This window comes from Curvibacter cyanobacteriorum (assembly GCF_028649475.1).
In the GTDB taxonomy this organism is placed as follows: Bacteria; Pseudomonadota; Gammaproteobacteria; order Burkholderiales; family Burkholderiaceae_C; genus Curvibacter; species Curvibacter cyanobacteriorum.
The window spans coordinates 169,221-225,876 of the sequence record NZ_JAQSIP010000005.1; the positions used below are offsets into that span (position 1 = coordinate 169,221).

Genomic DNA, 56,656 nt, shown 5'->3' on the forward strand with positions numbered 1-56,656 from the left:
CTGACCCGGGAAGCGGGCGTCGTATTTCTTCTTCCAGTCAGCGCCGCCCGGCATCTTGGCCAGCGAAGCACCGCCCGTGGCGCAGGTCACGCCCGACAGGGGCGCGGCCTTGGCCGACAGTTCAGCGAGCTTCTCGGTGCACAAGGCATCGCCGCCGAACAGCTTCACGTCGGCCATGCCGAGCTGCTCCAACTGGCGCAGCATGGGGCCGGCCTGGGCGTCGAGGCCGCCGTAGAAGATCGCCTCGGGCTTCTTGGACTTGATGGCGGTCAGGATGCTGGTGAAGTCCGTCGCCTTGTCGTTGGTGAACTCTTCGCCCACCACGGTCAGGCCCTTTTGCAGCGCCGTGGCCTTGAACACCGCGGCCACCCCCTGGCCGTAGGCGGTGCGGTCGTCGATGATCGCCACGCGCTTGACCTTCAGCGCGTCGGCGGCATAGTAGGCCAGCGCCGCGCCCAGGGCGTTGTCATTGGCGATCAGGCGGAAAGTGGTCTTGTAGCCGGGCTTGGTCAGGTCGGGGTTGGAGGCCGAGGCCGTGATGTTGGGCAGCTCGCACTTGGCGTACAGGCCCGAGGCCGGGATCGAGGTGCCCGACTGCAGGTGCCCCACCAGACCGGCCACCTGGGCGTCGCACATCTTCTGGGCCACGGCCGTGGCCTGGCGCGGGTCGCCTGCGTCGTCCTCAGCGGCCAGCTCGAAACGGATCTTCTTGCCACCAATCACCAGGTTCTGTGCATTGGCTTCTTCCACCGCCAGGCGCACCCCGTTTTCAGTGTCCTTGCCAATGTGGGCAATGCCGCCCGAGGTGGGACCGGCGTGGCCGATCTTGACGGTTTGAACCTCCTGGGCCTGGGCCAGGCCCGCGGCGCCCAGCACGCCCACGGCAACGCTCACCGCGTGGCGCAGGAAAAGGGTGGAAGACAGCATGTTGAAAATCCCTTGAACGGCTGCAACAAGAACACCTCAACACCCCGGGGCAGCCAGCACCGAGGCGGGGACGGGGCCTGGCCCACTGTCAGCTCGCGCCCCAAACAGGGGCTTGCGACGGGGTGACACCCGCGCAGCGCGAGCGCGCCAGCGCACGCCCAGGCCCAAAACAAAACGCGCCCAAAGGCGCGTTTTGCGAAGGCCGATGACGGCTTACTTGGAGACGACGCGCACCATTTCGAGGCACTTGTTCGAGTAGCCCCATTCGTTGTCGTACCAGCTCACGACCTTGACGAAGGTGCTGTCCAGCGCGATGCCGGCTTCAGCGTCGAACACCGAGGTGCAGGACTCGCCACGGAAGTCGGTGGCCACCACCTTGTCTTCGGTGTAACCCAGCACGCCCTTCAGAGCGCCTTCGGACTGGGCCTTCATTTCGGCGCAGATCTCGGCGTAGCTGGCGGCTCTGTTGAGTTCCACGGTCAGGTCCACCACCGACACGTCGGAAGTGGGCACGCGGAAGGACATGCCGGTCAGCTTCTTGTTCAGCTCAGGGATCACCACGCCCACGGCCTTGGCCGCGCCCGTGCTCGACGGGATGATGTTTTCCAGGATGCCGCGGCCGCCGCGCCAGTCTTTGTTGGACGGGCCGTCGACGGTCTTTTGGGTGGCGGTGGCAGCGTGCACGGTGGTCATCAGGCCGCGCTTGATGCCCCACTTGTCGTTCAGCACCTTGGCCACGGGGGCCAGGCAGTTGGTAGTGCACGAGGCGTTGGAGATGATGGCCTGGCCAGCGTAGGTCTTGTCGTTGACGCCGTAGACGAACATCGGGGTGTCGTCCTTCGACGGGGCCGACAGGATCACCTTCTTGGCGCCAGCGGCCAGGTGCTTCTCAGCGGTTTCCTTGGTCAGGAACAGGCCGGTGGATTCGATCACCACGTCGGCGCCGACTTCGTTCCACTTCAGGTTCGCGGGATCGCGCTCGGCCGTCAGACGGATCTTCTTGCCATTGACCACCAGGGTGTTGCCTTCGATGGCGATGTCACCCTTGAAGCGGCCGTGCACGCTGTCGTACTTCAGCATGTACGCCAGGTAGTCGGGTTCGAGCAGGTCGTTGATGCCGACGATCTCGATGTCTGAGAAGTTTTGCACCGCGGCGCGGAACACCATGCGGCCAATGCGGCCGAAGCCGTTGATACCAACCTTGATAGCCATGACAGTCTCTTTCTGAAGTTGAATGAAATGCAATGCTTACTTGGCCAGCACGGCACGCACCGTGTCAGCCACGTTTTCGGGGGTGAAGCCAAAGTGCTTGAACAGCACCGGCGCGGGGGCCGACTCACCATAGGTGTCGATGCCGACCACCGCGGCCACGCCGTACTTCCACCAGCCATCGGTGCTGCCCATTTCGACCGCCACGCGGGGCAGTCCGGCCGGCAGCACGGACTTCTTGTAGGCCACGGTCTGGCGGTCGAAGGTGGTGGTGCTGGGCACCGAGACCACGCGCACAAAGACCTTCTTCTCGGCCAGCAGCTTTTGCGCGGCCAAGGCCAGTTGCACCTCGGAGCCGGTGGCAATGATCACGGCCTGGGGCTTCTTCTTGAAGCCGAGGTCGGCCGGCTCGCTGAGGATGTAGGCGCCGCGGCTGATCTCGCCGAGGTCCTTCTTGGGTGCGTAGGGCAGGTTCTGGCGCGACAGCAGCAGGGCGGTCGGGCGGTTCTTGTTCTCCAGGGCCACGGCCCAGGCGATGGTGGTTTCGGCCGTGTCGGCCGGGCGCCACACGTCCAGGTTCGGGATCAGGCGCAGGCTGGCGGCGTGCTCGATCGACTGGTGGGTCGGGCCGTCTTCGCCCAGACCGATGGAGTCGTGGGTGAACACATGGATGACGCGCTGCTTCATCAGCGCGGCCATGCGGATGGCGTTGCGGCTGTAGTCACTGAAGGTCAGGAAGGTGCCACCGTAGGGGATGAAGCCGCCGTGCAGGGCGACGCCGTTCATGATGGCGGCCATGCCGAACTCGCGCACACCGTAGTTGATGTGGCGGCCACCGACCAGGCGGCCTTCGGCGTCGGCCGTTTGCACCACGTCACCTGCTGCGTCAAAGCGCAGGTTGGGCGTGCTCTTGGTGTTGGTGAGGTTGGAGCCGGTCAGGTCGGCCGAGCCGCCCAGCAGCTCGGGCAGGGCGGCCGTGAAGGCTTCCAGCGCCAGTTGGCTGGCCTTGCGGCTGGCCACGGTTTCGGCCTTGGTGTGGGCCGCGATGGCGGCGTCCACAGCGACTTGCGCGAAGTTCTTCGGCAGCTCGCCGGCCATGCGGCGCAGCAGCTCGGCGGCCAGCTCGGGGTGGGCGGCCTGGTAGGCGGCAAAGCGGGCGTCCCAGTCGCCTTCGGCGGCCTGGCCCTTGGCCTTGGCGTCCCAGCCGGCGTACACGTCGGCGGGGATCTCGAACGGGGCGTGGTTCCAGCCCAGGGCGGCGCGGGTCAGCGCGATTTCCTCGGCACCCAGCGGCTCGCCGTGGGCCTTGGAGGTGTTGGCGCGGTTCGGCGAGCCCTTGCCGATGGCGGTCTTGCAGATGATCAGGCTCGGCGCGCTGGCGCTGGCCTTGGCTTGGGCAATGGCTTGCGACACAGCGTCCACGTCGTGGCCGTCGACCGGGCCGATGACGTTCCAGCCATAAGCCTGGAAGCGCTGCGCCGTGTTGTCGATGAACCAGGGGGCAACTTGACCGTCGATCGAGATGCCGTTGTCGTCGTACAGCGCGATCAGCTTGTTGAGCTTCCAGGCGCCAGCCAGGGCGGCGGCTTCGTGGCTGATGCCTTCCATCAGGCAGCCATCGCCCAGGAAGGCGTAGGTGTGGTGGTCGACCACGGCGTGGCCGTCGCGGTTGAACTCCTTGGCCAGCAGCTTCTCAGCCAGCGCAAAGCCCACCGCGTTGGTGATGCCTTGGCCCAGCGGGCCGGTGGTGGTTTCGACACCGGGGGTGATGCCCACTTCGGGGTGGCCGGCGGTCTTGCTGTGCAGCTTGCGGAAGTTCTTCAGCTCGTCCATCGGCAGGTCGTAGCCGGTGAGGTGCAGCAGCGCGTAAATCAGCATCGAACCGTGGCCGTTGGACAGCACAAAGCGGTCGCGGTCCAGCCAGTTCGGGTTGCTCGGGCTGTGCTTGAGGTGCTGGGACCACAGGGCCACGGCCATGTCGGCCATGCCCATGGGCGCACCCGGGTGACCCGAGTTGGCAAGTTGAACGGCGTCCATGGCCAACGCGCGAATCGCGTTTGCCATGTCTTGGTGTTGTTGGGTGTTGGCCATCGGAAGCAGCTCCGGGTTGGAGGGTCTGGGGAAACCCCTATTTTACGGGCCCCGCCAAGGCCACGCACCAGACCGCGGCGCGCGTGGCCTTTTGCCCCCCTCTGGTGACGATCGAGACCCTTGACTTGCACTAAAGTGGAGACCCTTATGCATGGCCTGCACCTCACCGCCGATTTGCACCACTGCCGCTGCGACGCGCAGTGGCTGTTGGACGCGAACGCGCTCGGCCAGGCCTGCCTGGCGGCCGTGGCCGACAGCGGCCTGCACAGCGTGGGGCACTTGTTCCACCCCTTCCCGCCCAGCCCGCAAGGCCCGGGCGGCGTGACCGCCACGGTGCTGCTCGCCGAGTCGCACCTGTGCGTGCACACCTGGCCCGAACTCGGCGCGGTGACGCTGGACGTCTACGTCTGCAACTTCAGCGCCGACCACAGCGAACGCGCCCGTGCCCTGCAACAGCGCCTGCTGGCCCTGTTCCAGGCGGACACCCAGCAGCTGCACGAATGGCAGCGCGGCGCCGCCCCCGTGACCCGGCCCACCGGCCTGCCCAGCCCCCTTTCCCGCCCCGTGCCCGCATGAGCGATCCGACCTCACCATCAACGGCCCCCATCCCCGCCTTGCTGTTGGCCGCAGGCCGCGGCGAACGCATGCGCCCGTTGACCGACCACACCCCCAAGCCCCTGCTGCAGGTGCAAGGCCAGCCCCTGCTGCAATGGCACCTGCAGGCCCTGGCCCAGGCGGGCTGCTCGCAGGCGGTGATCAACACCGCCTGGCTTGGTGAGCAGATCCAGCGGCACTTCGGCCACCAGTTCGCCTCGCCGCACGGCCCGGTGGCACTGCGCTATTCGGACGAGGCGGCGGACTTCGGTCGCGCCCTGGAAACCGCCGGGGGCATGGCCCGCGCGCTGCCTCAGCTGGGGCCGGTGTTCTGGCTCGCGGCGGGCGATGTGTTTGCGCCCGACTTTGTGTTTTCGCCTGCCGCGGTGGCGCGGTTCCAGGCCAGCCAGGCCCTGGCCCACCTGTGGCTGGTGCCGAACCCGGCCCACCACCCACACGGCGACTTTGGCTTGAGCGAGCAGGGCCTGGCCCTGAACCTGCCCCCCGACGCGCCGGGGCCGCGCTACACCTACAGCACCATCGGCCTGTTCCGCGCCGAGCTGCTGGCCGCGCCCTGGACCGAGCTGACCGCCGGCAACCCCAGTGGGGCGGTGGCCCCCCTGGCGCCCCTGCTGCGCCGCGCGATGGACCAGGGCCGGGTCAGCGCCAGCCTCTACACCGGCCGCTGGACCGATGTGGGCACGCCCGAACGGCTGGCCGAACTGAACCGCCCCACTGACAGCGGAACCTCCGCTGCGCCGACCGATCTACCGACGCCTCCCCACCAGGCTGCACCATGACCTCCACTGCCCAACTCCCCCTTCCCGCCTCGGTCTATGCCGAGCGCCGCGCCCGCGTGGCGCGCGCCATCGGCGCCAGCGGCATCGCCATCGTGCCCACGGCACCGGAGCGCCAGCGCAACCGCGACAGCGACTTCCTGTACCGCCACGACAGTTACTTTTTCTACCTGACCGGCTTCAGCGAACCCAACGCCTGGCTGGTCATCACGGGCGACGGCCACAGCACGCTGTGGTGCCAACCCAAGGACCTGGAGCGCGAGATCTGGGACGGCTACCGCCTGGGCCCCGACGCCGCGCCCGACGCCCTGGGCGTGGACGCCGCCTGGTCGGTGGCCGAACTCGACACCCGCCTGCCGCGCCTGCTGGAAAACCGCGACGTGGTGCACTACCCGTTTGCCACCCACAAGGGCCTCGAGACCCGTGTCGACGGCTGGCTCAGCCAGGTGCGCGCCCGCGTGCGCTTCGGGGCCCTGTGCCCGGCGGTGCAGCGCGATCTGTGCGACGTGCTCGACGAGATGCGCCTCATCAAGGACGCCCATGAACTCGACACCATGCGCCGTGCGGCGCGCATCAGTGCCCGCGCCCATGTGCGCGCCATGCAACTGAGCGCGCGCAAGCTGCGCGCCGGTGAGGACGTGCGCGAATACCACCTCGACGCCGAGTTGCTGCACGAGTTCCGCCTGGGTGGGTCGCAGTACCCGGCCTACAGCTCGATCGTGGCCGCCGGGGCCAACGCCTGCGTGCTGCACTACCGCGCCGACGCGGCCCCGGTGCGCGACGGCGAACTGGTGCTGATCGACGCCGGTTGCGAGCTCGACGGCTACGCCAGCGACATCACCCGCACCTTCCCGGCCAACGGCCGCTTCAGCGGCCCGCAACGCGCGCTGTACGACCTGGTGCTGGCCTCGCAAGACGCCTCGGTCGCGGCCACCCGCGCCGGTGCACGCTTCAACGACCCGCACGAGGCCACCGTGGCGGTGCTGTCGCAGGGCCTGCTCGACCTGGGCCTGCTGAACCGCAACACGGTGGGCACCGTGGACGACGTGATCGCCAACCGCAGCTATTTCCCGTTCTACATGCACCGCACCAGCCACTGGCTGGGCATGGACGTGCACGACTGCGGCAGCTATGTGGAGCCCGACGAGGTGGGCCAGTCCAGCCTGCGCCGCGACCCGCTGTCGGGCGAGACCATCACCAACCGCCCCAGCCGCATCCTGCGCCCGGGGATGGTGCTGACGCTCGAACCCGGCCTGTACGTGCGCCCGGCGCCCGGCGTGCCCGAGGCCTTCCACCACATCGGCATCCGCATCGAAGACGATGCGGTGGTGACCGAACAAGGCTGTGAGCTGATCACCCGCGACGTGCCTGTGAAGGCCGATGAAATCGAAGCCCTGATGCGCTGAGCCCACGTTGTCGACGGACCCACGCCCCCCTTCCGCCAGCCCCCAGCCCGACGCCGGTCGCCGCCCGCAGCGGTTGCTGGCCAGCGAGCAAAACGTCCCGCGCCTGCACCTGATCGGCACGCTGCTGATCGTGCTCGGCCTGACCTTGGCGCTGACCGGCTTTTTCTCATGGCAGAACCTGTCGGAGCAAAGCGCCTCGCTGCACCGGGTGGAGGCGGTGATCGAACGCCAGCAGCACGCGCGGCTGAACGCCGAGATGGAGTCCGCGCTCAGCTACCTGACCTTCGTGCGCTCGCGCACCGAGCAGGTGCTGCGCCAGAGCCTGACCACCCAGGTGGACGGCGCCATGCAGGTGGTCGAGGCCATCTACCAGCATGAATCGCCACGCCGCCCCGCGGCCGAGGTCAAGCGCCTGATCATCGAGGCGTTGCGTCAGGTGCGCTTTTACGAGGGGCGTGGCTACTACTTCATCGACGACATGGACGGCCGCTTTGTGCTGCTGCCCACGGCGCCGCACCTCGAAGGCAAGCTGCTGCCCGACAACCGCGACGACACCGGCCACCGGATCATGCAAGGCCTGATCGAGGCCGCCCGCCAGCCGCGCGGCCAGGGCTTCTCACACTACCGCTGGTACCTGCCGGACCAACCCCAGCAGATGGCCGACAAGCTGGCCTATGTGCGCCACTTCGCGCCCTACGGCTGGTTGATCGGCGCCGGCGACTACACCTACAAATGGGAAGAGTTGCAGCAACGCGAAGCGCTGGACCACCTGCGCTCGCTGCGCTTTGGCAGCAGTGGCTACTTCGGCCTGCTGGACAGCTCGGGCCGCTCCCTGCTGTCGCCGGCCAACGCCTCGCTCGAAGGCAAGCACTATTCGGAGCTGCCCCCCACCGAGCGCCAGGCGCTGGCCAAGATGCACCAGGTGGCGCAGAACGGCGGCGGTTTTCTGCGCTACGAATGGCCCCACCCCAAGACCGGTCAGATCGCCCACAAGACCGCCCTGATCAAGACCATCCAGCCCTGGGGCTGGGTGGTGGCCGCCACCGTGTTCGATGACGAACTGCACGAAGCCCTGGCGCAAGAGCGGCAAAGCTACGAACAGGGCAGCACCCAGCGCCACATGACGCAGTTGCTGGCCGTGCTGGCCGCGCTGCTGGTGGCCCTGGGAGGCTCGCTGCTGTTTTCGCGCTGGTCGCGGCGCCTGTTCCGCGCCTACCACCTGCAAAACGAGCGCCACATCGCGGCACTGCGCCAGCAAGCCGCCGAGCTGCGCACCCTGACCCGGGCCATGGACCAGAGCCCGGTGTCCATCCTGATCACCGACACCGAACGCCGCCTGCGCTACGTGAACCCGGAGTTTGAACGCCTCAGCGGCTACAGCGCCAGCGAGGTGCTGGGTCAGACCCCTGACTTCCTGCGCCTGAGCCACCGCGCCGACGGGCAGTACGAGGCGCTGTGGCAGGCGCTCAACGCGGGCCAAAGCTGGCAGGGGGAATTGCCCACGCGCTGCAAGGACGGCCGCACCCAGTGGCACAGCGTGCAGGTCTCGCCGATCTTTGACGACCAGGGCCAGACCGTGCATTTCCTGGGCATCCTCGAGGACATCACCGAGCGCCGCGAGATGGACGCCGAGCTGCGCATCGCCGCCACCGCCTTCGAGAGCCAGGAGGGCATGATGGTGTCCGACAGCCGTGGCGTGATCCTCAAGGTCAACCAGGCCTTCTGCGACATCACCGGCTACAGCTCCGACGAAGCCGTGGGCCAGACCCCCAAGCTGCTCAAGTCGGGGCGCCACGACGACGCCTTCTACGCCAAGCTGTGGAGCGCGGTGATCACCGAAGGCCAATGGCGCGGCGAGATCTGGAACCGCCGCAAGAACGGCGAGATCTTCCCCGAGTGGCTGACCATCACCGCCGTCAAGAGCCAGGACGGCGCCGTCACCCACTACGTCAGCACCCTGACCGACATCACGCAGCGCAAGGCGGCCGAAAACGAGATCCGCCACCTGGCCTTCTTCGACCCGCTGACCGGCCTGCCCAACCGCCGCCTGCTGCTGGACCGCCTGCGCCAGGCGCTGGCCTCCAGCCAGCGGCGCCAGCGCAACGGTGCGCTGATCTTCATCGACCTGGACAACTTCAAGACCCTCAACGACACCCTGGGGCATGACAAAGGCGACCTGCTGCTGCAGCAAGTGGCGCAGCGCCTCAAGGCCGGGGTGCGCGAGACCGACACCGTGTCACGCCTCGGCGGGGACGAGTTCGTGGTGATGCTCGAAGGCCTGGACGCCGGCAACGCCGAGGCCGCCCACCAGGCCGAGAGCGTGGGCGAAACCCTGCGCGAGGCGCTGAACCAGCCCTACGACTTGAATGGCAACGAGTACCACTGCTCGCCGAGCATGGGCATCACGCTGTTCGACCGCCAGTCCCACCTCGACGAGATGCTGCAACGCGCCGACCTGGCCATGTACCAGGCCAAGGCCGCCGGGCGCAACACGCTGCGTTTCTTTGACCCGACCATGCAGGCGCTGGTGGCCGAGCGTGCCGCGCTCGAGGCCGACCTGCGCGTGGCCATCCGCGACGGGCAGCTGCTGCTGTATTACCAGGCCCAGGTCAGTGCCGCGGGCCAGGTGGTGGGCGCCGAGGCGCTGGTGCGCTGGCGCCACCCGCAACGCGGCCTGGTGTCGCCGGCCGACTTCATCCCGCTGGCCGAGGACACCGGCCTGATCCTGCCGCTGGGCCTGTGGGTGCTGGCCGAGGGCTGCCGACAGCTGGCGCAGTGGGCCCACGAGCCCGAACGCGCCCACCTGACACTGGCCATCAACGTCAGCGCACGCCAGTACCGCCAGCCCGACTTTGTCGAGCAGGTGCTGGCCACGCTGGCCGCCACCGGCGCGCCCGCGGGTCGGCTCAAGCTGGAGCTGACCGAGAGCCTGCTGCTGCACGATGTCGAGGACATCATCACCAAGATGACCGCGCTGCAAAAGCACGGCGTGGGCTTCTCGCTGGACGACTTCGGCACCGGCTATTCGAGCCTCAGCTACCTCAAGCGCCTGCCGCTGGACCAGCTCAAGATCGACCAGTCCTTTGTGCGTGACCTGCTGGTGGACAGCAACGACGCCACCATCGCGCGCACCATCGTGGCCCTGGGCAAGAACCTGGGCCTGTCGGTGATCGCCGAGGGCGTCGAGACCGCCGCCCAGCGCGACTGCCTGGCCAGCTACGGCTGCGACGCCTACCAGGGCTATTTGTACGGCCGCCCCGGTCCGGCCAGCGAACTGCCCACCCACGCCGAGGTCTGAGCCTCGGGCGGGGCGGGCGGCGGCTCAGTGGCCGGCAAAGTCCACCAGGGTGAACAGCGGCAGGCCGCTGTCGCGCAGGCGCTGCGAGCCCCCAAGCTCGGGCAGGTCCACGATGGCGGCGCCCTCGGTGACCACCGCACCCAACTTCTCCAGCAGGCGGCGGCCCGCCATCATGGTGCCGCCGGTGGCGATCAGGTCGTCGATCAGCAGCACCCGGTCACCCGGCTTCACGGCGTCGGTGTGCAGCTCGACGGTGGCGCTGCCGTATTCGAGCTCGTAGGTCTCCTCGACCGTGGTGAACGGCAGCTTGCCCTTTTTGCGGATCGGCACAAAGCCCACATTGAGCTCATAGGCCACCACCGCGCCGAGGATGAAACCACGCGCGTCCAGCCCGGCCACCACATCGGGGCGCAGCGCGCGGTCCATGTAGCGGTGGACAAAGGCGTCAATCAACACGCGGAACACCTTGGGGTCCTGCAGCAGGGGCGTGATGTCGCGGAACTGCACCCCCGGGGCGGGCCAGTCCGGCACGGTGCGGATGTGCTCTTTGAGGTAGTGGTTGACGGAAAAAGACGTGGCAGTGCTCATGGGATCCAGAAGGCAAAAAAGAAAAGACCGCCAAGCGGCGGACAGACCGGCCATTTTCCCACCCCGCCCGCAGGACATGCCCCTGTCGGCCGCAGGGATGCCTCGTTCAACAGGCGCGGCGCGGGGCCGCATCAGTGCTTGCAGGTGTTGATTTGTGTTACCAGTTCATGCACATAATCCCCCATCACCCCTGCCCCGACGGGGCCGAAGTTGTCGCCCATGGCCATCGCCCTGCTCTTGATCGAATGCGATAGCGCCCATCAAGAGGCGCTGCGCGAGCTGCTGACCCGCCAATACCCGGGCTGGCACCTGGCGCTGGCCACCTCGGTGGCGCAAGCACGCTCGATGCTGCAGCTCAAGGCGCCCGATGTCGCGGTGGTGGCCAGCCAGTTGCCCGACGGCAGCGCGTTTGACCTGCTGGACGCCCTGGGTGAGCTGCCCGCGGTGATCATGGTGGACCCGGGCGAGGAGGCTGCCGCCGCGCGCGGCCTGCGCGAAGGCTTTGCCGACTACCTGATCAAGGACCCGCGCCACGGTTACCTGCACACCCTGCCCGGCCAGGTGCTGGCCGCGGTCGACAAAATGCGGCTGGAGCGGGCGCTCCAGGAGAGCGCCGCGCTGTCCGAACTGGCCCTGGAAGGCGCAGGCCTGGGCTTTTGGCAACGCAACCTGCTGACCGGCGAGGCTTCTTTGAGCCAGCGCTGGCTCGAGCTGCTGGACCTGCCCGCCGTGCCAACCGCGCGCGACTGGCAGCACGCCGTGCACCCGCAGGACTGGAGCCGCGTGCAGTCGCTGCTGCAGCACTACCTCAGCGGCGACCGCCCGGTGTACGAAGCCGAATACCGGTTGCGCCACCGCGATGGCCACTGGCTGTGGGTGGCGAGCCGGGGGCGGGTGGTCGAATGGACCCTCGATGGCCAGCCGCGCCTCTTGTGCGGCACCTACATGGACGTCAGCGCGCGCCGCCACGCCGACGAGGCCCTGGCGCGCCAGCACCGCCTGCTGCAGGCGCTCTCCCAGGCCCAAAGCACCTTCATCGCCAACCTCGAACCGCACGCGGCGTTTGACGGTCTGCTGCAATTCCTGATCGACTTCACGGGGGCCGACGCGGGCTGCCTTGGCGAGGCGGTGCGCTCGGTGGACGACACCGCCCTGTGCCTGATCCACGCCAGCACCGAACCCCTGGACGAGGCCATGCAGCAGCAACTGCAGCAGGCCGTGCAAACCGGTCAGGTGCAACGCCGCGACGAGGCCGGCGACGGCGAACTGCCCGCCGAATGCCGCCAGGCGATCCCCATCACCCACGCGGGCCGGGTGGTGGCCTGCCTGGGGCTGAGCCTGCCGACCACCGCCCGCGCGCTCGACCTGGCAGAACTCGAACCCCTGCTGAACACCGCCAGCCAGCTCGTCATGGCCTGGCGCGCCCGCCTGGAGCGCCGCCAGGCCCAGGACCAGCTGCGCGAAGCGACCGAGCAACTGGCCCAGAAAACCCAGGCCCTGGAACTGACGCTGGACAGCATCAGCCAGGGCATCTCGAGCGTCGACGCCGAGGGTGTGATCCAGATCTACAACCGCCGCTACCTCGAGGTGCTGGACCTGCCCGAATCGCTGCTGGCCCGCCGCCCCAAGGCCCACGAGGTGGTGCGCTTCCAGACCGATCGCGGTGACTTTGGGCACGATTTTGAGTACATCGTCCCCGAGGCCCGTGCCTACGTGGCCGGCGAGTACGCGCAGAGTGGCCCGCAGATGCCCGAGATCTACCTGCGCCGCACTCCGACCGGCCGGGTCATCGAAGTCCACACCCTGCACCAGCCCGGCGGCGGTCGGGTGCGCACCTTCAGCGACGTGACCCGCTACTTCGAGGCCCAGGAGGCGCTGCGCCAGAGCGAGGAGCGCTGGCGCAACCTGAGCCAGCTGTCCTCGGACTGGTACTGGGAGCAGGACGAGAACTTCCGCTTCGTGCGCCTGGACGGCCACAACTTCGAGCGCACCGGCCTCGCCGACGAGCAAAGCACCCTGGGTCGGACCCGCTGGGAGATCGACGCCCCCAACGTCACCGAGGCCCAATGGGCCGAACACCGGCGCGCGCTCGAGGCGCATGAGCCGTTCCATGACTTCGAGATGCAGCGGACCACCACCACCGATGGCCGCGTGCGCTGGGTGTCGATCAGCGGCGCCCCGATGTTCGACGCCGAAGGCCGCTTCACAGGCTACCGAGGCGTGGGCCGCGACATCACCGAGAAGAAGAAGGCCGAAGCCATCATCGAACGCCTGGCCTTCTACGACGAGCTGACCAGCCTGCCCAACCGGCGCCTGCTGCTGGTGCGACTGACCGCGACCATCCAGGCCTGCGCCCGTGGGCCGCACCAGGGTGCGCTGCTGTTTCTGGACCTGGACAACTTCAAAGACCTCAACGACACCCTGGGGCACGACCGGGGCGACCAGCTGCTGACCCAGGTGGCGACCCGGCTGGTGGCCTGCGTGCGGCCCGACGACACGGTGGCGCGCCTCGGCGGCGATGAGTTTGTGGTGATCCTGGGCCAGCTGGGCGCCAGCCACGCGGAAGCCGCCACCAGCGCCGAAACGGTGGCGCAAAAGATCCTCAGCGCACTGAACCAGCCCTACCCGATTGGGGACAGCCTGCACCACAGCACGCCGAGCATTGGCATTGCCTTGTTCAGCAGCGCACAGACCAGCGCCGAGGAACTGCTCAAGCGCGGCGACCTCGCCATGTACCAGGCCAAGGCCGCCGGGCGCAACACCCTGTGCTTCTTCGACCCGGGCATGCAGGAGGCGGTGAGCGCGCGCTCGGCCATGGAGGCCGACATGCGCCAGGCCCTGCAGCACGGCCAGTTCCGGCTGCTCTACCAGCCGGTGGTCAACGGTCAGGGCCGCATGCTGGGGGTGGAGGCGCTGGTGCGCTGGAACCACCCGCAGCGCGGCAACATCTCGCCGGCCGAGTTCATCCCGCTGGCCGAGAAAACCGGCCTGATCCTGCCGCTCGGCCGCTGGGTGCTGCAGACCGCCTGCCGCCAGCTGGTGAGCTGGGCCAGCGACCCACTGATGGCCCACCTGACGGTGGCCGTCAACGTGAGCGCACGCGAGTTCCGCGACCCGGGTTTTGTCGAGGCCGTGTTGGCGGTGCTCGAGGCCACAGGTGCCCGGCCGACCCAGCTCAAGCTCGAGCTGACCGAGAGCCTGCTGCTCAACGACGTCGAGGACATCATCGCCAAAATGACCCGCCTGCAAATGCGCGGCGTGGGCTTCTCGCTGGACGACTTCGGCACCGGCTATTCGAGCCTCAGCTACCTCAAGCGCCTGCCGCTGGACCAGCTGAAGATCGACCAGTCCTTTGTGCGCGACGTGCTGACCGACCCCAACGATGCGACCATCGCGCGCACCATCATCGCGCTGGCCAGCAGCCTGGGCCTGTCGGTGGTGGCCGAAGGGGTGGAGACCGTGGGGCAGCGCGCCTTTTTGCTGCGCAATGGCTGCGAGGCCTTTCAGGGCTACCTGTTCAGCCGCCCGGTGGCCGCGGTGGCCTTGCCGGGGTTGGTGGCCTCCCCCCTGGGTTGAGAGAATCATTTTTCTCAAATAAATCCGCCAAAATTTGATCAAATACCGATGCAAAAAATTCTTTTTGGCGTATATTGATCATTAACAGACCCGGTTGAGCGCTGACGAGCCATGGGGGCTCGGGCGGTGCAGCCCCCCACGGGCTCCGGCTGACACAGGTTCGCCATGACGCACCCCTCTGAGCCCCGTGCCGACGACGCCAGCGCCACCCAGCGCCTGCGCAGCCAGTTGTTTGACCTGGCGCCGGTCGGCCTGTGCCTGCTGGTGGCCGGCCAGCCCCAACTGGTCAACCGGCGCTTTGCCCGCATGCTGGGGGGGGACGGGCGCGAGACCGAGCTGGGCCCCAGCGACTTGCTGCGCCGCTGGCCGGCGCTGTGGCCGCAGCTGCACAACATGGGCGACGAGCACCGCGTGGTGGCCTTCGAGCGCCCCGGGTTCGCGGCCTTCAATGGCCGGGCGTTTTCACGCCCCATCAAGGCGCTGGGCGAGCAGCGCGAAATCATCACCCTGGTCGACGCCGCGCAACTGAACTGGATGCGCTTTTCCAGCGACTGGCAGGCCCGCATGCTGGCCCTGACCGAGTCGATGAGCCACACCGGCTCGGCCGAACTGGACCTCGACAGCGGCCAGGCCGTGGCCTCGCGCGGCCTGGCGGCCCTGCTGGGCCACCCCGACCTCGGGGGCGTGCAAAAGGCCTGGCGCCTGCTGCGCTGGGTTCCCCAGGAGGAGCGAGGCTACGTGGCCTCGATCTGGGCCGCCGCCATCGACGACGAGCCGTTCGAGTTCCAGCACCGGCTGCAAACACGCGACGGCCAGCGGCTGGAGGTCCTGCACCGCGGCATGGTGGAGGTGTCGCCCGACGGGCACCGGCGCGGCTACATGACGCTGCAGAACATCACCGCACAACGCGCCGCCGAACAACGCATCCAGGAGCTGGCCAACCACGACGAGGTGACCGGCCTGCCCAACCGCAAGCAGCTGCTCGACCGCATCGACGCGGCAGTGCACGCGGCCAGCTGGGACCCGCGGTCTTTCGCGCTGCTGTCGATCCAGATCGACCCCATCGACCAACTGTCGCAGGCCATGGGCTACGGCGCGGGCGATGCCCTGGCCATGGCGGTGGCCGCGCGGCTCAAGGCCCTGGGCGGCGCGGACACCCTGGTGGCGCGGGTGGGCAGCGGGGAGTTCGCGCTGCTGCTCGGCGAGGCCGAGAGCACCTCGCCCGAGGCGCTGCAGCAGATCGCGCGCCGCGTGATCGAGTCACTGGCCCGGCCCGAGCGCCTGGGCTTCGCCGAGATCGTGCCGCTGGCCCAGATCGGGGTGGCCAGCTTCCCCTGCGACGCGCAAAGCGCCAGCCAGCTGCTGGAGGCCGCCCAGACCGCGCGCCTGGGCGTGCACGGCACCGGCGAACAGATCGCCTTCTTCACGCCCGAGATCACCGCCCAGGCGATGCGCCGCCTGGCCATCGAGTCGGGCCTGCGCCACGCCATCGAGCGCGAGGAGCTGCGCCTGCAGTTCCAGCTGCAGATCGACCTGCAAAGCGGCCAGGCGCTGGGCGCCGAGGTGCTGCTGGCCTGGCACAGCGAGACCCTGGGCGAGGTGGCCCCGGAGGAGTTCCTGCCGGTGGCGCGGCAGACCGGCCTGATCGTCTCGCTGGGCGACTGGCAACGTGAAACCGCCTGCGCGCTGCTGCAACGCTGGATGGGCCAGGGCCTGCGCCCGCTGCGCCTGGCGTTGAACCACTCGGTGCTGCAACTGCAGCAGCCCGACCTGGTCGCCAAGGTGCAGCGCAGCCTGCTGAGCCATGGCGTGCCGGCCCACCTGCTGGGCATGGAGGTGGCCGAACAAGCGGTGATGGCGGGCTCGGCCGACGTGGCGCGCAAGCTGACCGAGCTGCGCGCGCTGGGCATCGAGATCGCCCTCGACGACTTTGGCACCGGCTACTCCAACCTCAGCCAGCTGCGCCGCCTGCCGGTCGACGTGCTCAAGGTGCACCGGTCCTGCGTACCCGATGTGACCGCGGCCTCGGGCGCCGTGTCGCTGACCCGCGCCATCATCAACCTGGCCCACAGCCTGCAGATGCAGGTGCTGGCCGAGGGGGTGGAGACCGACGGCCAGCTCACCCTGCTGATGGCCAATGGCTGCGACCGCATGCAGGGCACCGCCTTCAGCCCGGTGGTCAGCGCGGCCACGCTGGAGGCCCAGCTGCGCGACGAGCCGCCGCGCCTGCCCGAACACCTGCTGCGCCGCCCGCGCGAACGCACCCTGCTGCTGGTGGACGACGAACCCAACATCGTGTCGGCGCTGAAGCGCCTGTTCCGCCGCGACGGCTACCGCATCATCACCGCGGCCAGCGGTCAGGAAGGGCTGCAGCGCATGGCCGAGTACGAGGTCGACGTGGTGCTGTCCGACCAGCGCATGCCGGGCATGACAGGCGTGGAGTTCCTGCGCCGCGCCAAGGAGCTGTACCCCGACACCGTGCGCATGGTGCTGTCGGGCTACACCGAGCTGCAGTCCATCACCGATGCGGTCAACGAAGGGGCCATCTACCGCTTCCTGACCAAGCCCTGGGACGACGAACGCCTGCGGGTGCATGTGCAGGAAGGCTTCCACCAGAAAGGACTGGCCGACGAAAACCGCCGCCTGGCCCATGAGGTGCGCCAGGCCGGCGAGGAGCTGACCACGGTGAACGCGCGGCTGGAAAAGATCCTCAGCAGCCAGCAGGCCCAGATCGACCTGGAGGAAGCCCGCGCCACGCAGGCGCGCGACATGATGGACCTGCTGCCCCTGCCCGCGGTGGCGGTCGACAACCAGGGCCTGGTGGTGATGGTCAACCTCGAGGCCCAGGCCCTGTTCGGTCCCGGCCCGCTGCTGGGGCAGAACGCCGACAGCGCGCTGCCGCCCAGCCTGGCCCGCCTGTGGCAAACGACAGCCGACGCGGCGCCCGACAGCGCCACGCTGACGCGCATCGACCTCACCCTGCCCGGCGGCGCCTGGCAGGCCCAGGCGCGGCGCTTCGGCCCCGCCAGCGCCGCGGGCTGGCTGCTGGTGCTCAACCCCGTGGCGCCCCCGACCCTGGCAGGAGCCACCGCCCATGGCTGACCTGAGCCCGAGCCCCCCCGCCACCGACCCGCGGCCCGCCCCCGCCACGGCGGTGGGTGATGGCGTTGGCGCCGCGTCCACGGGGCTCGCCACCGCCCTGACGCCGACGCCCGAGGCGGCCCAGGCGGCCACCGTGGCACGGCTGAACCACCTGTTCCGGCGCAGCCTGGCACGGGGGCAGGTGCACCCCTTGCAGATCGCCCTCTACCAGCACCGGGGGGTCCAGGCATGAACACCTTGCTCGTCGCTCCCCAGCTGCTGACCCTGTGCCGCGAGTCGCTCGCGCGCAGCGTGCGCCAGTTGCCGTCCCTGCCCGCGGTGGTGACCCAGCTGATGGACCTGATGCAGCGCCAGGACGTCAGCCTCGAGCAGGTCAGCACCACGCTGTCGCTCGATCAGGCGCTGTCGGCCCGCGTGCTGCAACTGGCCAACTCACCGTTCTATGGCGTGTCGGGTCGGGTGCATTCGATCCGCGATGGCGTCAGCATCCTGGGCCTGCGCCAACTGGGCACCCTGGTGTTGGCCGCGGTGCTGAGTGCCCAGTTCGAGCACCTGCATGGCCGCGCCCTGCGCCTCGACGAGTTCTGGCGCCATGCGATCGCCTGCGCCGTGGCCGCGCGGGCGCTGGCGCAATCGCAGGGCATGGACCCGGCTATGGCCTTCACCGCCGGGCTGCTACACGACGTGGGGCGGCTGGTGCTGGACCAACAACACCCGGCCGAGATGAGCCAGGCGGTGGCCTGGGCGCAGGCCCATGACCTGTCGCACGAGGAGACCGAATCCGAGCTGCTGGCGGTCAGCCACAGCGAAGTCGGGGGCTGGGTGGCCGACCACTGGCGCCTGCCCGTCAGCGTGGTGGCCGCCATCCAGGGGCACCACCAGCCCCCGGCGAGTGCCCAGCTCAGCCTGACCGACCTGGTGCATGTGGCCAACGCCATCGCCCATGCGCTGGACCTGGCCGGTGCCAGCGACGAGGCCGTGCCGCTGATGAACCCCGGCAGCTGGGCGCGGCTGGGTCTGCGCCCGACCGAACTTCCCCCCCTGCTGCAACAGATCGAGCAGGAATTCCAAGAACTTCGGGCCGTGCTGCGCCCGAGCCAGGAGACCCCATGACCCCCTCGATGGTGGACAGCCCGCTGTCCGAAGCCGCCCTGGACCTGATGTCGGTCAACCAAGTGCGCGCCCTGGTGGGCGAACTGGTCAAGGCCAACGACGACCTCAAGGAGCTCAACAGCAAGCTGTCCGACGCGCGCAGCAAGCTGATCCAGTCGGAGAAGCTGGCCTCGATCGGGCAGTTGGCGGCGGGCGTGGCGCACGAGATCAACAACCCCATCGGCTTCATCTTCTCGAACTTCAGCACGCTCGAAAAGTACTTGCAGGACCTGTTCCAGATGCTCGACGCCTACGAGCAGGCCACCGCCACGATGGGCGAGCACCCGGGCGCCGCGCGCCTGCGCTCGCTGCGCGAATCGCTCGACATCGACTACCTCAAAGAAGACATCCCGACGCTGATGAGCGAGTCGCGCGACGGCATCCAGCGGGTGCGCAAGATCGTACAGGACCTGAAGGATTTCTCGCGCGTGGACGCGCGCCAGGAGTGGGAATGGGCCGACCTGCATGTGGGGCTCAACTCGACGCTCAACATCGTCAACAACGAGATCAAGTACAAGGCCGATGTGGTCAAGGCCTACGGCGAACTGCCCGAGGTGCAGTGCCTGCCGTCCGAGCTGAACCAGGTTTTCATGAACCTGCTGGTGAACGCCGCGCACGCGATCGGCAGCGAACGTGGCACCATCACCCTGCGCACCGGGGTGGAGGGCGACGAGGTGTGGGTCGAGGTGCAGGACACTGGCCACGGCATCGCCCCCGAGAACCTGTCGCGCATCTTCGACCCGTTTTTCACCACCAAGGCGGTGGGGCAGGGCACGGGCCTGGGCCTGTCGCTGTCCTACGGCATCGTGAAGAAGCACGAAGGCCGCATGAGCGTCAAAAGCGAGCTGGGCAAGGGCACGTCGTTCAAGGTGAACCTGCCGATCAGCCGCCCGCATCCGCAGCAGCAGGAGGTTTCCGATGGACACTGAGCTGGACACCCAGGACCCTGGCGACACCCCGGACGCCCAGACCGGTCTGGCCACCACCGAAGTCCCGGCCCTGGCCACCCTGGCCGCGGCCGCGGTGCAGCCCTGGACCGTGCTGTGCGTCGATGACGAGCCCAGCATCCTGTCCGCGCTGCGGCGGGTGCTGCGCGCCGAAGGCTGCCGCCTGCTGACCGCCACGGGCGGTGTGGAGGCGCTGGCCATCCTGGCCACCGAATCGATTGATGTGGTGGTCAGCGACATGCGCATGCCGGGCATGGACGGCGCCCAACTGCTGGCCAAGGTGCGTGAACAATGGCCCCAGACGGCGCGCATCCTGCTGACCGGCTATGCCGACATGGACGCCACCATCGCGGCCATCAACAACGGCCAGATCTACCGCTACATCCACAAGCCCTGGGACGAGCACGAGCTGCGCCTGACGGTGCGCCAGGCGGCCGAACGCCAGCAACTCGAACGCGAGCGCCTGCGCCTGCACGACCTCACCGAAGCCCAGAACAAGGAGCTGACCGAGCTCAACATCGGCCTGGAGGCGCGGGTGGCCGAGCGCACCGCCGAGCTCAGCGTGGCGCACGACCGGCTCAAGCGCAACTACCTCAACATCATCCGCACCTTCTCGAGCCTGCTCGAGCTGCGCGGAGGCGTGATGGCGGGCCACGGCAAGCGGGTGGCCGATCTGGCCCGGCGCATGGGGGTGGCTCTGGAGCTGCCGACCGAGCAGATCCAGGACCTGTTCGTGGCCGGTCTGGTGCACGACCTGGGCTTCACGGCCATCCCCGAGAACGTGCTGACCATCCCGCAGATGCTGTTGGGCCCGGCCGAGATGAACGCCTACCGGCGCCACCCGGTGCTGGCGGCCCAGGCCCTGATGGCCCTGGACGACATGCAGGGCGTGATTCCGATCATCCGCGGTCACCACGAACGCTTTGATGGCAAGGGCTTCCCGGACCGCCTGATGGGCCAGGACATCCCGCTGGGCGCGCGCATCGTCGCGGTGGCCGACCACTACGACGACCTGGTGCACGGGCACATCACGGGCAAGCCGCTCAAGGACGACCAGGCCAAGAGCCTGTTGCAGCGCGGCGCCGGCGAGCAGTTCGACCCCGAGCTGCTGGCCCTGCTGATCCGCCTCACCGAAGAGCAGCCCAGCCACCATGTGCTCAAGGAAGTGCGGGCCGCCGAGCTCAAGCCCGGCATGGTGATTGGCCGCGACCTGAAGACCGCGGAGAACGTGGTTCTGCTGGCGGCAGGCCAGGTGCTGAGCACGGGCCTGGTGCAGCGCATCCAGCGCTTTGAGGAACGTGAAGGCAGCCCCGTGGTGCTGTGGGTGCGCGACACCAGCGCGGGCACGCCCGCGGCGGGGGCCCACCCCAGACCGGGCACCGCCGCCAGCGCCGCCGGGGCCGGGGCGCGGGCGGCCGCAACCCACTGAGGGGCGCCACCTGGCCTGGCCTCGCCACGTCAGCGCGGCAGGCGAGGGCAGACAGGTGCCAACGGGTACCGACAAGGCCCGGTGGGTACGGTCGGTTGGAATCGGTTGGGGTCGGCCAACACGGTGGGGACCGGTGCGCCGCGCCAGCGGCTCAGCCGCGCATCAGTTTGTCCTCGGCCAGCGCCAGGGGCTCGGGTCGGCCCGACAGCACCAGGGTGTCACCACCACACAGCACGGTGTCGTCTGTCACCGCCACTGGCTGGCCCTGGCTGCGGCGCAGGCTGACCACGCGCACGCCCATGGCGTGCAGGGCCAGCGAGCCCAGCGGGCGCCCCAACGTGCGCGCGGCCTCGGCCAGGCTGACGGTGTGCAGGCGCTCGTGGTCACGCTCGTGGCCGCCGTCGTCGTCGGCGCCGTGGAAGTAACCGCGCAGCATGTTGTAGCGCGCGTCGCGTTGGTCCTGCACCACCCGGATCACGCGGCGCATCGGCACCCCCACCAGGGCCAGCGCGTGGCTGGCCAGCATCAGCGAGCCCTCGATGGCCTCGGGCACCACCTCGGTGGCCCCCGCGGCCTGCAGCTTCTCGAGGTCGTGGTCGTCCTGGGTGCGCACGATCACCGGCACATGGGCCGCGTGCGAACGCGCATTGGCTAGCACCTTCATGGCGCCCGGCACGTCGAGGTAGGTCACCACCACGGCACTGGCGCGCGCCAGGCCGGCCGCCATCAACGCCTGCAGGCGCGCGGCGTCGCCGAACACCACCGAATCGCCGGCCGCCGCCGCCTTGCGCACCCGGTCGGGGTCCAGGTCCAGCGCCATGTAGGGGATGCCCTCACGCTCCAGGATGCGGGCCAGGTTCTGGCCGCAGCGGCCGTAGCCGCAGATGATGACGTGCTTGCTGGTGTTGATCGACTTGCGCGCGATGGTGGTCATCTGCAGCGACTGCTGCAGCCATTCGCTGGACACCAGCTTCATCACGATGCGGTTGCTGTACAGGATCAGGAAGGGCGTGGCCAGCATCGACAGCACCATGGCCGCGAGGATGGGGTTGATCAACTCGGGCGCCAGCAGGTTGCGGTTCTGCGCCAGCGACAACAGCACGAAGCCGAACTCGCCCGCCTGCGCCAGGTACAGGCCGGTGCGCAGCGACACCCCGGTGGTGGCCCCCAGGCTGCGCGCCATCAGCGTCACCAGGCCCAGCTTGAAGAACACCGGCAGCAGCAACAACACCAGCACCAGGCCCCAGCGCTCGAGCACGATGTGCCAGTCCAGCATCATGCCGATGGTGATGAAGAACAGGCCCAGCAGCACGTCGTGGAAGGGCCGGATGTCGGTCTCCACCTGGTGCTTGTATTCGGTTTCGGACACCAGCATGCCCGCGATGAACGCGCCCAGCGCCAGGCTCAGCCCAGCCAGTTCGGTCAGCCAGGCCAGGCCCAGCGTGATCAGCAGCAGGTTGAGCATGAACAGCTCGTCGCTCTTGCGCCGGGCCACCAGGGTCAGCCACCAGCGCATCACCTTTTGGCCCCCCACCAGCAGCAGGGTCACCAGCACCGCGGCCTTGAACAGGGCCAGGCCCAGCTCCGCCAGCAACTGGTTGGGCGGGCTGCCCAGGGCCGGGATCAGCACCAGCAAGGGCACCACGGCCAGATCCTGGAACAGCAGCACGCCCATGACGCGCTTGCCGTGCTCGCTTTCCAGCTCCAGCCGCTCGGACATCAGCTTGACCACGATCGCGGTGCTGCTCATGGCCATGGCACCCGACAGGGCCAACGCGGTCTGCCAGCTCATGCTCCACAACGTGGGGGCCATGACCGCCAGGAAGGCCGAGCCCAGCGTGGCCAGGCCAATCGTCAGCAACACCTGCAACAGGCCCAGGCCAAACACATGGCGGCGCATGGCGCGCAGCTTGGGCAGGCTGAACTCCAGGCCGATGGCGAACATCAGGAACACCACGCCGAACTCACCCAGGTGGCGCACGCCTTCGGAGTTTTGCGCCAGGGCCAGAGCGTGCGGGCCGATCAGCACCCCAGCCATCAGGTAGCCCAGCATCGGGGGCAGCTTGAGGGTGCGACAGCCCACCACACCCAGCACTGCTGCCAAGAGGTAGAGCAGAGTGAGTTCGAGTGAAGTCATAGCCTTTGATACTAGCCCAGCGGCATGGCTTATGCAGCTTTCAGGCCAGCTTTCGCAGGGGGCGCCGATAGAATCGGCGCATGACTTTCGACCCCACCCAGGTGCTGCGCCGCGCTCAGCAGACTTTTGACATCGAGGCGGCGGCCGTGCAAGGCCTGCGCGCCCGCACTGGCGCCCCGTTCGTGGAGGCGGTGCGCCGCGTGCTCAACAGCCAGGGTCGGGTGGTCGTCACGGGCATGGGCAAGAGCGGCCATGTGGGGCGCAAGATCGCAGCCACGCTGGCCTCCACCGGCACCCCGGCCCTGTTTGTGCACCCGGCCGAAGCCAGCCACGGTGACCTGGGCATGATCACCACCGCCGATGTGGTGCTGGCGATCTCAAACAGCGGCGAGTCGGCCGAGCTCGACGCCATCCTGCCGGTGATCAAGCGCCTGGGCGCACTGCTGATCGGCATGACCGGGGGCGCCCAATCCTCGTTGGCCCGCCACGCCGACATCGTGCTGGACAGCGGCGTCGAGAAGGAAGCCTGCCCGCTCAACCTGGCCCCCACCGCCAGCACCACGGCCCAGATGGCGCTGGGAGACGCGCTCGCCGTGGCCCTGCTGGAGGCGCGTGGCTTTGGCACCGAGGACTTTGCCCGCTCCCACCCCGGCGGGGCGCTGGGCCGCAAGTTGCTGACCCATGTCAGCGACGTGATGCGCAGCGGCAGCGCCGTGCCCCGGGTGACGCCGGACACCCCCTTCATCGAACTGATGCGGGAGATGAGCGCCAAAGGCCTGGGCGCCTCGGCCGTGGTCGACGACGCCGGCCGCCTGCTGGGCATCTTCACCGACGGCGACCTGCGCCGCCTGATCGAAAACGGGGTCGACCTGCTCAGCGTGCGCGCCCGCGACGTGATGCACGCCCAGCCGCGCCGCACCCGCGTGGACGCGCTGGCCGTGGACGCCGCCGACCTGATGGAACAACACCGCATCACCTGCGTGCTGGTGTGCGATGCTGACGACCTGCTGGTGGGCGCGGTGCACATCGGCGACCTGATGCGCGCCAAAGTGATTTGAAGGCCCCCATGAGCCAGAGCCAGACCCCCGCTGCCGCCTCGCTGCCTGCGCTGCGCCCCGCCTTGCAGTTCGACCCCGAGCTGCTGCTGCAGGCGCAGGCCGTGAAAGTGGCCTTTTTTGACGTCGATGGCGTACTCACCGACGGCGGCCTGTACTTCTCGGAGCACGGCGAAACGCTGAAGCGCTTCCACACCCTGGACGGCCATGGCCTGAAGCTGCTGGCGCGCGTCGGCATCACGCCGGTGGTGATCACCGGCCGCGACTCCAAGCCCCTGCGGCTGCGCCTGCAGGCCCTGGGCATCGAGCATGTGCATTACGGCACCGAGGACAAACGCCCGGCGGCCGAGCAAACCCTGCAGGCCCTGGGCCTGGACTGGTCGCAAGCCGCCGCCATTGGCGACGACTGGCCCGACCTGCCGGTGCTGCGCCGCTGCGCGCTGCCGGTGGCCCCACCCAACGCCCACCCCGAAGTGCTTACCTGCGCCCGGTACGTGACGCAACGGGCCGGCGGCCAAGGCGCGGGCCGTGAACTGGCCGACCTGCTGCTGGTGGCCAGCGGCCACTACGCCCGCCTGCTGCAGGACCAGTCCGCATGAGCCCCGCGGCCGCCCCCACGCCCGCCCCCCGCGCGCCCCGGCCTCGACCGCCGGCGCTGCGCATGGCACGGCTGTGCATGGACCACCTGTCGATCTACCTGCCGGTGATCCTGATGGCGGTGCTGGCCCTGGGCACCTACTGGCTGGTGCGGACCACCCCGGTGTTTGCGCCGGCCGGCCCGGCGCAGCCCCCCCGCCATGACCCTGACTACTTCATGCGCGATTTCTCGGTCAAAACCTTTGCCCCCGATGGCCGCCTGAAGAGCGAGGTGCGCGGCACCGAAGCCCGCCATTACCCGGACACCGACACGCTCGAGATCGACCAGGTGCACATGCGCTCGTACAGCACCGAAGGCCATGTCACCGCAGCCACCGCCAAGCGCGCGCTGAGCAACAGCGACAGCTCCGAGGTGCAGTTGTTCGGCAACGCGGTCGTGGTGCGCGAGGCCATCACCCAGGCCAACGGGCGAGCGGTGCCGCGGATGGAGTTCCGCAGTGAGTTCCTGCACGCCTACACCGACACCGAGCGCGTCAAAAGCCATTTGCCGGTCGAGCTGATCCGGGGCAACGACCGCTTCGTGGGCGACAGCATGGTGTTCGACAACCAGGAACGGGTGCTCGAATTGAAAGGCCGGGTGCGCGGCACCCTGGTGCCCACACCGACCGCCAACGCGGCCAAACCGTCCCCCCGGCCGGCGCGCTGAGCGCCGCCCGCCCCCACCGCGCCATGGCCCCAGCCAAGCCCCTGGTCTTCATCACCGGTGCCTCCAGCGGCATCGGCCAGGCCCTGGCCTGGCGCTACCACCAGGCGGGTTGGCGCCTGGCCTTGGTGGCACGGCGGGTCGAACTGATCGAGGCCTGGGCCCAGACCCAGGGCCTGGCCCCAGGCGACTGGGCGGCCTACCGGGCCGATGTGGCCCAGCCCGACGAGATCATTGCGGCGGCCCAACAGTGTCTGGCACAGCAAGGCCTGCCGGAGGTGGTGATCGCCAACGCCGGCATCAGCGTCGGGGTGGACACGGCCGACCGGGCCGACCTCGACGTGCTGGCCCGGATCTGGGCCACCAACAACCTGGGCCTGGCCGCCACCTTCCACCCGTTCATCGCCCCCCTGGTCGCGCAACGCCGTGGCACCCTGGTGGGCATCGCCAGCGTGGCGGGGGTGCGTGGCCTGCCGGGCCACGGCGGCTACTGCGCCAGCAAGGCCGCGGTGATCAGCTACTGCGAGAGCCTGCGCGGCGAGATGCGCCCCCACCAGGTGCGCGTGGTGACGCTGAGCCCGGGCTACATCGACACCCCGCTGACGCAGCAAAACCGCTATGGCATGCCGTTCCTGATGCGCCCCGAAGCCTTTGCCGAACAGGCCTTCCGGGCCATCTCGGCAGGGGTGCGACACCGCGTCATCCCGTGGCAGATGGGGCTGGTGGCCCGCTTGCTGCGGGTCTTGCCCGACGCCTGGTTTGACCGCCTGCTCAGCGGCCGGCCGCGCAAGCACCGACAAACCGAACGCCGCCCCGACTGAAAAGGGTCCCCCCGGGGCTGGACCGCGCCGGGGAGGCGTCAGTGCCCAGCGCCACGGGGCGCCGACGGCAATCGGGCTTTGAGCCGGCCATGAAAAAAGGCCCCGAAGGGCCTTGTGGTGACCTCGGCCATCACGCCGAGGTCGGGGGGCAGATGCCGGGCCGGCGATCAGTAGCCGTTGCCACCGCCGTAGCCGCCACCACCGTAGCCGCCACCACCGCCGCCGCCGTAGCCGCCACGGCCACCGCCGTTACCGCCACGGGGACCCGCGCCGTAGGGGCTGCGGAAACCACCTTCGCCGCCGCCACCACCGCTGCGGCCACCGCCGAAGCCGCCGCCACCACTGCGGCCACCGCCGCCGTAGCCGCCGCCGCCACCACCAAAGCCGCCACCGCTGCGCGGGGGACGGGGTTCCATCGGACGGGCTTCATTGACCACCACGCTGCGGCCACCCAGGGATTGACCGTTCATGCCATTGATGGCAGCTTGGGCTTCTGCATCGCTGCCCATTTCAACGAAACCAAAGCCCTTGGAGCGACCCGTGTCGCGCTCCATCATGACCTTGGCACTGGCCACGGCACCGAACTGGCTGAAAGCCTGTTCGAGATCGTTGTCGCGCACCGAGTAAGGCAGGTTGCCGACGTACAGTTTGTTGCCCATCAAGGGACTCCTCAAAAACACATGAACAAAGCGATGGAGTCCCGAAAACGCACACTTCGGACGCGAACCTGACCGATCACCGCAAGCTTGCACGGCTTGAAAACCATGCGCTGTTATTAAAACCGTGGAATCTTCAAAAAAGCAAGCTTTTTTTCATCTGTTTCTTTGGTGCCACTTTATCACCCTGAAATGCAGGGTGATTGGCCTCAATGAAAACCCGGTGTCAGCTGATTTTGTTGCGCTGGCTGGGGGGCTGAGGGGGCGCAGCGCCCCGGTCTCAAGGCCGCTCGGGCGGGTCAGCAGGCGCGGCATCACTGCCCTGGTCCACCTGGTTGCGCCACTGGGTGAAGGCATTGCGCATGGTCAACACCTGCTTGGCAAACAGGGGGCAGGCATCGCACATCGCCAGGTGCAGGCGCAGGGCCAGTCGCTCCTCCAGGCTCAGGGAGCGGTCTTCGCGGGCCAGCAACAGGGCCGCGGTTTGCTGACAGTTGCGCTTGAGGATCATGGTGAGGTCGTCCGGGGCGTGGCGAACCAGTGGAGGTCGAGGCACTCGCGCAGACGCAGTCGGGCGCGGTGCAGTTGCACATACAGGTTGGTCGCGCTGAGGTTCAATTCCTTGCAGATTTCTTCGCAGGACAGTTCCAGCCATTCACGCATCAAGAACACCCGGCCCATGGTGGGCGGCAGGCGTTCGGTGCAGGTTTCCAGCACCTCAATGAACTGGCGCGACTGCAAGCGCTGCTCGGGGCTGCCCCAGTCGGCAGGGCGTTCGGCAAAGTGCCCGTTGGCGGTGAAGCTCAACGCCTCGAGCGCCTCGCCCTCGGGGTCGGATTCGTCCCAGGCCACCTCGCGCGTGCGCTGGCGCAGTTGGTCCACCACCTTGTGTTTGAGGATGCCCACCAACCAGGTTTTGAGCTGCGACTGCTGTTGAAAGGCCTGCGGGCGGTTCAAAGCCGCCAACAGGGTTTCTGACACGGCGTCTTCGGCCCAGGCGTCATTGCGCAATTGCAGGCGGGCAAAACGCAGCAAATAGGCGCGGTGCTCGACCAGTTGGTGTTCAAAACTCATGGCGGCAGTGTATTGAATGCAGGCCGATTTGGGCCGAATTCAATGGTTAATCCGCCCCATGACAAAGCCGAGGCAAAAAAAATCACATCCGCTGTAAGAATGCACCCGCTGCCCAGACTAACCCTCAACCCGCCAAACAGGCAGATCCGCTTGTCCCGGGTTGACCCCCTTCAACCACCAGGAGAATGACCATGAACCAACGAGCCCTCTTCGCCGCCGCAGCCGCCACCGTGCTGTCTTCCGCCCTGCTGAACATGGCCCCGGCCGCCGCCCAGGACATGGGCAAAGACATGGGCAAGGAGAAGTGCTATGGCATCGCCAAGGCCGGCCAGAACGACTGCGCCAACCTCAGCGGCAGCCACTCCTGTGCCGGCCAAGCCAAGACCGACATGAGCAAGGACGAGTGGAAGTACGTGGCCAAGGGCACCTGCAAGCAGATGTCCGGCCTGACCGCCGACGAAGCCAAGATGAGCATGACCAAGAAGATGTAAGCCCACCCCGCCGCAGCCGCCCTGACCATGCGCTACCACGCCCCGCACAGTGCCCCCGCCATGACCGAGTTCGTCGGCATCGGCTGGCGCCAGCCCCACTACCGCCCGCTGCTGGAGCAGCCACCCGCACTGGGTTTTCTCGAGGTGCACTCGGAGAACTTTTTCGGCGGCGGCGGGGCGGCGCTGGGGGTGCTGATGCAGGGCCGCGACCACTACCCCATCAGCCTGCACGGCGTGGGGCTGTCGCTGGGCTCGGCCTGTGGTCTGGACCCCTGGCACCTGGACCAGCTCGCCCAGCTGGTCGAGCGCATCGACCCCGTGCGGGTCAGCGACCACGCGAGCTTTGCCCGCGCCACGCTGCCCGGCCAAAGCGCGCCCCACCACGGGGCCGACCTGCTGCCCGTGCCCTGGACCGAGGCCGCCCTCGACGTCATGGCCGAACAGGTCGAGCAGGTGCAAGAGCGCCTGCGCCGCCCGCTGGCCATCGAGAACCTCAGCGCCTACCTGAACTGGCCCGAGCGCGACATGGACGAGGCCGACTTCCTGGTCCGCCTGTGTCGCCGCACCGGTTGCCAGCTGCTGGTGGACCTGAACAACCTGCATGTGAACGCCCAAAACGACTGGCGCTGCCGCCAAGGCGCCGGGACCCCGGCCCCGCTCGAGGCCTTGTTGGCCCCCTCGCGGGACTGGCTGCGCGCCGTGCCCGCCGATTGCGTGGCCGAGATCCACCTCGCGGGCCACAGCGACGACGGCGCGCTGGTGATCGACGACCACAGCCGGGCCGTCGCGCCCCCAGTCTGGACCCTGTACCGCGAGGCCCTGCAGCACTGGGGCCCGCGTCCCACCCTGATTGAATGGGACCACGACCTGCCCACGCTGCCCACCTTGCTGGCCGAGGCCGACCTGGCGCGCCAGCACCTGGTGAACCTTGCCGTCCCGGTGGCCGTGACCCCATGACGCCCGAACGCAGGGCGCTCGCGGCGCAACAGAACCGCCTGCTGACGGCCATCTGGCGGCCTGCCATGGGCGCCGCCGCGAGCGCCGAACAGCCCAGCGGCTTGGCAGAAGGCCCCGCCTGGCCCGACGCCGGCCTGCAGGCCTACCGCGGCAACGCGCAGGCTTTGGCCGAACGCGTGTTCAGCGCCGCCTACCCGGTACTGCGCCAGTGCCTGGGCGAGACCGACTGGGCCGCCCTGGCGCGCCACCAGGGTCAGGCCCAGCCACCACGCCGGGGCGACCTGGCCCACTGGGGCGACACCCTGGCCGACGGCCTGACCGAACTGCTGGCAGATCCCCGCCATGCACTGCCCCCCTGGCTGCCCGAACTGGCGCGCGCGGAGTGGCGTCTGCACCGACTGGCGGCGCTGCCCGACAGCCCTGCCGACCCCGCCAGCCTGAGCCGCCTGGTGCACGAAGCGCCCGAAACCCTGGCGCTGCGACTGGCCCCGGGCACCGAGGTCTGCCACAGTCCCGTGCCCATCGCCAGCCTGCTGTGGGCCCACGGGGCGGGCACCGAGGCCGGCCCGCTCCAGCCGCCCGAAGCACCTGACCCACAGGCCCTGCAAGGGGTGGGGGCCAAGCTGCGGGCGGGTGAATCAGAAACGGCCCTGTTTTGGCGCGCCGGTTGGCGCCCGCGGGTGCAGTCGCTGAACCCTGCCGAAGCCGCCTGGTTCGAGGCGCTGCTGAGCCAGCCGAACCTGGGCGCAGCGCTCGATGCCTTCGGTCAGACCGGCCTGACGCTGGACCTGAGCGCCTGGCTGACCGAGGCCCTGCAGCAGCAATGGCTGCTCGCCGTGGTCGACGCCCCGGGGCCCAGCGGCCCGTCCAACTGACCGGGGCGACCGACCCCGCCCCACCACCCTCCGCCCCCACCTCACGCGGTGCAACACCCGCCCAAGGAGCCCCCATGCCCTGCCTCTGGAAAACCCTTTTTGACACCCACGCGAAACTGGCCCGTGGCCTGGAGACCTTGCAGCCGCTGGCGGCCTTGGCCGCGCGCCTGCATGTGGCGCAGGTGTTCTGGCTGTCCGGCCTGACCAAACTGCGGGACTGGGACATCACCCTGTCGCTGTTCACAGAGGAGTACCACGTGCCCCTGCTGCCCCCGGCCTGGGCCGCGGTCATGGGCACGGGGGGCGAACTGTTGCTGCCTGTGCTGCTGGTGCTGGGCCTGGCCGGGCGGGTGCCCGCCTTGGGCTTGAGCGTGGTCAACGCCGTGGCCGTGCTGTCGCTGAGCGACATCCCCCCCGCGGCCTGGCAACAGCACCTGTTCTGGGGCAGCCTGCTGGCCGGCCTGGCCCTGTGGGGCAGTGGACGCTGGAGCGCCGACGCCTGGCTGGCGCCGCGTTGTCAGGCCTACTTTGCGCGCGCTCGCTGAGACCGCGGGCCCCCCGCGGGCAGGGTGATGGGCCGGGTCGGCCGCCGCCGCCACGGCCCCGGGGCCGGCACCTCGAGGCGCCTGTGGCCCCCTGGGCTGGCTTACCAGCTGACCTCGCGGTCCGGGGTGGAGCGGATCTTGTGGATGCTGAGGTCTGCGCCCTCGAACTCTTCCTCCTGCGACAGGCGCAGGCCCACCGTGACCTTCAGCAGGCCGTACACCACAAAGCCCCCCAACAAGGCCCAGCACACGCCGAGGGCCGTGCCGATCAACTGCGCGCTGAACGCCACGCCGCCCAGCCCGCCCAGGGCCTGGCTGCCAAACAAACCGGCGGCCAGACCGCCCCAGGTGCCGCACAGGCCGTGCAGGGGCCAAACGCCCAGCACGTCGTCGATCTTCCACTTGTTCTGCGTCAGCGTGAACATCACCACAAAGATGGCGCCCGCCACCGCGCCCACCACCAGGGCACCCAGCGGGTGCATCAGGTCGGAGCCCGCGCACACGGCGACCAGGCCGGCCAAGGGGCCGTTGTGCACGAAGCCCGGGTCGTTCTTGCCCAGCACCAGGGCGGCCAGGGTGCCACCGACCATGGCCATCAGCGAGTTGACCGCCACCAGGCCCGAGATCTTGTCCAGGGTCTGGGCGCTCATGACGTTGAAGCCGAACCAGCCCACCACCAGGATCCAGGCCCCCAGGGCCAGGAAGGGGATGTTCGACGGCGGGTGGGCCGAGATGGCGCCGTCCTTGCGGTAACGGTTGGCACGCGAGCCCAGCAGCAACACCGCGGGCAGGGCGATCCAGCCGCCCACGGCGTGCACCACCACCGAGCCGGCGAAGTCATGGAACTCCTCGCCGGTCACGCTCTTGATCCAGGCCTGCACACCAAAGTGCTGGTTCCAGGCAATGCCCTCGAAGAAGGGATAAACAAAGCCCACGATGACCGCGGTGGCCATCAACTGGGGCCAGAAGCGGGCCCGCTCGGCAATGCCGCCCGAGATGATGGCGGGAATGGCCGCCGCGAAGGTCAGCAGGAAGAAAAACTTCACCAGGTCATAGCCATTGCGCGCGGCCAGGGTTTCGGCACCGACAAAGAAGTGCGTGCCGTAGGCCACGCCGTAGCCGACCAGGAAGTACATCACCGTCGAGACGGAGAAGTCGACCAGGATCTTGACCAGGGCATTGACCTGGTTTTTGTGCCGGACCGTGCCCAGCTCCAGAAACGCAAAGCCGGCGTGCATGGCCAAAACCATGACTGCGCCCAGCAAAATGAACAGCGCATCCGCGCCCTGTTTTAGTGCTTCCATACCGTCCTCGTGGCAAGAAATGAACCAATCTGGTGCAGCAATTTCGCAGCAACCTGTTTGGCACCAGAAGCAAGCAAAAACTGCGCCATAACAGTGAATGCCGCCTTGATCTGGTGCCACGGCGCCAATGTGGTGCACCCCCCAGTGCGGCGGCCATGGGCTAAAATGGCGCTCTGTTCAAGGGGGAGTAGCCTCCCTTCATTTCTGAGAGGGGTTTGCGTCAACAGACTTGCGCGCGCACTGCAACTGTGCCCGGGCATGGCGCAAACGGTTGTCCGGATCTGGCGAGACCTTTGACTGCGCAGCCTCCGTTTTTGGCCGGAGGGTGCTGTGCAGTCATGGGTTGAATCCGGCCGGAGTATCTTTTCTTGGAAGCTTTTCTCATCTCCACAGGCATCGTCGCGCTCGCCGAAATGGGCGACAAGACGCAGCTGCTGTCCCTCGTGCTCGCGGCCCGTTTTCGCAAACCCTGGCCCATCGTGCTGGGCATCCTGGTCGCCACACTGGTCAACCACGGCCTGGCTGGTGCCGTGGGCGCCTGGGTCACCACGTTCTTGGGCCCGCAGTGGCTGCGCTGGATCCTGGGGGGCTCCTTCCTGGCCATGGCGGTCTGGATGCTGATCCCCGACAAACTCGACGACGACGAGACCCCCTCGGCCCCCCGCTTTGGCATCTTCGGCACCACCGTGGTGGCCTTCTTCCTGGCCGAAATGGGCGACAAGACGCAGATCGCCACCGTCATGCTGGCGGCCCAGTACCAGGCCTGGTTCGCGGTGGTGGCCGGCACCACGCTGGGCATGATGCTGGCCAACGCCCCGGTGGTCTGGCTCGGAGACCGGCTGACCCGTCGGGTACCGATCCGCCTCGTGCACCTGGTGTCAGCGGCTATCTTTGCGGTGCTGGGCCTGATCGCCCTGTTCGCACCGGCCTGACGCCCCGCAACCAACCCGGCGGCGGCTTGCTATACTCGGCGCACCTGGTCACAGGGCGCCGATTTGATTTCTGCTTGCGGGCGCCGGAACCTCAGAGTTCCGAAATTCAGCTAAAGACGACATCAACCCGGTTTCGTTTTTGGCGAACCGGGTTTTTTGTTGCCATGAGTTTTTTAGCCACACCTCAGTTCCTGACTTTCGATGAGCCGCTGGCCTTGCAAAGTGGCGCCTCGATCCGCGACTACACGCTTGCCTACGAAACCTACGGCACGCTGAACGCCGACCGCAGCAACGCGGTGCTGATCTGCCACGCCCTCAACGCCTCGCACCACGTGGCCGGCGTTTACGAGGGGCAGCCCAAGTCCGAGGGCTGGTGGGACAACATGATCGGCCCGGGCAAGTCGGTGGACACCAACCGCTTCTTTGTCATCGGTATCAACAACCTGGGCTCTTGCTTTGGCAGCACCGGGCCCATGCACACGCACCCGGACACCGGGCGCGTGTATGGCGCCGACTTTCCGGTCATGACGGTCGAAGACTGGGTCAACGCCCAGGCCCGGCTGCTGGACGCCCTGGGCATCCAGCAACTGGCGGCCGTGATGGGCGGCAGCCTGGGAGGCATGCAGGCGCTGAGCTGGACGCTGCAGTACCCCGAGCGCATGCGCCACGCGGTGGTGGTGGCCAGCGCGCCCAACCTGAACGCCGAGAACATTGCCTTCAACGAGGTGGCGCGGCGCGCCATCGTGACCGACCCCGACTTCCACGGTGGCCACTTCTACGAGCACAACGTGGTGCCCAAACGCGGCCTGCGCATCGCGCGCATGATCGGTCACATCACCTACCTCAGCGACGACGTGATGAACGAAAAGTTCGGCCGTGAACTGCGCGAGGCGGTGGTCGACAGCGCCACGGGCTACCGCTATTCGACGCAGGATGTGGAGTTCCAGATCGAGAGCTACCTGCGCTACCAGGGCGACAAATTCAGCGAGTACTTCGACGCCAACACCTACCTGCTGATCACGCGCGCCCTCGACTACTTCGACCCGGCGCGCGCCTTTGGGGGCCAGCTCAGCGCGGCGCTGGCCCAGGCGCGCTGCCGCTTCCTGCTGGTCAGCTTCAGCACCGACTGGCGCTTCTCGCCCCAGCGCAGCCGCGAGATCGTCAAGGGCCTGCTGGACAACCGCCGCGACGTCAGCTACGCCGAGATCGATGCCCCGCACGGCCACGACGCCTTCCTGCTCGACGACCCGCGCTACCTGAATGTAGTGCGCACCTACTTTGAACGCGAGGTGGCCGCATGAGCGACGCCCAGAACCTGCGCAGCCTGGCCGCCCTGGTGCCCGAAGGCGCCCGCGTGCTCGACCTTGGCTGCGGCGACGGCGCCCTGCTGGACCTGCTGCAACGCGAACGCGGCTGCACCGGCTATGGCATCGAGATCGACGACACCAACGTGCTGGCCTGCGTGAAGCGCGGAGTCAACGTGATCCAGCTCAACCTCGACGAGGGCCTGTCGATGTTCGACGACGCGTCCTTCGATGTGGTGCTGCAGATCGACACGCTGCAGCACCTGCGCAACGCCGAAGTGATGCTGCGCGAGACCGCCCGCGTGGGCAAGACTGGCATCGTGGCCTTTCCAAACTTTGGCCACTGGCCCAACCGCCTGAGCATCCTGCGCGGCCGCATGCCAGTGACCAAGCGCCTGCCCTACCAGTGGTACGACACGCCCAACATCCGCGTCGGCACCTACGCCGACTTCATCGACCTGGCTCACAAGAACGCGCTGCGCATCGTCGACTCGTTCGGCCTCGAGCAGGGCCGCGAGGTGCGCTGGCTGCCCAATGCGCGCGCCGGCACCGCGGTGTTCAAGTTCGTGCAGCGCTGAAGCCCCCGGCGGGCCCCGGGCTGGGGTAAACCGCAGCCCGCATTCGGCAGCCCCTGGGGTAAAGTTGTACGACCAATTTTCACCCTGTCTGCCTGTTCATGCCCTCCCGGTTCCAATCCGTCACCCCTGGCGCTCGCCTGTCTGATCAGGTCGCTGATGCGCTGGCCGCTGAAATCAAGGCGGGGCGGCTGGCGGTCGGCGCCAAGCTCCCCACCGAAGCGGTGCTGGTGGCGCAGTTCGCGGTCAGCCGCACCGTGGTGCGCGAAGCCGTGTCGCGCCTCAAGTCGCTGGGGCTGGTCGATTCGCGCCAGGGCAGCGGGGTGTATGTGCGGCCGCAGGGCTTTGCACCGCTGAACTTTGACGCGCGCTATGCGGTGTCCAAAAGCGCGGTGGTGCAGATGGTCGAAGTGCGCCGCGGCCTGGAGGCCGAGGTCGCCGGCCTGGCCGCCGAGCGCCGCAGCGCCGACGACGTGCAACGCGTGCGCCAGGCCATCGAAGCCCTCAATGAAGCCGTGCGCCAGGGCGGCGACGGGGTCAACGAGGACGTGCTGTTCCACCGCGCCATCGCGGACGCGGCCTGCAACCCGTTCCTGATCAGCACCCTCGAGTACCTGAGCCAGTTCCTGCGCGGCGCCACCCAGGTGACGCGCGCCAACGAGGCCCGCCGCGCCGACTTTGCGCGCCAGGTGGCCGAGGAACACGAGCGCATCTACCAGGCCATCGCGGCCGGAGACCCGGTGGCCGCCCGCGCCGCCGCCGCGGGCCACATGGACAACGCCATCCGCCGCATCGAGCTGGCCGACCCGGCGTTCTGGCAACAGCAAGGGGAAGCCTTGGCCCGACCACTGACCACGGCCTTGAGCGCCGACCCCAGCCGCTGAGCCTGTGGGGCTTGGGGTTTTCCCGCTGGTCGTCCGATCCACCGAATTTGTATGATAACCATATGAATTAAGCCTTTGGGCCGCCCGCCACGCTGCCCGGTCGGCGCGCCCCGGCCGACCCCGTGCGCGCCGGTCAGTGGCTGAAGCCAAAGCCAATGCACCCCACTGATTGGGGGCCCACCAGGCCTGGGCGCGCTGCGGGTCGATCGGATGTTGAACGATTGACCACGGCGCAGAGCCGCGCTTTTTTGACCCACCTCACCTAAGACAAGGACCTCCGCCATGACCAAGACCATCGGCTTCATCGGTTTGGGCGCCATGGGCGCCGGCATGGCCGGCTCGCTGCGCCGCGCCGGCCACCAACTGCAAGTGTTTGACGTGCGGCGCGAAGCCGCTGACGCCTTTGCCGCCCAGGGCGGTGTGGCCTGCGCGTCGCCGGCCGACGCCGCGCGCGGCGCCGATGTGGTGATCTCGGTGGTGGTCAACGCCGCCCAGACCGAAGCGGTGCTGTTTGGTGATGGGGGCTGCGCCGCCGCCATGTCGCCGGGTGCGGTGTTCGTGATGTGCTCGACCGTCGACCCCAACTGGTCCGCCGCACTGGAGCAGCGCCTGCAGGCCCTGGGCCTGGGCTACCTCGACGCACCGATCTCGGGCGGCGCCGCCAAGGCCGCCAGCGGCCAGATGACGATGATGACCTCGGGCCAGCCCTCGGTGTACGAGCGCTGCGGCGACCTGCTCGACGCCATGGCCGCCAAGGTCTACCGCCTGGGCGACCAGGCCGGCGCCGGCAGCAAGGTGAAGATCATCAACCAGCTGCTGGCTGGCGTGCACATCGCCGCAGCCGCCGAGGCCATGGCCCTGGGCCTGCGTGAGGGTGTCAAGGCCGAGGCGCTGTACGAGGTCATCACCAACAGCGCCGGCAACAGCTGGATGTTTGAAAACCGCATGGCCCATGTGCTGGCCGCCGACTACACGCCGCTGTCGGCCGTGGACATCTTCGTCAAGGACCTGGGCCTGGTGCTGGACACCGCCCGCGCCAGCAAATTCCCGCTGCCGCTGTCGAGCACCGCGCACCAGATGTTCATGCAGGCCTCGACCGCCGGCTATGGCCGCGAGGACGACAGCGCCGTGATCAAGATCTTCCCGGGCATCCAGCTGCCCACCAAGCCGGAGTCGCAATCGTGAGCCGCGCCCCGCTCAAGCTCGGCTGCATCGCCGACGACTTCACCGGTGCCACCGACCTGGCCAACAACCTGGTGCGCGCCGGCATGCGCGTGGTGCAAACCATTGGCGTGCCCGGCGAGCCCCTGGCCGCCGACGTGGACGCGGTGGTGGTGGCGCTCAAGTCGCGCACCATCGCCCCGGCCGACGCCATCGCCCAGTCGCTGGCGGCGCTGGCCTGGCTGCAGGCGCAGGGCGTGCGGCAGTTCTACTTCAAGTACTGCTCGACCTTTGACAGCACCGCCGAAGGCAACATCGGCCCCGTGGCCGAGGCCCTGATGGACGCGCTGGGCACCGACTTCACCATCGCCACGCCGGCCTTCCCGGACAACAAGCGCACGGTGTTCAAGGGCTACCTGTTTGCCGGTGACGGCCTGCTCAACGAGAGCGGCATGCAGAACCACCCGCTGACCCCCATGACCGACCCGAACCTGGTGCGCGTGCTGCAAGCCCAGACGAAGCGCCGCGTCGGTCTGATCGACTACAACGTGGTGGCCCAGGGCGCCGACGCGGTGCGCGCGCGCATCGCCGCGCTGCGCGCCGAGGGCGTGGGCCTGGCGGTGGTGGACGCCATCTCCAATGCCGACCTGCTGCGCATGGGCCCGGCGCTGGCCGACCTGCCCCTGCTGACCGCGGGCTCGGGGGTGGCGATTGCGCTGCCTGCCAACTTTGGCCTGGCGCCGTCGCCGCAGGCCGCCGCCCTGCCGGGCGCCCAAGGCCTGCAGGCGGTGGTGTCGGGCAGCTGCTCGGTTGCCACCAACCAACAGGTCGCGCATTTCATCGCCAGCGGCTGCCCCGCCCGCGCCATCGACCCGCTGCAGCTGGCCGGCGGCCCCGAGGCCAGCGCCCGCGTGGTGGCCGACGCCCTGGCCTGGGCCCAGCCGCTGCTGGCCAGCGGCCCGGTATTGGTCTACTCGACCGCCGAACCCGCGGCCGTGAAAGCCATCCAGGACCAGCTCGGCGTGGCCGAGGCCGGCGCCCTGGTGGAGCACACGGTGGCCGCCATCGCGCGCGGCCTGGTGGCCTTGGGCGTGCGCCAGTTGGTGGTGGCTGGCGGCGAGACCTCTGGTGCCTGCGTGCAGGCGCTGGAGATCAGCCAGATGCAGATCGGCCCGCAAATCGACCCGGGCGTGCCTTGGTGCCATGCGGCCTCGCCCGTGGCCCCCGAGGCCGGCTTGCACCTGACGCTGAAGTCAGGCAACTTCGGCAGTGTCGACTTTTTCAGCAAGGCCTTTGGGCAACTCAGCCCCGCCTGAACCGGAGACCCCGCCCATGACCGAGAACCAGGCCCGCGAGGCCATCTGCCAAGTGGGCCGCAGCCTGTTTGAGCGCGGCTATGTGCATGCCACTGCGGGCAACATCAGCGTGCGGCTGGACGACGGCTTCCTGATCACGCCGACCGACGCCTGCCTGGGCTTCCTGGACCCGGCGCGCCTGGCGCGCCTGGACGCGGGCCTGAACCAGCTGTCGGGCGACCGCGCCAGCAAGACCATCCAGCTGCACCGCCGCATCTACGAAGCCGCGGTGCCCTTTGACCACGCCACGCGCTGCGTGATCCACACCCACAGCACGCACTGCGTGGCGCTGTCGCTGCAAGACGGCAGTGGGCCCGAACTGCTGCCGCCGATCACGCCCTACTTTGTCATGAAGGTGGGCCGCGTGCCGGTGATTCCCTACCACCGCCCCGGCGCGCCTGCCGCCGCCGAAGCCGTGGCCCAGACCATTGCCCACTACGGCGCGCAAGGCCAGCCCATCCGCGCCGTGATGCTGCAGCGCCTGGGCCCCAATGTGTGGCACGACAGCCCGGGCGCCGCCATGGCGACGCTCGAAGAGCTCGAAGAAACCGCGCGCCTGTGGCTGCTGTCCCAGTCACGCCCGACGCCGCTGGGCGAGGCGCAGATCGACGAACTGCGCACCACTTTCGGCGCCCGCTGGTGACCCCCACTGCGCGCGCCCCGACCTGAACCGACCGGAGACCCCCATGCCCCGTTTTGCCGCCAACCTGTCCATGCTCTACCCCGAGCTGCCCTTTCTTGACCGCTTTGCCGCCGCCGCGCGTGACGGCTTCAAGGCGGTGGAGTACCTGTTCCCCTACGCCTTCCCGGCCGAACAGGTGCGCGACCAACTGCAAGCCAACGACCTGCAGCAAGTGCTGTTCAATGCCCCGCCGGGCGGCACCGATGCGACCTCGATCGCCCACGCCTGGGACGTGGCCGGCATGCGTGGTACCGCCTCGCTGCCAGGGCGCGAAGCCGAGTTCCGCGCCGGCGTCGAGCTGGCCCTGCAGTACGCAGCGATGCTGGACTGCCCGCGCATCCACCTGATGGCCGGCTTGCTGCCCGCCGGTGCCGACCGCGCCATGCACCGCGAGGTCTATGTGAGCAACCTGCGCTGGGCCGCCGCCCAGGCCGCTGCCGCGGGCCGCGATGTGCTGATCGAGCCCATCAACACACGCGACATCCCGGGCTTCTTCCTGAACCGCCAGGACGAGGCCCATGCCGTGATCGCCGAGGTGGGCGCGGCCAACCTCAAGGTGCAGATGGACCTGTACCACCTGCAGATCGTGGAAGGCGACGTGGCCATGAAGCTGCGCCAATACCTGCCCACGGGCCGCGTTGGCCACCTGCAGATCGCCGGCGTGCCGCAACGCCACGAACCCGACCTGGGCGAACTGAACCCCCCCTACCTGTTCAGTGTCATCGACGAACTGGGCTTTGACGGCTGGATCGGCTGCGAATACCGCCCCGCCCGCGGCCCGGTGGCCAACGGCACCTCGGACGGCCTGGGTTGGCTCAAGCAGGCCACGGGCGCCTGAGCCCGGGTGGGCCGGCCAGGCCGGTGAACCCCACCGTGTGGCCAGGGCGGCCAACGGTGCGGCGGGCGGCTGACGCTTCAGATCTCAAAACAATAAATTGATTCAGAGACCCTATTCAAGTGATCAATTTATTGATTCACCCCTCTTAAAGTGATAAATTCAGTGGCAACTTACCTTTAGTAGCAGGGATTAACCGATGGTCACCAGCCGGCAATCCCTCTAAATTGCCAAAAATACAGCTCCCCACGGAGTTCACTTTCACAGGGAACCGCATGTCCAGCCCCACCGGTCGCAACCAATCCGTGGCCCGTCAGGTCACCCTCCTGGCGATTGTCATGCTCACCGGGGTGCTGGTGATGGCCTCGCTCGGCATCAACCACATCACCGCCAAGAGCGCCCGCAGCCAGGTTCAGGCCCTGACCAAGGACAAGGCCGACAACGTGGTGGCCGTGCTGGACTCGCAGGACAGCACCATGCGTGAACTGGTGCGCCGGTCCTTCCGCAGCTTCAAGCTGGCGTTCCAACCCACGATGACGCTGGACGAGGCCAGCGGCGAACTGCAGAGCTACGGCATCGCGGTCAACAACGACTTCAGCCACGTCGACAAGTTCACCAAAGACACCGGGGGCGTGGCCACGGTGTTTGCACGCAAAGGCGACGACTTCCTGCGCGTCACCACCTCCCTCAAGAACGCCCAGGGCGAACGCGCCATGGGCACCCTGCTGGACCGCAACCACCCGGCCTACAAGCTGGTGGTGGCCGGCCAGGCCTACACCGGGCGCGCCCTGCTGTTCGGCAAGCCTTACATGACCCACTACGAGCCCGTGAAGAACGATGCAGGCAAGGTGGTCGGCATCCTGTTCGTGGGCAACGACATTTCGATCTTTGAGGACGCGATGATCAAGCAGGTCAACGAGACCCGCTTCTTCGACAACGGCGGCCTGTACGTGATCAACCCGGGGGCCAAGCTGGAGGACGCGCGCTTTCTGGCCCACCCCAGCGCGGCAGGCAAGAAGGTGCTGGAAGCCTACCCCCAGGCCAGCGACTTCCTGGCGCGCCTGGCCGACAACAAGGGCGACACCCTGAGCGATGCAGTGCCGCTGCGCGGCGTCGAACTGACCTCGCCCTGGGCCGTGATGGAGCGCTCCAAGGCCCACGGCTGGTGGGTGGTGGCCGAGGTCTCCGACACCGAAGCCATGAGCGAGCACCGCGCCACGATGATGGCGGTCTGGATCATCATTGCCCTGGCCGTGGCGGGCCTGGGTGGCGGTCTGTTCTGGCTGCTGCGCCAACGCGTGAGCCGCCCCTTGCAAGAGCTGACCGCGGCCGTCACCACGGTGGCCCAGGGCGACCTGACCCGGGCCTTCAGCACCGACCGGCGCGACGAACTCGGCGCCCTGGTGCGTGAGGTGGACGGCATGCGCCAGCTCTACCTGCGCCTGCTGCTGCAGGTACGCACCGCGGTCGAAGGCATCACCACCGCCAGCGTGGAAATCGCCAGTGGCAACCAGGACCTCAGCGCGCGCACCGAACAAACCGCCAGCAGCCTGCAGTCCACCGCCCAAAGCATGGAAGAAATCACCTCGACCGTGCAGCAGTCGGCCGATGCGGCGCGCCAAGCCACGCAAATGGCCAGCTCGGCCGCCGAAGTGGCCGCCCGCGGGGGCGCCGTGGTGGGCGAGGTGGTCAAGACCATGCAGGACATCAACCAGAGCTCGAAGAAGATCGCCGACATCATCGGCGTCATCGACGGCATCGCCTTCCAGACCAACATCCTGGCGCTGAACGCCGCCGTCGAAGCCGCCCGCGCGGGTGAGCAAGGCCGCGGCTTTGCCGTGGTGGCCGGCGAGGTGCGTTCGCTGGCCGGGCGCAGCGCCCAGGCGGCACGGGAGATCAAGTCGCTGATCGGCGCTTCGGTCGAGCGGGTCGAGGCGGGCGCCCAACTGGTCGGCTCGGCTGGCACCACCATGGCGGAGATCGTGCACTCGGTGCAGCGCGTGGGTGACATCATTGGCGAGATCTCCTCCGCAGCGGTGGAACAGTCGAACGGCATTGGCCAGGTCAATGGCGCCGTCAACCAGCTCGACCAGATGACGCAACAGAACGCCGCGCTGGTGGAAGAGTCCGCCGCCGCGGCCACCAGCTTGCGCGACCAAGCCACCCGCCTGTCCGAGGCCATCCAGGAATTCAAGCTCAGCGACGAGCCCGGCCACCGCGCCCGCGCCCTGTCACACGATTGAAGCGGCCCCGGTCGACCGCGCCTGCACCAGGCCCCGCCGACCGGTCCGCTGAACGCTTCAACGGGCTCTGCTGACCGCAGGGCCCCGATGACGCCACGGTGCCCCCAACCCCGGGGGGGGCGGGGCCGTGGCGCGGCCAGAAAGGACCACCATGAACACGACCTCCTCCGGCGCCCGGCGCCTGCGCGCCCTCGACGGGCAGTCTCAAGACCTGCTCGGTGACCGCATCATGCTGGCCGCCATCGGTTTCAGCACCCTGGCAGCCCTGACGCTGGGCCAGTTGTTCGATGCGCTGGGCCTGGCGATCGGCGTCTCGGTGCTGCTGCTCGCCATCGCCTGCGTGGGCTATGCGGGATGGCGCGGCCGGCGCCCGGCGCGCATCTCGCTGACGGTGGCGCTGGTCGGCTTTGTGGTGCTGCACATCCAGCTCTCGCGCGGCATGTCGGAGTTTCACTTTGGCGTGTTCGTCACGCTGGCCCTGGTGCTGGTGTACCGGGACTGGCGCCCGGTGGTGTTGGCGGCAGTGCTGTTCGCGGTGCACCACATCGCCTTCGACCGGCTGCAGGCCGCGGGCTTTGGCTTCTATTGCACCACCGAGGCCAACTTGGGTCGCATCCTGCTGCACGCCACCTATGTGCTGATCCAGACCGCACTCGAGGTGCAACTGGCCATCTGGCTCAAGCGCGCGGGCGACGAAGGCGATGAACTCACGGCCCTGGTCAGTGCCGTCAACCAGGACGACCACATCCACCTCGACCTGACCGGCGTGGCCGTGCACACGCCGCCGGGCCAGGCCCTGCGCTCGGCCCTGCTGCGCATGCACGAGGCGGTGACGCAAGTGCAATCGGCCAGCACCAACATCGAGACCGCGTGCAGCGAGATCGCCTCGGGCAACATGGACCTGAGCCACCGCACCGAGCAAACCGCGGGCAACCTGGCCCAGGCGGCGTCCAACATGGGCGAGCTGACCAACACCGTGCAGCAGTCGGCCGACTCGGCCAACCAGGCCACGCAACTCGCCAGCAGCGCCGCCCAAGTGGCCGAGCAGGGCGGCGTGGCCGTGCGCCAGGTGGTGCACACGATGGAGGAGATCCAGACCAGCGCCAACCGGATTGCAGACATCACCACCGTCATCGACGGCATCGCGTTCCAAACCAATCTGCTGGCCCTCAACGCCGCGGTGGAGGCGGCACGTGCGGGGGAACAGGGTCGGGGCTTTGCGGTGGTGGCCGGCGAGGTGCGGGCGCTGGCCCAGCGCAGCGCCGGGGCGGCGCGCGAAATCAAGACGCTGATCAGCCAATCGCTCGAAAAGGTCGAAGCCGGCCGCGTGCAGGTGCATGCCGCGGGCAACACCATGGCCGACATCGTCAGCTCGGTGCAGCGCGTGAACCACATCATTGCCGACATCTCGACCGCGGCCAGTGAGCAGTCGCAGGGGATTGGCCAGGTCAACGCCGCGGTCAACGAACTCGACCAGATGACCCAGCAGAACGCGGCCCTGGTCGAGCAGTCGGCCGCCGCGGCCACCAACCTCAGCGAACAGGCCAAGCGCCTGATGGGGTCGGTGGCGGTGTTCCAGGTGCGCTGAGGGCGGCCCGGGGCCCCAACCCCGGAGCGATCATTGGGGCCACCACCTGTGGCTGGCATTGCACTTGCGTGACCCCTGCCGGTGCGCCCCTCAGGCAAAATCGAGCCCGCTGCCTTGCCCCGCGCCATCCCGCCCCGGGCGCGCAGCGCCGAATTCAGGAGAGCCCCATGAACGCCCGCATCCCGACCCCCGTCTTCCAACCCGACACCGCCCTGACCGAGGTCAGCGAGCGCTGGGACCGCGACCTGGTGCGCCAGATCAGCGACTACATCGCGATCCCCGCCAAGTCGCCCGCCTTCGCCAGCGACTGGGCTGAACAAGGCCTGCTGGACACGGTGTTGCGCAACGCGGCGAGCTGGGTCGAGGCCCAGAAGGTGCCGGGCCTGACGCTCGAGGTGATCCGCCTGCCGGGCCGCACGCCGGTGCTGTTCTTTGAAGTCGAAGCCACCCAGGCCCACAGCACGCAGACCGTGCTGATGTACGGCCACCTGGACAAGCAGCCCGAGTTCAGCGGCTGGCGCCGTGACCTGGGCCCCTGGACCCCCAAGTACGAGGACGGCAAGCTCTACGGTCGCGGCGGCGCCGACGACGGCTATGCGGTCTATGCCAGCATCGCCGCCATCCAGGCGCTGAAGAGCCAGAACACGCCGCACCCGCGCATCGTCGGCCTGATCGAGACCTGCGAAGAAAGCGGCTCCTACGACCTGCTGCCCTACGTCGATGCGCTGCGCACGCGGCTGGGCGACGTGGCGCTGGTGATCTGCCTTGACTCGGGCGCCGGCAACTACGACCAGCTGTGGCTGACCACCAGCCTGCGGGGCATGGCCAGCGGCACGCTGAAGGTCGAGATCCTCACCGAAGGTGTGCACTCGGGCGATGCCTCGGGCCTGGTGCCGTCGAGCTTCCGCATCATGCGACAGGTGCTGGACCGCCTGGAAGACAGCGCCACCGGCCGCCTGCTGCCCGCGAGCTTCCACTGCGAGGTGCCGGCCGAACGCCTGGCGCAGGCCCAGGCCACCGCCGCCATCCTGGGCGAAGAGCTGTACAAGCGCTTCCCCTGGGCCCACTACGACTGCGGCGGCGCCACCACCTTTGCGCTGCCCACCACCACCGACCCGGTGCAGGCCCTGCTCAACCGCACCTGGACGCCCACCCTCAGCGTGACCGGTGCAGACGGTTTTCCGACGCTGGAGAACGCCGGCAACGTGCTGCGCCCCTACACCGCCTTCAAGCTCAGCCTGCGCCTGCCGCCCCTGGTCGAAGCCGACCAGGCTGTGGCCGAGATGAAGCGCCTGCTCGAAGACAACGCGCCTTACCAGGCCCGCGTCACCTTCGAGAGCAACGGCGGCGCCACCGGCTGGAACGCCCCCAGCACCGCGCCGTGGTTCGAGCAGGCCCTCAACGCGGCCTCGCAGGCGCACTTTGGTGCGTCCTGTGGCTACATCGGCCAGGGCGGCACCATCCCGCTGATGAACATGCTGTCGGCGGGCTTCCCGCAGGCGCAGATGATGGTCTGCGGCGTGCTGGGCCCGAAGAGCAATGCGCACGGCCCCAACGAGTTCCTGCACGTGCCCTACGCCAAGAAGCTGACCGCCGCCGTGGCGCAGGTGATCGCCAGCCTGCCGGCCGCTGCGGACGCTGACAAGCCCTCGGCCTGAGCCTGTTCCTCGCCTGCCCACCATGGAAGCCGAAACCCGCCTGTCCACCTTCACCGCCAGCGATGGTGACAACCTGGCCGTGCAGGACTGGCCCCTGCCCGAAGGGGCGTCACCGCGCGGGCAGGTGCTGCTGGTGCACGGCCTGGGTGAACACGCGGGTCGCTATGACGCGCTGGCGCGGCGGCTCAATGGCTGGGGCTTTGCGGTGCGGGGCTACGACCACTATGGGCACGGTGAATCCGGCGGTCCGCGCGGGGGCCTGAACCACGACCTGCGCCTGCTGGAAGACCTGGGTGATGTGATCGAAGCCACGCGCAGCCAGACGCCGCGCGACACCCCCCTGATCCTGCTGGGCCACAGCCTGGGCGGCCTGGTGACCAGCAGCTTTGTGGCGCGGCGCCTGGGCCAGGTGGACGGGCTGGTGCTGTCTTCACCGGCCCTGGACATCGGCCTGAGCCCGCTGCAGACCTGGCTGCTGCGCGGCCTGGCGCGCGCGCTGCCGCAGCTGCGCGTGGCCAATGGCCTGAAGCTGAAGTACCTGTCCCACGACCCGGCCACGGTGCGCGCCTACCAGGCCGACCCGCGCTGCCACAACCGCATCTCGGCGCGGCTGGCACGCTTCATGGCGGAACATGGTCCGGCCACCGTCGAGGCGGCCTCGCGCTGGCGCGTGCCCACCTTGCTGCTGTACGCGGGCGATGACCACCTGGTGCGGCCGGCCGGCAGCCGTGCCTTTGCTGCGGCAGCGCCCTCGTGCGTTGAAAGCCAGGCCTTCGAGGCGCTCTACCACGAGCTGTTCAATGAGTCGCCCGAACTCGCAGCGCCAGTGTTTGAGCGCCTGCGCGAGTGGCTGGACAAGCACTTTGCGCCGCTGCCGGGCTGAGCCCCGCCACCGGCAACCGGGTCGGCGCGGTGGTGCCGCACGCCACGCACACGGCGCCTGAATCGCCCCCCCCGCCCGCACTCAGTCCCGCGCCAGGGCCCGCTGCCGCCACAGCGCCAGCCAGCTGAGGGCCAAGGCGGTGATGGCGATGGGCAGCACCGAGCCCCAGTTCAGCCAGGTCCAGCCCTGCGTCGTGACCAGGGCGCCCGAGGCAAACGAGGTCACGGCCATGGTGCCAAAGACACAGAAATTGATGGCCGCCTGGGCGCGGTCTTTTTCTTCAGGGCGGTAGGCCTCCAGCGCCAGCGTGGTGCTGCCCGTGAACAGGAAGTTCCAGCCCACGCCAAGCAGGAACAGCGCCACCAGGAACTGGTGCAGATCGACGCCGCTGAGCGCCACCGCGACACAGGCCACATTGAGCATGACGCCCACCCCCATGACCGACAACACGCCATAGCGCTTGATCAGGTGGCCCGTGAAGAAGCCCGGCGCGAACATGCCGATCACATGCCATTCCAGCACCAGGGCCGCGTCGTCAAAGCCCAGCCCGCACACCTGCATGGCCAAGGGCGTGGCGGCCATCAGCAGGTTCATCACGCCGTAGCCCAGCGCGGCACTCAAGGCGGCCACCACAAACACCGGTTGACGCATGATCTCGCCCAGCGGGCGACCCGGGCCCACCGGGGCCGCGCCGGGCGCAGGCCGGGTGTCCGGGAAACGGATCAGGGCCATGCAGCCCATGGACAGCAGGGCCACCCCCATCAGCGCCACGTAAGCGCCCAGGAAAGGTTGCTCGGTCAGCGCACGGGTGTACTTGGCGAGGTTGGGGCCCGCGATGGCGCCAATCAGGCCCCCGGCCAGCACCAGGGACACGGCCTTCTCACGGAAAGCCGGGGCCGCCAGCTCGGCCGCAGCAAAGCGGTACAACTGGCCGTTGGCGCTGTAGTAGCCTGCCACCACGGTGGCCGCACAGAGCAACGCAAACTGCCGCGTCAGCAAGGCCAGCACACACAGGCCGGCCGACACCCAGGCCACCGCCAGGCCGATCAAGAACGAACGCTGACGCCCCCAGCGCGCCTGCGCACGCGCCACCAGGGCGGTCGACAGCGCGCCCCCCACCACGTAACCCATGACGGGCAGGGTGGCCATCCAGCTGACCGGGGCCAGGCTCAGGCCAACCAGGCCATTGATGGCGATGAAGACCACGTTGTTGGTCAAGAACAGGCCCTGGCACAGGGTCAACAACAACAGGTGGCGGTTCATCGGGCGGCCTGACAAAAGGTGGCTTAACCCGCCATCGTAGTGGCTATAGACGGCGCACCCCCTCCGCATGGACCCGCCCCCCTTCGTCAAATGCGAGGGCAGGGCCCGCCCGCCTCAGGCGGCCGGGGTCAGACCGTCGGCCGCCACCTCCTGCAGCAACCAGGCCTGGAAGGCCTGCACCAGCGGGTTGTGGGCGCGCGCGTCGGGCACCACCAGGTGGTAGGCCTCGGGGCCTTGCAGGCGCGGGCCGGGCAACACCACCAGCGCGCCGCTGCTGATCTCGTCCTGCACCAGAAAACGCGGCAACAGCGCCACGCCCAGTCCGTGCACCGCGGCCTGGGCCATCATCGCGAACTGCTCGAAGCGCGGGCCGCGCGCCGCTTGTTCGACGGGCTGACCCGCGGCGGCAAACCACTCGGCCCACAGCAGGGGGCGGGTGGTTTGTTGCAGGCGCACCGCGCGCGCCAGGTCGGCGCTGCGGCGCAGCCGCTGCTCACGCTGGTAGGCCGGGCTGCACAGGGCCACCACCTCTTCGCGCATCAGCGGGTGGCAGGCGGCGCCAGCCCAGTGCGGCGCGCCAAAGTGGATCGCGGCGTCAAAGGGCTCGGCGTCAAAGTCAAAAGGCTCGGTGCGCGTGGCCACGTTCAGGCCGGCCTGCGGGTGCTGGGCCAGGAAACGGCCCAGCCGTGGCGCCAGCCAGCGCGTGCCAAAGGTGGGCAGCACCGCGAGGTTGAGCACGCCACCCGCACCGGCAAAACTCATCACCTTCTGCGTGGTTTCGCCGAGTTGGCGCAGCAGCGGGCGCAGCTCGCCCGCATAGATGCGGCCGGGGTCGGTCAGCACCACGCGCTGGCGCACCCGGTGGAACAGGGCGACCCCCAGCTGCGCTTCCAGCTGGTGGATCTGGCGCGACACCGCGCCCTGGGTCAGGTGCAGCTCGGCCGCCGCGCGCGAGATGCTGGCATGGCGCGCAGCGGCCTCAAACGCCAACAGGCCGGGCAGGGGGGGGAGCAGGTTGCGACGCAGCATGTGATGACCTCGGGGCATGAAGCAGGCCTCAACCTTAGCGCAGTTCAAAGGGCCTGCCCCACCCGCGCCAGGGCACTTGATGCGGAGATGGCATCAAGTCTTGAACTATTTTCACTATCGCGCGGGGCCAAATTGCCCGACCATCGCCGGGCCGATCGGCGGCCGCGCCTCGCGCGGGACGCCGTCCCGATGTTTTCAAAAGCCCTTATGACAAGCCCTCAAGCCCTCCCTTCCCGCACCGGTGGCCAGGTTCTGGTGGACCAGCTGATCCTGCACGGGGTGCAGCAACTGTTTTGCGTGCCCGGCGAAAGCTACCTGGCCGTGCTGGACGCCCTGCACGATGCCGACATCGCGGTCACCGTGTGCCGCCAGGAAGGCGGCGCCGCCATGATGGCCGAGGCCCAGGGCAAGCTGACCGGCCGGCCCGGCATCTGCTTTGTGACGCGCGGCCCGGGCGCCACCAATGCCGCCGCGGGCGTGCACATCGCGCACCAGGACTCGACGCCGATGATCCTGTTCGTGGGTCAGGTGGCGCGCGAGGCCCTGGGCCGCGAAGCCTTCCAGGAGCTGGACTACAGCGCCGTCTTTGGCACCATGAGCAAGTGGGTGGTGCAGATCGACGACCCAGCGCGCCTGCCCGAGCTGATTTCGCGGGCCTTCCATGTGGCCACCTCGGGCCGCCCCGGACCGGTGGTGGTGGCGCTGCCCGAGGACATGCTGACCGAAGCCTGCCGCGTGGCCGATGCCCAGCCTTACCGCGTGGCCGAGACCCACCCGGGCGCGGCGGAACTGGCCGAGCTGCAAAGCCGCCTGCAAGCCGCAGAGCGCCCCGTGCTGATCGTCGGTGGCAGCCGCTGGTCGGCCCCCGCGGTGCAGGACCTGGTGCGCTTTGCCAGCGCCTGGCAGCTGCCGGTGTTCTGCTCCTTCCGGCGTCAGATGCTGTTCCCGGCCGACCACCCCTGCTACGGCGGTGACCTGGGCCTGGGCGCCAACCCCCAGCTGCTGGCCCGCATCCGCGAATCCGACCTGGTGCTGCTGCTGGGGGGGCGCCTGTCCGAGGTGCCGTCGCAGGGCTACACCCTGCTGGACATCCCCAACCCGCGCCAGCCCCTGGTGCACGCCCACGCCGACGCCGACGAGCTGGGCCGCCTGTACCGGCCCAGCCTGGCGCTGCACGCCACCCCCTCGGCCCTGGCCGCAGCGCTGGCCGCCTTGCCGGCCCCCGCGCATCGCCCCTGGAGCGCCCAGACCGAGGCCATCCACGCCGACTACCTGCGCTGGAGCGACCCGGCGGCCATCCGAATTCCCGGCCAGCTGCAAATGGGCGAGGTGATGCAGCACCTGCGCGCCGAGCTGCCGGCCGACACCATCTTCTGCAATGGCGCGGGCAACTTCGCCACCTGGGTGCACCGCTTCTGGCCCTTCCGCCACTACGCCAGCCAGCTGGCCCCCACCAGCGGCTCCATGGGCTACGGCCTGCCCGCCGGGGTGGGCGCCAAGCGCCTGTGGCCACAACGCGAAGTGGTGGTGTTTGCCGGCGACGGCGACTTCATGATGCACGGCCAGGAATTCGCCACCGCCGTGCAGTACGGCCTGCCCCTGCTGGTGGTGCTGCTGGACAACGCCATGTACGGCACCATCCGCATGCACCAGGAGCGCGAGTACCCGGGCCGCGTCAGCGCCACCGCGCTGAAGAACCCCGACTTCTGTGCCTACGCCCGGGCCTTTGGTGGCCACGGCGAGCGCGTGGAGCGCAGCGAGGACTTCGCCCCCGCGCTGGCCCGTGCGCGCGCCAGCGGCCTGCCCGCGGTGCTGCACTGCCTGCTGGACCCCGAGGCCATCACCCCCACAGGCACCTTGCAGGGCCTGCGCCAAGCCGCCCTGGCACGCCGCTGACCAAGCGCGGCGCGCCGACGGCGACACGCTGGCGGCTGGCGCCCGCCTCGGGGCCAGGCACGCGGCTCGCTACACTGCAAGCCCCGACCCCCCGTCCGCTTGGCCCCGATGCGTGTCCTGCTTGTGCTGCTGATCTGGAGCCTGGGCGCCCCCGCCCTGGCGACCCTGACCGCCACGCGGGGCCCCTGGCCCCTGCGCCCCCTGGCGTTGACCGACCCCCGCCCCACGCCGCGGACCGAGGCCTTGCGCCATTGGTGGCGCAATGACCAAGGCCAGTACCTGGTCGGCCAGCCCAACGAGACCGGTGGCCCGGCCCAGGCCTGGGCCCTCGAGCCCCCCAGCGGCGCACGCGCCTGCCCCAGCCTCAAACCCTGGCCCGCCGAGCGGGCCCACGAGAGCGATTGGCAGCCCTGGCCCGACAGCGAACGCGCCCTGCCCGCCGACTGCCTGAGCGGCCTGCAAGGCCAGTGCCTGAGCCACGACGGCGCCCTGCGCCTGCGCCTGAGCTTCGAGGGGCAGACACGCCGCGTCGCCAAGCCCGCGGGCAAAACCAAAGACCCAGGCGGCGTGCACTACACGGGCCAGCGGCGGCTGGTGATCGAGCATGTGCTCAGCGGGGTGCAGGCGGTGTTTGAAGAGACCCTCAAAGACAGCCCGCAGTACAGCGCCCTGGGCCCCGCCAACGTGGTCTACCTGCCCGAGCTGGGCAGCGTGGTGCTGCAAGGCCTGGCGCCCGCCCCCCCGGCGCGGGGCACGCCCAGCGCGCTGCACTGCCTGCCCATGCCTTGAGCCCGCCCCGGCAGGCGCAGGCCGGGCTCATTGCCACAGCCGGTAGCTCCAGAAGCCTTCGTCGTGCGTCATGCGCTGCATCAGCTCCTGCGGTGCAAAGCCGGTGATGCGGCGGGTTTCGCGGCACAGGTGGGACTGATCGGCGTAGCCGGTGGCCTCGGCCAGCTCGGCCCAGCGAGGGCGTTGGCCTTCGTCGGCTTCGGCCAGGGCCTGAAAGAAGACCTGCTCGGAGCGCCCAAAACCACGCAGCTCGCGCAGGGGCTGGCCTGCCCAGTGTTTGATGCGGCGCTCCACCTGGCGCAGGCTGCGGCCGACCGACGAGGTGGCCGCGCGCAGCGCCATCGACTGCGCCCAATCCTGGTAGCGCTGGGCCTGCAACGGCCGCTGGGGCCGCACCGCCTGCCAGCGCGGCTCGAGGAAGTCCTCCACACAGGCCACGCGGCGTGCGTCGTCGGGCTGGGCCAGCACGGCTTCGGCCATGGCCACCCAGTCGGCGGGCAGGGCCTCTCGCAGGTCACCGATGCGGTCCACCCAGGCTGCCACGTCCAGCCCGGTGAGGCTTTGCAGCGCGTCGGGCATGAGCATCACCATCATGCCGTGGGCGGGCCCGGGGTTCCAGGTGATGGAGGGGCCGGTCTGCGGCCCGCCGAACACCAGGCGCGAGCCATAGGGCCGACGCGGTGAGTGCAGGGCCGCCGGCGCGCCCCGCGCCAGCAACTCGCCCGTGCCTTCAAACCACCAGCCCAGGCTGCACAAGGGGGTGGCAGGGAAGTGGTTGAAACGCTGCTCATCGGCCCAGTCCAGGCCCAGGGTGCTGCGCACCATGGTGCCGCGAACACAGGCCACCAGCGAAGGGCGGGGCAGGTACAGGCGGGTCGGCGCGCCCAGCAAGGAGGGAGTTGGCAACATGGGCGGAGTCTAAAACGGCGCGGCCGCGCAGGCCATCAAGCCCCTGCGATGTCGAATTTGTTCTATACCCCCGGCGTCGGCCCTGGCACGCTGGCGACCATGAACCACGCCACATCGACCCCCCAGCCCACCCGCCCCCACACGGCCCCCAGCCCGGCGCAGCCCACCCCACGGGCCGGTGATCCACCGGGCCCCCGCGCCGGCTGGTTCGGCTTGCCGCTGCTGCGCGCCATGCGCCGCGACTACCTGGGTTTTGTCACCGGCCTGCAGCGCGACCATGGCGACCTGAGCCTGATGCGCATCGCCAACGAACGCGCCTACGACCTGAACAGCCCCGAGCTGGTGCGCGAGGCCCTGGTCGACCACGCCGAGCACCTGGTGCGCTGGGAGCGCGGGGTGGCGGTGTTCGAGCAGGTGTTCGGCCGCAGCGTGCTGGTCACCGAGGGGGCCACCTGGCAACGCCAGCGCCGCCTGCTGATGCCGGCCTTCACCCCCAAGCGCGTGGCTGGCTATGCGCGGCTCATGACCGAGGCCGCCGCCCAAGGCCTGGACCAGGCCCTGCCGGCCGGTCAACAGCAGGGCCCGGTGGCGATGGACGCGCTGTTCTCCCAACTGACCATGGACGTGATCATGCGCACCCTGTTCAGCCACGCGGCCACGCCGGAGGAGGTTCACAGCGCCAGCTGGGCGACCCAGACCCTGAGCGAAACCGCCATGCGCGAGATGTTCTACCCCCTGACCCTGCCCGACTGGCTGCCCCTGCCGGGCAAGGCCGCCAAGCGGCGGGCCCTGCACCGCTTGCGCCGCCTGATCGGGCGCCACATCGAGGCGCGCCGCCAGGCCCCGGCCACGCCCGAACGCGAGGACCTGCTGGCCCGGCTGCTGGCCGCACGCGATGAGGCCGACGGCGCCGCGCTCAGCCCCAGCGAGGTCTTTGACCAGTGCATGGTGAGTTTTCAGGCCGGCCATGAAACCTCGGCCACGGCCTTGCTGTGGTGGAGCCTGTTGCTGGCCCGCCACCCCGCGCTGGCACAGCGCCTGCACGCCGAGGTGGACCAGGTGCTGGGCACGCGCGAGCCCACGGCCGACGATGTGCCGCAACTGGTCTGGCTCAACGCCAGCCTGAAAGAGGCGCTGCGCCTGTACCCGCCCGTGGGCGCGCTGATGAGCCGGCGCACCACGGCCGACATCACCCTGGGCGGCTGGCGGATCCCACGCGGCGCGCTGCTGCGCATCAGCCCCTGGGTGCTGCACCGCGATCCGCGCTGGTTCAGCGAGCCGGAGGCCTTCCGCCCCGAGCGCTTTCTGCCCGACGCGCCACCGCTGCCGCGCAGCGCCTGGATGCCTTTTGGCGTCGGCCCCCGGGTCTGCCTGGGCCAGCACTTTGCGCTGATGGAGATGGGCCTGGTGGCGGCCATGCTGCTGCAGCGCTACACCCTGGCGCTAGGCCAGCCCGAGCCCCAGGGCCTGCCGGACATGAATGTGACCCTGCGCCCCCGGGGGGGCGTCTGCTTGCAGCTGCAGCGGCGTCAGGGTGGGTTGGGTGGGCGCGTGGGCTCCGCTGGCCCAGCGGCCAGGGCCGCCTGCGCCTGAGCCACCCAGCGGTCCAGCAGGGCCAGGCTGGCGGGGCTTTCAAGCAGGGTGTCCCAGTCCGGGGCACTGGGCTGGGTCTGGGGGCCGGGTTCGGCCTGGGCGGGGGGCGGCGCGGGGGCAAAGGTCGACGGGGTGTAGGACCTGGCGCCCTGCGCGTCCAAAGGGTTGTGCGCTTGAAAGCCCGACATCGGCCTGCTCCTGGTTCAAATGGAAGGAGGTGAAAGATCGATGGGCCCGCGGGCGCCGGCACAGCGCGCACGAAGTGGGCCTCGCCCCCCTGGCCGACGCCCCATCTCGGCCGCGATTGTGCCAGGGTTGACCACCAGCCTGGACCGATTGGAAGGGCTGACGGGCGCGTCCCCTCGCGCCGTTCAAGCCGCCGACGTCGGTGCCTGCCCCCAGGGCTGCAACAAGCGCGCCAGCTGCCGTGCCAGCGGGGTGATGAGGTAGCGGCGCTGCCCGCCTTCCCAGGCCAGCAGGCCACTGACAAGCAGGCGATGGAGCGCCCGGTCCAGGGCTTCATGCGGCTGGTCCGGCCAGAGCTGGGCGATCTGCGCGCGGCTGAGCCGGGGGACGTCCTGCTCGGCCAGGGTCAGGAACAGGCCCATGCGCTGCGGCAAGCCTGCCGCAGGGCCCTGGCACAGGCGCCGCCAAGCCTCCAGCACGGCGGCCTGGCGCGCCAGTCGGGGCGCCCAGGGCGCCTGCGGCCCGGCGGGGGCGGGGTCAAAGAACTCGGATTGCGGAGCGCGGGTGGCTCGGTGCAGGTAGCTCCCTGCACCGGCCTGAGGGGCCGGCGGCTGGTCGGACAGCGGGGGCAGGTTCAGGTCGGGCAGGTCAAAGTCAAGCAGCGAAAAATCAGGCATCAGTCCGGCAAACCCGCCAACACCGCCAGGGGCGCGGTTTCTGCGCGCAACACGCGCGGGCCCAGGGTGAAGGGCACAAAGCCGGCGGCCACTGCCGCGTCCTCTTCCTCGCGGTTGAGCCCGCCTTCGGGCCCGTTGAGCACCGTCAGCGCGCCGGGGTGCTGGCCCCAGGGCCAGGCCGCCAAGGGGCGCGTGCCCTCGCGCAGCGACAGCAGCATGCGGGTCTGCTCAGGCGCCAGCGGACCGGCACGGCGCAGCCAGTCGGCCAGGTCCAGCACCGGGTGCAGCAGGGGCACGCGGTTGCGCCCGCACTGCTCGCATGCGCCCACGGCGACGGCCTGCCAGTGCGCCACCTTTTTGTCGGCGCGCTCACCCTTGAGGCGCAGCACGTTGTGGGCGGCCATCACCGGCTGGATGCTGGCAGCCCCGAGCTCGGTGGCTTTCTCGACCAGCCAGTCCATGCGGTCGTTGGCCGGCATGGCCACCACCAGGTGCACGGCGCGGCTCAGCTCGCGCTCGATGGCGTGGTGGGCCCCCACCTCGACGTCGACGTCAGAACGCCCCATGCGGGTCACCGTGGCCTCGAACTCACCGCCTTCGCCGTTGAACAAGGTGAGGGTGTCGCCCGGCTGCAGGCGCAGCACCTGCACATGGCGTGCGGTGCCGGGCGGCAGGCTCAGGGCCGCGCCGGTGGCGAGGGGGGCAGGGCAGTGGAAGCGGGGCATGGCAACAACGGTCAAAAAGCCGGCCGCCGCCCGGCACAGGAGCGGCCACCAGGCCAGGGGGCGGGGAGCGCGCGGCCCGGGCAGGCCACGGCGCAAAACGAGATCAGGCGCGCAGACGCAAGGGGTGAGCGGGGCTCAGACCCGGCCATAGGCATAGCCGCTGACGGTCTGGATGTTCTCCACCTGGTCAATGAACTTGAGCAGGGGACCCAGGGCCCGGTAGCGGTTGGCGGTGGAGCGGATGTAGTGGATGAAGCGCGGCGTGTCGGCCAGGTAGCGCGGCTTGCCGTCGCGCAGGGTCAGGCGGGCGAAGATGCCGGCCACCTTGAGGTGGCGCTGCAGGCCCATCCACTCGACGCCGCGGTAGAAGGCGCCGAAGTCGCTGTGCCAGTCTTCAAAGTCCATCAGGCCGGCCTTGCGGGCCTTTTCCCAGTAGCGCACGGTGACGTCGATGACAAAGTCCTCTTCCCAGGTCAGGAAGGCGTCGCGCATCAGGCTGGCGATGTCGTAGGTGATGGGGCCATGCACCGCATCCTGGAAATCCAGCACGCCCAGCGGGCCGGGTGGCGAGCCCGCTTCGCTGCGGCCCAGCATCAGGTTGCGCGCCATGAAGTCCCGGTGCACAAAGACCTTGGGGGCGGCAAGGTTGTGCTGGACGATGGCCGTGAAGGCCTTGTCCAGCAGGTTGCGCTGGTCGTCGTTCATCTGGAACTGGCGGTACTGGCCCAGGTACCAGTCAGGGAACAGCGACAGTTCACGGCGCAGCAGGGCTTCGTCGTACTCGGGCAGCACGCCGGGGCGCGAGGCCCGCTGCCACTGCACCAGGGCGTCGGTGGCCTGGCTGTACAGCGGGGCGGCGGCCTGCGGCTGGGCCGGGTCGAGCACGCTCATCATGGTGTGGGCGCCCAGGTCGCTGAGCAGCATGAAGCCCTGGGCCTGTTGCCAGGCCAGCACCTGCGGCACGTTCAGGCCCGCGGCGGCCATCAGCTCGGCCACCTGCACAAAGGGCACGCAGTTCTCCTTGTCGGGCGGCGCGTCCATGATGATGCGGGGGCCCGCCGCGCTGTCCACCCGCAGGTAGCGCCGGAAGCTGGCGTCGGCCGAGGCCAGGGTCAGGCTGGCCGGCTGCAGACCGTGGCGGGGCGCCTCTTCGTTCAA

49 protein-coding genes and 1 riboswitch (2 of these 50 only partly in view) are annotated in these 56,656 nt (G+C 69.1%); of the genes, 33 read left to right on the forward strand and 16 right to left on the reverse strand.

Going from position 1 to position 56,656, the window contains the following annotated elements:
* The 3 genes from PSQ40_RS12740 to tkt all read right to left on the reverse strand — a co-directional run.
* Positions 1-927: the 5' portion of a branched-chain amino acid ABC transporter substrate-binding protein gene (locus tag PSQ40_RS12740; protein ID WP_273951898.1), read on the reverse strand. It extends 222 nt beyond the left edge of the window; only the first 927 of its 1,149 coding nucleotides appear in the window; it begins with the start codon at positions 925-927; its stop codon lies off the left edge, out of view.
* Positions 928-1,140: 213 nt separating this feature from the next.
* The gene (gene gap / locus PSQ40_RS12745) at positions 1,141-2,139 is read right to left on the reverse strand and encodes a type I glyceraldehyde-3-phosphate dehydrogenase (RefSeq protein WP_273951899.1); all 999 of its coding nucleotides are present in this window, start codon (positions 2,137-2,139) and stop codon (positions 1,141-1,143) included.
* 36 nt (positions 2,140-2,175) lie between these two features.
* On the reverse strand, positions 2,176-4,227 hold the full coding sequence (gene tkt, locus PSQ40_RS12750) for a transketolase (RefSeq protein ID WP_273951900.1): 2,052 nt from the start codon (positions 4,225-4,227) through the stop codon (positions 2,176-2,178).
* Between the two features lie 147 nt (positions 4,228-4,374).
* On the opposite strand from tkt, the gene PSQ40_RS12755 reads away from it, so the two are divergent.
* The 4 genes from PSQ40_RS12755 to PSQ40_RS12770 are packed head-to-tail and all read left to right on the forward strand — an operon-like array spanning position 4,375 to position 10,322.
* Positions 4,375-4,803, forward strand: a complete 429-nt coding sequence (locus PSQ40_RS12755) for an S-adenosylmethionine decarboxylase family protein (protein ID WP_273951901.1) — start codon at positions 4,375-4,377, stop codon at positions 4,801-4,803.
* Positions 4,800-5,621, forward strand: coding sequence for a nucleotidyltransferase family protein (locus PSQ40_RS12760; protein ID WP_273951902.1), 822 nt, complete (start codon positions 4,800-4,802; stop codon positions 5,619-5,621). The genes PSQ40_RS12755 and PSQ40_RS12760 overlap by 4 nt, the downstream gene beginning before the upstream one ends.
* A complete protein-coding gene (locus tag PSQ40_RS12765; protein ID WP_273951903.1) occupies positions 5,618-7,024 on the forward strand; it encodes an aminopeptidase P N-terminal domain-containing protein in 1,407 nt (468 codons plus the stop codon). The genes PSQ40_RS12760 and PSQ40_RS12765 overlap by 4 nt, the downstream gene beginning before the upstream one ends.
* 7 nt (positions 7,025-7,031) lie before the next feature.
* Positions 7,032-10,322 carry a bifunctional diguanylate cyclase/phosphodiesterase gene (locus PSQ40_RS12770; protein WP_273951904.1) on the forward strand — a complete coding sequence of 1,097 codons (3,291 nt, stop codon included), beginning with the start codon at positions 7,032-7,034 and terminating at the stop codon, positions 10,320-10,322.
* A 24-nt stretch (positions 10,323-10,346) separates the two neighbouring features.
* On the opposite strand, the gene PSQ40_RS12775 is transcribed toward PSQ40_RS12770, so the two are convergent.
* Positions 10,347-10,910 carry an adenine phosphoribosyltransferase gene (locus tag PSQ40_RS12775; RefSeq protein WP_273951906.1) on the reverse strand — a complete coding sequence of 188 codons (564 nt, stop codon included), beginning with the start codon at positions 10,908-10,910 and terminating at the stop codon, positions 10,347-10,349.
* Between the two features lie 219 nt (positions 10,911-11,129).
* Here PSQ40_RS12775 and PSQ40_RS12780 point away from each other — a divergent pair, with 219 nt between their 5' ends.
* From PSQ40_RS12780 to PSQ40_RS12805, 6 genes are all read left to right on the forward strand, one after another.
* Complete coding sequence (locus PSQ40_RS12780) at positions 11,130-14,486, forward strand: EAL domain-containing protein (RefSeq protein WP_273951907.1); 3,357 nt, start codon at positions 11,130-11,132, stop codon at positions 14,484-14,486.
* A gap of 165 nt (positions 14,487-14,651) precedes the next feature.
* Positions 14,652-17,588 carry an EAL domain-containing protein gene (locus PSQ40_RS12785; RefSeq protein ID WP_273951909.1) on the forward strand — a complete coding sequence of 979 codons (2,937 nt, stop codon included), beginning with the start codon at positions 14,652-14,654 and terminating at the stop codon, positions 17,586-17,588.
* Positions 17,581-17,820, forward strand: coding sequence for a hypothetical protein (locus PSQ40_RS12790; RefSeq protein WP_273951911.1), 240 nt, complete (start codon positions 17,581-17,583; stop codon positions 17,818-17,820). The genes PSQ40_RS12785 and PSQ40_RS12790 overlap by 8 nt, the downstream gene beginning before the upstream one ends.
* Positions 17,817-18,701: an HDOD domain-containing protein gene (locus PSQ40_RS12795; protein WP_273951912.1), complete on the forward strand. Its 885-nt coding sequence runs from the start codon at positions 17,817-17,819 to the stop codon at positions 18,699-18,701. The genes PSQ40_RS12790 and PSQ40_RS12795 overlap by 4 nt, the downstream gene beginning before the upstream one ends.
* Entirely contained in the window at positions 18,698-19,669 is a 972-nt protein-coding gene (locus PSQ40_RS12800; RefSeq protein ID WP_273951913.1) for an ATP-binding protein, read from the forward strand. The genes PSQ40_RS12795 and PSQ40_RS12800 overlap by 4 nt, the downstream gene beginning before the upstream one ends.
* On the forward strand, positions 19,659-21,116 hold the full coding sequence (locus PSQ40_RS12805) for an HD domain-containing phosphohydrolase (protein ID WP_273951914.1): 1,458 nt from the start codon (positions 19,659-19,661) through the stop codon (positions 21,114-21,116). Before PSQ40_RS12800 ends, PSQ40_RS12805 begins: the two co-directional genes overlap by 11 nt.
* A 151-nt stretch (positions 21,117-21,267) precedes the next feature.
* Here PSQ40_RS12805 and PSQ40_RS12810 read toward each other — a convergent pair whose 3' ends face one another.
* The gene (locus PSQ40_RS12810) at positions 21,268-23,253 is read right to left on the reverse strand and encodes a monovalent cation:proton antiporter-2 (CPA2) family protein (protein ID WP_273951915.1); all 1,986 of its coding nucleotides are present in this window, start codon (positions 23,251-23,253) and stop codon (positions 21,268-21,270) included.
* A gap of 80 nt (positions 23,254-23,333) precedes the next feature.
* On the opposite strand from PSQ40_RS12810, the gene PSQ40_RS12815 reads away from it, so the two are divergent.
* From PSQ40_RS12815 to PSQ40_RS12830, 4 genes are all read left to right on the forward strand, one after another.
* Positions 23,334-24,311: a KpsF/GutQ family sugar-phosphate isomerase gene (locus PSQ40_RS12815; protein WP_273951916.1), complete on the forward strand. Its 978-nt coding sequence runs from the start codon at positions 23,334-23,336 to the stop codon at positions 24,309-24,311.
* 8 nt (positions 24,312-24,319) lie between these two features.
* Entirely contained in the window at positions 24,320-24,907 is a 588-nt protein-coding gene (locus PSQ40_RS12820) for a KdsC family phosphatase (protein ID WP_273951918.1), read from the forward strand.
* Between the two features lie 62 nt (positions 24,908-24,969).
* Complete coding sequence (gene lptC, locus PSQ40_RS12825; RefSeq protein WP_273952045.1) at positions 24,970-25,611, forward strand: LPS export ABC transporter periplasmic protein LptC; 642 nt, start codon at positions 24,970-24,972, stop codon at positions 25,609-25,611.
* 23 nt (positions 25,612-25,634) lie between these two features.
* Positions 25,635-26,429, forward strand: a complete 795-nt coding sequence (locus PSQ40_RS12830) for an SDR family oxidoreductase (RefSeq protein ID WP_273951919.1) — start codon at positions 25,635-25,637, stop codon at positions 26,427-26,429.
* A 167-nt stretch (positions 26,430-26,596) separates the two neighbouring features.
* Here PSQ40_RS12830 and PSQ40_RS12835 read toward each other — a convergent pair whose 3' ends face one another.
* The 3 genes from PSQ40_RS12835 to PSQ40_RS12845 all read right to left on the reverse strand — a co-directional run bounded on the left by PSQ40_RS12835 (position 26,597) and on the right by PSQ40_RS12845 (position 28,159).
* Positions 26,597-27,088: an RNA recognition motif domain-containing protein gene (locus tag PSQ40_RS12835; RefSeq protein ID WP_273951920.1), complete on the reverse strand. Its 492-nt coding sequence runs from the start codon at positions 27,086-27,088 to the stop codon at positions 26,597-26,599.
* Between the two features lie 277 nt (positions 27,089-27,365).
* A complete protein-coding gene (locus PSQ40_RS12840; RefSeq protein ID WP_273951921.1) occupies positions 27,366-27,596 on the reverse strand; it encodes a zf-HC2 domain-containing protein in 231 nt (76 codons plus the stop codon).
* Positions 27,593-28,159, reverse strand: coding sequence for a sigma-70 family RNA polymerase sigma factor (locus tag PSQ40_RS12845; RefSeq protein WP_273951922.1), 567 nt, complete (start codon positions 28,157-28,159; stop codon positions 27,593-27,595). The genes PSQ40_RS12840 and PSQ40_RS12845 overlap by 4 nt, the downstream gene beginning before the upstream one ends.
* Positions 28,160-28,350: 191 nt before the next feature.
* Between PSQ40_RS12845 and PSQ40_RS12850 the strand changes: the two genes are divergently transcribed.
* The 4 genes from PSQ40_RS12850 (at position 28,351) to PSQ40_RS12865 (ending at position 31,027) form a co-directional block, all read left to right on the forward strand.
* Complete coding sequence (locus tag PSQ40_RS12850) at positions 28,351-28,650, forward strand: BufA1 family periplasmic bufferin-type metallophore (RefSeq protein ID WP_273951923.1); 300 nt, start codon at positions 28,351-28,353, stop codon at positions 28,648-28,650.
* Between the two features lie 27 nt (positions 28,651-28,677).
* Positions 28,678-29,607, forward strand: coding sequence for a DUF692 domain-containing protein (locus tag PSQ40_RS12855; protein WP_273951924.1), 930 nt, complete (start codon positions 28,678-28,680; stop codon positions 29,605-29,607).
* Entirely contained in the window at positions 29,604-30,482 is an 879-nt protein-coding gene (locus PSQ40_RS12860) for a DNA-binding domain-containing protein (protein WP_273951926.1), read from the forward strand. Before PSQ40_RS12855 ends, PSQ40_RS12860 begins: the two co-directional genes overlap by 4 nt.
* 74 nt (positions 30,483-30,556) lie before the next feature.
* Entirely contained in the window at positions 30,557-31,027 is a 471-nt protein-coding gene (locus tag PSQ40_RS12865) for a DoxX family protein (protein ID WP_273951927.1), read from the forward strand.
* A gap of 101 nt (positions 31,028-31,128) precedes the next feature.
* On the opposite strand, the gene PSQ40_RS12870 is transcribed toward PSQ40_RS12865, so the two are convergent.
* On the reverse strand, positions 31,129-32,331 hold the full coding sequence (locus PSQ40_RS12870) for an ammonium transporter (RefSeq protein WP_273951928.1): 1,203 nt from the start codon (positions 32,329-32,331) through the stop codon (positions 31,129-31,131).
* A gap of 170 nt (positions 32,332-32,501) precedes the next feature.
* Positions 32,502-32,696: riboswitch (yybP-ykoY riboswitch) on the forward strand.
* A 3-nt stretch (positions 32,697-32,699) separates the two neighbouring features.
* Here PSQ40_RS12870 and PSQ40_RS12875 point away from each other — a divergent pair.
* The 12 genes from PSQ40_RS12875 (at position 32,700) to PSQ40_RS12930 (ending at position 46,431) form a co-directional block, all read left to right on the forward strand.
* A complete protein-coding gene (locus PSQ40_RS12875; RefSeq protein ID WP_273951929.1) occupies positions 32,700-33,263 on the forward strand; it encodes a TMEM165/GDT1 family protein in 564 nt (187 codons plus the stop codon).
* Positions 33,264-33,427: 164 nt separating this feature from the next.
* Positions 33,428-34,564, forward strand: coding sequence for a homoserine O-succinyltransferase MetX (gene metX / locus PSQ40_RS12880; protein WP_273951930.1), 1,137 nt, complete (start codon positions 33,428-33,430; stop codon positions 34,562-34,564).
* Complete coding sequence (gene metW, locus PSQ40_RS12885; RefSeq protein WP_273951931.1) at positions 34,561-35,145, forward strand: methionine biosynthesis protein MetW; 585 nt, start codon at positions 34,561-34,563, stop codon at positions 35,143-35,145. Before metX ends, metW begins: the two co-directional genes overlap by 4 nt.
* Before the next feature lie 98 nt (positions 35,146-35,243).
* Positions 35,244-36,026, forward strand: coding sequence for a FadR/GntR family transcriptional regulator (locus tag PSQ40_RS12890; RefSeq protein ID WP_273951932.1), 783 nt, complete (start codon positions 35,244-35,246; stop codon positions 36,024-36,026).
* Between the two features lie 282 nt (positions 36,027-36,308).
* Complete coding sequence (gene ltnD / locus PSQ40_RS12895) at positions 36,309-37,211, forward strand: L-threonate dehydrogenase (protein ID WP_273951933.1); 903 nt, start codon at positions 36,309-36,311, stop codon at positions 37,209-37,211.
* The gene (gene otnK / locus PSQ40_RS12900; protein ID WP_273951934.1) at positions 37,208-38,503 is read left to right on the forward strand and encodes a 3-oxo-tetronate kinase; all 1,296 of its coding nucleotides are present in this window, start codon (positions 37,208-37,210) and stop codon (positions 38,501-38,503) included. Before ltnD ends, otnK begins: the two co-directional genes overlap by 4 nt.
* A gap of 16 nt (positions 38,504-38,519) precedes the next feature.
* Positions 38,520-39,185, forward strand: a complete 666-nt coding sequence (locus PSQ40_RS12905) for a class II aldolase/adducin family protein (protein WP_273951935.1) — start codon at positions 38,520-38,522, stop codon at positions 39,183-39,185.
* 43 nt (positions 39,186-39,228) lie between these two features.
* Positions 39,229-40,062, forward strand: coding sequence for a 2-oxo-tetronate isomerase (otnI, locus tag PSQ40_RS12910; protein WP_273951937.1), 834 nt, complete (start codon positions 39,229-39,231; stop codon positions 40,060-40,062).
* A 272-nt stretch (positions 40,063-40,334) separates the two neighbouring features.
* Positions 40,335-42,302 carry a methyl-accepting chemotaxis protein gene (locus tag PSQ40_RS12915; RefSeq protein ID WP_273951938.1) on the forward strand — a complete coding sequence of 656 codons (1,968 nt, stop codon included), beginning with the start codon at positions 40,335-40,337 and terminating at the stop codon, positions 42,300-42,302.
* 151 nt (positions 42,303-42,453) lie between these two features.
* The gene (locus tag PSQ40_RS12920; protein WP_273951939.1) at positions 42,454-43,890 is read left to right on the forward strand and encodes a methyl-accepting chemotaxis protein; all 1,437 of its coding nucleotides are present in this window, start codon (positions 42,454-42,456) and stop codon (positions 43,888-43,890) included.
* A 167-nt stretch (positions 43,891-44,057) separates the two neighbouring features.
* Complete coding sequence (locus PSQ40_RS12925; protein WP_273951940.1) at positions 44,058-45,548, forward strand: M20 family metallopeptidase; 1,491 nt, start codon at positions 44,058-44,060, stop codon at positions 45,546-45,548.
* Between the two features lie 22 nt (positions 45,549-45,570).
* Positions 45,571-46,431, forward strand: a complete 861-nt coding sequence (locus PSQ40_RS12930) for an alpha/beta hydrolase (RefSeq protein WP_273951941.1) — start codon at positions 45,571-45,573, stop codon at positions 46,429-46,431.
* Between the two features lie 81 nt (positions 46,432-46,512).
* Here PSQ40_RS12930 and PSQ40_RS12935 read toward each other — a convergent pair whose 3' ends face one another.
* Positions 46,513-47,694 carry an MFS transporter gene (locus PSQ40_RS12935; RefSeq protein WP_273951942.1) on the reverse strand — a complete coding sequence of 394 codons (1,182 nt, stop codon included), beginning with the start codon at positions 47,692-47,694 and terminating at the stop codon, positions 46,513-46,515.
* 114 nt (positions 47,695-47,808) lie between these two features.
* The gene (locus PSQ40_RS12940; protein ID WP_273951943.1) at positions 47,809-48,723 is read right to left on the reverse strand and encodes a LysR family transcriptional regulator; all 915 of its coding nucleotides are present in this window, start codon (positions 48,721-48,723) and stop codon (positions 47,809-47,811) included.
* Between the two features lie 207 nt (positions 48,724-48,930).
* On the opposite strand from PSQ40_RS12940, the gene PSQ40_RS12945 reads away from it, so the two are divergent.
* Together PSQ40_RS12945 and PSQ40_RS12950 are read left to right on the forward strand one after the other, a co-directional pair.
* Entirely contained in the window at positions 48,931-50,619 is a 1,689-nt protein-coding gene (locus tag PSQ40_RS12945; protein ID WP_273951944.1) for a thiamine pyrophosphate-binding protein, read from the forward strand.
* 108 nt (positions 50,620-50,727) lie between these two features.
* Positions 50,728-51,408 carry a hypothetical protein gene (locus tag PSQ40_RS12950; RefSeq protein WP_273951945.1) on the forward strand — a complete coding sequence of 227 codons (681 nt, stop codon included), beginning with the start codon at positions 50,728-50,730 and terminating at the stop codon, positions 51,406-51,408.
* Between the two features lie 27 nt (positions 51,409-51,435).
* Here PSQ40_RS12950 and PSQ40_RS12955 read toward each other — a convergent pair whose 3' ends face one another.
* Positions 51,436-52,317, reverse strand: coding sequence for a helix-turn-helix domain-containing protein (locus PSQ40_RS12955; protein ID WP_273951946.1), 882 nt, complete (start codon positions 52,315-52,317; stop codon positions 51,436-51,438).
* Between the two features lie 99 nt (positions 52,318-52,416).
* Here PSQ40_RS12955 and PSQ40_RS12960 point away from each other — a divergent pair, with 99 nt between their 5' ends.
* The gene (locus PSQ40_RS12960) at positions 52,417-53,910 is read left to right on the forward strand and encodes a cytochrome P450 (RefSeq protein ID WP_273951948.1); all 1,494 of its coding nucleotides are present in this window, start codon (positions 52,417-52,419) and stop codon (positions 53,908-53,910) included.
* On the opposite strand, the gene PSQ40_RS12965 is transcribed toward PSQ40_RS12960, so the two are convergent.
* From PSQ40_RS12965 to PSQ40_RS12980, 4 genes are all read right to left on the reverse strand, one after another.
* Positions 53,847-54,098 carry a hypothetical protein gene (locus PSQ40_RS12965; protein ID WP_273951949.1) on the reverse strand — a complete coding sequence of 84 codons (252 nt, stop codon included), beginning with the start codon at positions 54,096-54,098 and terminating at the stop codon, positions 53,847-53,849. The genes PSQ40_RS12960 and PSQ40_RS12965 overlap by 64 nt on opposite strands.
* 183 nt (positions 54,099-54,281) lie before the next feature.
* A complete protein-coding gene (locus PSQ40_RS12970) occupies positions 54,282-54,773 on the reverse strand; it encodes a hypothetical protein (protein ID WP_273951950.1) in 492 nt (163 codons plus the stop codon).
* On the reverse strand, positions 54,773-55,498 hold the full coding sequence (locus PSQ40_RS12975; RefSeq protein WP_273951951.1) for a 16S rRNA (uracil(1498)-N(3))-methyltransferase: 726 nt from the start codon (positions 55,496-55,498) through the stop codon (positions 54,773-54,775). The genes PSQ40_RS12970 and PSQ40_RS12975 overlap by 1 nt, the downstream gene beginning before the upstream one ends.
* Positions 55,499-55,633: 135 nt before the next feature.
* A protein-coding gene (locus tag PSQ40_RS12980; RefSeq protein WP_273951952.1) for an aminoglycoside phosphotransferase family protein crosses the window boundary here: on the reverse strand, positions 55,634-56,656 show its 3' portion. 93 nt of this gene lie beyond the right edge of the window; the window shows 1,023 of its 1,116 coding nt (coding positions 94-1,116); its start codon lies off the right edge, out of view; it ends in the stop codon at positions 55,634-55,636.

Coding starts and splice junctions, on each gene's coding strand:
- otnI (WP_273951937.1), top strand. CDS start 39,229: ATGCCCCGTTTTGCCGCCAACCTGTCCATGCTCTACCCCGAGCTGCCC.
- lptC (WP_273952045.1), top strand. CDS start 24,970: ATGGCACGGCTGTGCATGGACCACCTGTCGATCTACCTGCCGGTGATC.
- PSQ40_RS12840 (WP_273951921.1), bottom strand. CDS start 27,596: ATGATCCTCAAGCGCAACTGTCAGCAAACCGCGGCCCTGTTGCTGGCC.
- PSQ40_RS12820 (WP_273951918.1), top strand. CDS start 24,320: ATGAGCCAGAGCCAGACCCCCGCTGCCGCCTCGCTGCCTGCGCTGCGC.
- PSQ40_RS12815 (WP_273951916.1), top strand. CDS start 23,334: ATGACTTTCGACCCCACCCAGGTGCTGCGCCGCGCTCAGCAGACTTTT.
- PSQ40_RS12800 (WP_273951913.1), top strand. CDS start 18,698: ATGACCCCCTCGATGGTGGACAGCCCGCTGTCCGAAGCCGCCCTGGAC.
- PSQ40_RS12970 (WP_273951950.1), bottom strand. CDS start 54,773: ATGCCTGATTTTTCGCTGCTTGACTTTGACCTGCCCGACCTGAACCTG.
- PSQ40_RS12855 (WP_273951924.1), top strand. CDS start 28,678: ATGCGCTACCACGCCCCGCACAGTGCCCCCGCCATGACCGAGTTCGTC.
- tkt (WP_273951900.1), bottom strand. CDS start 4,227: ATGGCCAACACCCAACAACACCAAGACATGGCAAACGCGATTCGCGCG.
- gap (WP_273951899.1), bottom strand. CDS start 2,139: ATGGCTATCAAGGTTGGTATCAACGGCTTCGGCCGCATTGGCCGCATG.
- PSQ40_RS12950 (WP_273951945.1), top strand. CDS start 50,728: ATGCGTGTCCTGCTTGTGCTGCTGATCTGGAGCCTGGGCGCCCCCGCC.
- PSQ40_RS12930 (WP_273951941.1), top strand. CDS start 45,571: ATGGAAGCCGAAACCCGCCTGTCCACCTTCACCGCCAGCGATGGTGAC.
- PSQ40_RS12835 (WP_273951920.1), bottom strand. CDS start 27,088: ATGGGCAACAAACTGTACGTCGGCAACCTGCCTTACTCGGTGCGCGAC.
- PSQ40_RS12780 (WP_273951907.1), top strand. CDS start 11,130: ATGGCCATCGCCCTGCTCTTGATCGAATGCGATAGCGCCCATCAAGAG.
- PSQ40_RS12755 (WP_273951901.1), top strand. CDS start 4,375: ATGCATGGCCTGCACCTCACCGCCGATTTGCACCACTGCCGCTGCGAC.
- metX (WP_273951930.1), top strand. CDS start 33,428: ATGAGTTTTTTAGCCACACCTCAGTTCCTGACTTTCGATGAGCCGCTG.
- PSQ40_RS12760 (WP_273951902.1), top strand. CDS start 4,800: ATGAGCGATCCGACCTCACCATCAACGGCCCCCATCCCCGCCTTGCTG.
- PSQ40_RS12845 (WP_273951922.1), bottom strand. CDS start 28,159: ATGAGTTTTGAACACCAACTGGTCGAGCACCGCGCCTATTTGCTGCGT.
- PSQ40_RS12765 (WP_273951903.1), top strand. CDS start 5,618: ATGACCTCCACTGCCCAACTCCCCCTTCCCGCCTCGGTCTATGCCGAG.
- metW (WP_273951931.1), top strand. CDS start 34,561: ATGAGCGACGCCCAGAACCTGCGCAGCCTGGCCGCCCTGGTGCCCGAA.
- PSQ40_RS12915 (WP_273951938.1), top strand. CDS start 40,335: ATGTCCAGCCCCACCGGTCGCAACCAATCCGTGGCCCGTCAGGTCACC.
- PSQ40_RS12775 (WP_273951906.1), bottom strand. CDS start 10,910: ATGAGCACTGCCACGTCTTTTTCCGTCAACCACTACCTCAAAGAGCAC.
- PSQ40_RS12860 (WP_273951926.1), top strand. CDS start 29,604: ATGACGCCCGAACGCAGGGCGCTCGCGGCGCAACAGAACCGCCTGCTG.
- PSQ40_RS12790 (WP_273951911.1), top strand. CDS start 17,581: ATGGCTGACCTGAGCCCGAGCCCCCCCGCCACCGACCCGCGGCCCGCC.
- PSQ40_RS12940 (WP_273951943.1), bottom strand. CDS start 48,723: ATGCTGCGTCGCAACCTGCTCCCCCCCCTGCCCGGCCTGTTGGCGTTT.
- ltnD (WP_273951933.1), top strand. CDS start 36,309: ATGACCAAGACCATCGGCTTCATCGGTTTGGGCGCCATGGGCGCCGGC.
- PSQ40_RS12965 (WP_273951949.1), bottom strand. CDS start 54,098: ATGTCGGGCTTTCAAGCGCACAACCCTTTGGACGCGCAGGGCGCCAGG.
- PSQ40_RS12795 (WP_273951912.1), top strand. CDS start 17,817: ATGAACACCTTGCTCGTCGCTCCCCAGCTGCTGACCCTGTGCCGCGAG.
- PSQ40_RS12785 (WP_273951909.1), top strand. CDS start 14,652: ATGACGCACCCCTCTGAGCCCCGTGCCGACGACGCCAGCGCCACCCAG.
- PSQ40_RS12975 (WP_273951951.1), bottom strand. CDS start 55,498: ATGCCCCGCTTCCACTGCCCTGCCCCCCTCGCCACCGGCGCGGCCCTG.
- PSQ40_RS12810 (WP_273951915.1), bottom strand. CDS start 23,253: ATGACTTCACTCGAACTCACTCTGCTCTACCTCTTGGCAGCAGTGCTG.
- PSQ40_RS12920 (WP_273951939.1), top strand. CDS start 42,454: ATGAACACGACCTCCTCCGGCGCCCGGCGCCTGCGCGCCCTCGACGGG.
- PSQ40_RS12830 (WP_273951919.1), top strand. CDS start 25,635: ATGGCCCCAGCCAAGCCCCTGGTCTTCATCACCGGTGCCTCCAGCGGC.
- PSQ40_RS12850 (WP_273951923.1), top strand. CDS start 28,351: ATGAACCAACGAGCCCTCTTCGCCGCCGCAGCCGCCACCGTGCTGTCT.
- PSQ40_RS12945 (WP_273951944.1), top strand. CDS start 48,931: ATGACAAGCCCTCAAGCCCTCCCTTCCCGCACCGGTGGCCAGGTTCTG.
- PSQ40_RS12935 (WP_273951942.1), bottom strand. CDS start 47,694: ATGAACCGCCACCTGTTGTTGTTGACCCTGTGCCAGGGCCTGTTCTTG.
- PSQ40_RS12960 (WP_273951948.1), top strand. CDS start 52,417: ATGAACCACGCCACATCGACCCCCCAGCCCACCCGCCCCCACACGGCC.
- PSQ40_RS12865 (WP_273951927.1), top strand. CDS start 30,557: ATGCCCTGCCTCTGGAAAACCCTTTTTGACACCCACGCGAAACTGGCC.
- PSQ40_RS12955 (WP_273951946.1), bottom strand. CDS start 52,317: ATGTTGCCAACTCCCTCCTTGCTGGGCGCGCCGACCCGCCTGTACCTG.
- PSQ40_RS12805 (WP_273951914.1), top strand. CDS start 19,659: ATGGACACTGAGCTGGACACCCAGGACCCTGGCGACACCCCGGACGCC.
- PSQ40_RS12890 (WP_273951932.1), top strand. CDS start 35,244: ATGCCCTCCCGGTTCCAATCCGTCACCCCTGGCGCTCGCCTGTCTGAT.
- PSQ40_RS12925 (WP_273951940.1), top strand. CDS start 44,058: ATGAACGCCCGCATCCCGACCCCCGTCTTCCAACCCGACACCGCCCTG.
- PSQ40_RS12905 (WP_273951935.1), top strand. CDS start 38,520: ATGACCGAGAACCAGGCCCGCGAGGCCATCTGCCAAGTGGGCCGCAGC.
- PSQ40_RS12870 (WP_273951928.1), bottom strand. CDS start 32,331: ATGGAAGCACTAAAACAGGGCGCGGATGCGCTGTTCATTTTGCTGGGC.